The 54,216-nt window shown below is 63.6% G+C and carries 41 protein-coding genes; 16 read left to right on the forward strand and 25 right to left on the reverse strand.

Features of this window, described 5'->3' with window-relative positions; translation table 11 throughout:
* Window positions 1-254, reverse strand: a 254-nt coding sequence (locus LJE63_05720) for a PilZ domain-containing protein (GenBank protein ID MCG6906106.1), incomplete at its 3' end; no start/stop codon positions are given.
* Between the two features lie 174 nt (window positions 255-428).
* Entirely contained in the window at window positions 429-1,370 is a 942-nt protein-coding gene (locus LJE63_05725) for a universal stress protein (GenBank protein ID MCG6906107.1), read from the reverse strand.
* Between the two features lie 236 nt (window positions 1,371-1,606).
* On the opposite strand from LJE63_05725, the gene LJE63_05730 reads away from it, so the two are divergent.
* On the forward strand, window positions 1,607-2,245 hold the full coding sequence (locus tag LJE63_05730) for an HDIG domain-containing protein (GenBank protein ID MCG6906108.1): 639 nt from the start codon (window positions 1,607-1,609) through the stop codon (window positions 2,243-2,245).
* Window positions 2,242-2,547, forward strand: coding sequence for a DUF4389 domain-containing protein (locus LJE63_05735; GenBank protein ID MCG6906109.1), 306 nt, complete (start codon window positions 2,242-2,244; stop codon window positions 2,545-2,547). The genes LJE63_05730 and LJE63_05735 overlap by 4 nt, the downstream gene beginning before the upstream one ends.
* A gap of 94 nt (window positions 2,548-2,641) precedes the next feature.
* On the opposite strand, the gene LJE63_05740 is transcribed toward LJE63_05735, so the two are convergent.
* Entirely contained in the window at window positions 2,642-4,762 is a 2,121-nt protein-coding gene (locus LJE63_05740; GenBank protein ID MCG6906110.1) for a DEAD/DEAH box helicase, read from the reverse strand.
* Window positions 4,759-5,514: an AAA family ATPase gene (locus LJE63_05745; protein ID MCG6906111.1), complete on the reverse strand. Its 756-nt coding sequence runs from the start codon at window positions 5,512-5,514 to the stop codon at window positions 4,759-4,761. Before LJE63_05745 ends, LJE63_05740 begins: the two co-directional genes overlap by 4 nt.
* Before the next feature lie 340 nt (window positions 5,515-5,854).
* Here LJE63_05745 and LJE63_05750 point away from each other — a divergent pair, with 340 nt between their 5' ends.
* Window positions 5,855-7,846 carry a U32 family peptidase gene (locus tag LJE63_05750; protein MCG6906112.1) on the forward strand — a complete coding sequence of 664 codons (1,992 nt, stop codon included), beginning with the start codon at window positions 5,855-5,857 and terminating at the stop codon, window positions 7,844-7,846.
* A gap of 50 nt (window positions 7,847-7,896) precedes the next feature.
* Window positions 7,897-9,780, forward strand: coding sequence for a RiPP maturation radical SAM C-methyltransferase (locus LJE63_05755; GenBank protein ID MCG6906113.1), 1,884 nt, complete (start codon window positions 7,897-7,899; stop codon window positions 9,778-9,780).
* 55 nt (window positions 9,781-9,835) lie between these two features.
* Here the strand turns inward: LJE63_05755 and map are convergent, their stop codons facing one another.
* Window positions 9,836-10,720 (reverse strand): type I methionyl aminopeptidase, encoded by an 885-nt coding sequence (gene map, locus LJE63_05760; GenBank protein ID MCG6906114.1) that lies wholly within the window; start codon window positions 10,718-10,720, stop codon window positions 9,836-9,838.
* Window positions 10,721-11,225: 505 nt separating this feature from the next.
* Between map and LJE63_05765 the strand changes: the two genes are divergently transcribed.
* The 4 genes from LJE63_05765 to LJE63_05780 all read left to right on the forward strand — a co-directional run bounded on the left by LJE63_05765 (window position 11,226) and on the right by LJE63_05780 (window position 16,795).
* Window positions 11,226-12,785 (forward strand): AAA family ATPase, encoded by a 1,560-nt coding sequence (locus LJE63_05765; protein ID MCG6906115.1) that lies wholly within the window; start codon window positions 11,226-11,228, stop codon window positions 12,783-12,785.
* A gap of 67 nt (window positions 12,786-12,852) precedes the next feature.
* Window positions 12,853-13,932 carry a tetratricopeptide repeat protein gene (locus LJE63_05770; protein ID MCG6906116.1) on the forward strand — a complete coding sequence of 360 codons (1,080 nt, stop codon included), beginning with the start codon at window positions 12,853-12,855 and terminating at the stop codon, window positions 13,930-13,932.
* 3 nt (window positions 13,933-13,935) lie between these two features.
* Entirely contained in the window at window positions 13,936-15,585 is a 1,650-nt protein-coding gene (locus tag LJE63_05775; GenBank protein ID MCG6906117.1) for a GspE/PulE family protein, read from the forward strand.
* A complete protein-coding gene (locus LJE63_05780; GenBank protein ID MCG6906118.1) occupies window positions 15,578-16,795 on the forward strand; it encodes a type II secretion system F family protein in 1,218 nt (405 codons plus the stop codon). The genes LJE63_05775 and LJE63_05780 overlap by 8 nt, the downstream gene beginning before the upstream one ends.
* A gap of 34 nt (window positions 16,796-16,829) precedes the next feature.
* Here the strand turns inward: LJE63_05780 and LJE63_05785 are convergent, their stop codons facing one another.
* From LJE63_05785 to LJE63_05810, 6 genes are all read right to left on the reverse strand, one after another.
* Window positions 16,830-17,696, reverse strand: coding sequence for a type II secretion system GspH family protein (locus LJE63_05785; protein ID MCG6906119.1), 867 nt, complete (start codon window positions 17,694-17,696; stop codon window positions 16,830-16,832).
* Between the two features lie 121 nt (window positions 17,697-17,817).
* Window positions 17,818-18,402 carry a prepilin-type N-terminal cleavage/methylation domain-containing protein gene (locus LJE63_05790; GenBank protein ID MCG6906120.1) on the reverse strand — a complete coding sequence of 195 codons (585 nt, stop codon included), beginning with the start codon at window positions 18,400-18,402 and terminating at the stop codon, window positions 17,818-17,820.
* 90 nt (window positions 18,403-18,492) lie between these two features.
* Window positions 18,493-20,016: a hypothetical protein gene (locus LJE63_05795; protein MCG6906121.1), complete on the reverse strand. Its 1,524-nt coding sequence runs from the start codon at window positions 20,014-20,016 to the stop codon at window positions 18,493-18,495.
* An 82-nt stretch (window positions 20,017-20,098) separates the two neighbouring features.
* The gene (locus LJE63_05800; protein MCG6906122.1) at window positions 20,099-20,626 is read right to left on the reverse strand and encodes a hypothetical protein; all 528 of its coding nucleotides are present in this window, start codon (window positions 20,624-20,626) and stop codon (window positions 20,099-20,101) included.
* A 40-nt stretch (window positions 20,627-20,666) separates the two neighbouring features.
* A complete protein-coding gene (locus tag LJE63_05805; GenBank protein MCG6906123.1) occupies window positions 20,667-21,215 on the reverse strand; it encodes a hypothetical protein in 549 nt (182 codons plus the stop codon).
* On the reverse strand, window positions 21,212-22,621 hold the full coding sequence (locus tag LJE63_05810; GenBank protein ID MCG6906124.1) for a hypothetical protein: 1,410 nt from the start codon (window positions 22,619-22,621) through the stop codon (window positions 21,212-21,214). The genes LJE63_05805 and LJE63_05810 overlap by 4 nt, the downstream gene beginning before the upstream one ends.
* A gap of 466 nt (window positions 22,622-23,087) precedes the next feature.
* On the opposite strand from LJE63_05810, the gene LJE63_05815 reads away from it, so the two are divergent.
* Complete coding sequence (locus LJE63_05815; protein ID MCG6906125.1) at window positions 23,088-24,893, forward strand: PAS domain S-box protein; 1,806 nt, start codon at window positions 23,088-23,090, stop codon at window positions 24,891-24,893.
* Window positions 24,890-26,284 carry a sigma-54 dependent transcriptional regulator gene (locus tag LJE63_05820; GenBank protein MCG6906126.1) on the forward strand — a complete coding sequence of 465 codons (1,395 nt, stop codon included), beginning with the start codon at window positions 24,890-24,892 and terminating at the stop codon, window positions 26,282-26,284. Before LJE63_05815 ends, LJE63_05820 begins: the two co-directional genes overlap by 4 nt.
* Window positions 26,285-26,470: 186 nt before the next feature.
* Here the strand turns inward: LJE63_05820 and LJE63_05825 are convergent, their stop codons facing one another.
* The 4 genes from LJE63_05825 to LJE63_05840 form a co-directional block, all read right to left on the reverse strand.
* Window positions 26,471-27,022 (reverse strand): ferritin, encoded by a 552-nt coding sequence (locus tag LJE63_05825; protein MCG6906127.1) that lies wholly within the window; start codon window positions 27,020-27,022, stop codon window positions 26,471-26,473.
* A gap of 245 nt (window positions 27,023-27,267) precedes the next feature.
* Window positions 27,268-28,242, reverse strand: a complete 975-nt coding sequence (locus LJE63_05830) for an electron transfer flavoprotein subunit alpha/FixB family protein (GenBank protein ID MCG6906128.1) — start codon at window positions 28,240-28,242, stop codon at window positions 27,268-27,270.
* On the reverse strand, window positions 28,242-29,033 hold the full coding sequence (locus LJE63_05835; GenBank protein ID MCG6906129.1) for an electron transfer flavoprotein subunit beta/FixA family protein: 792 nt from the start codon (window positions 29,031-29,033) through the stop codon (window positions 28,242-28,244). The genes LJE63_05830 and LJE63_05835 overlap by 1 nt, the downstream gene beginning before the upstream one ends.
* A gap of 107 nt (window positions 29,034-29,140) precedes the next feature.
* On the reverse strand, window positions 29,141-31,252 hold the full coding sequence (locus LJE63_05840) for a (Fe-S)-binding protein (GenBank protein ID MCG6906130.1): 2,112 nt from the start codon (window positions 31,250-31,252) through the stop codon (window positions 29,141-29,143).
* Between the two features lie 350 nt (window positions 31,253-31,602).
* Here LJE63_05840 and LJE63_05845 point away from each other — a divergent pair, with 350 nt between their 5' ends.
* Complete coding sequence (locus LJE63_05845; GenBank protein MCG6906131.1) at window positions 31,603-33,297, forward strand: long-chain fatty acid--CoA ligase; 1,695 nt, start codon at window positions 31,603-31,605, stop codon at window positions 33,295-33,297.
* A gap of 98 nt (window positions 33,298-33,395) precedes the next feature.
* Here LJE63_05845 and LJE63_05850 read toward each other — a convergent pair whose 3' ends face one another.
* Together LJE63_05850 and LJE63_05855 are read right to left on the reverse strand one after the other, a co-directional pair.
* Window positions 33,396-35,210: an acyl-CoA dehydrogenase gene (locus LJE63_05850; protein MCG6906132.1), complete on the reverse strand. Its 1,815-nt coding sequence runs from the start codon at window positions 35,208-35,210 to the stop codon at window positions 33,396-33,398.
* 19 nt (window positions 35,211-35,229) lie between these two features.
* A complete protein-coding gene (locus LJE63_05855; GenBank protein MCG6906133.1) occupies window positions 35,230-35,814 on the reverse strand; it encodes a TetR family transcriptional regulator in 585 nt (194 codons plus the stop codon).
* 381 nt (window positions 35,815-36,195) lie between these two features.
* On the opposite strand from LJE63_05855, the gene LJE63_05860 reads away from it, so the two are divergent.
* Together LJE63_05860 and LJE63_05865 are read left to right on the forward strand one after the other, a co-directional pair.
* Window positions 36,196-37,689, forward strand: a complete 1,494-nt coding sequence (locus LJE63_05860; GenBank protein MCG6906134.1) for a PAS domain S-box protein — start codon at window positions 36,196-36,198, stop codon at window positions 37,687-37,689.
* A complete protein-coding gene (locus LJE63_05865; protein ID MCG6906135.1) occupies window positions 37,661-39,160 on the forward strand; it encodes a response regulator in 1,500 nt (499 codons plus the stop codon). Before LJE63_05860 ends, LJE63_05865 begins: the two co-directional genes overlap by 29 nt.
* A 120-nt stretch (window positions 39,161-39,280) precedes the next feature.
* Here the strand turns inward: LJE63_05865 and LJE63_05870 are convergent, their stop codons facing one another.
* Together LJE63_05870 and LJE63_05875 are read right to left on the reverse strand one after the other, a co-directional pair.
* Window positions 39,281-40,864, reverse strand: coding sequence for an FMN-binding glutamate synthase family protein (locus LJE63_05870; GenBank protein ID MCG6906136.1), 1,584 nt, complete (start codon window positions 40,862-40,864; stop codon window positions 39,281-39,283).
* Window positions 40,865-41,058: 194 nt separating this feature from the next.
* The gene (locus LJE63_05875) at window positions 41,059-41,769 is read right to left on the reverse strand and encodes a GAF domain-containing protein (protein MCG6906137.1); all 711 of its coding nucleotides are present in this window, start codon (window positions 41,767-41,769) and stop codon (window positions 41,059-41,061) included.
* A 170-nt stretch (window positions 41,770-41,939) separates the two neighbouring features.
* On the opposite strand from LJE63_05875, the gene LJE63_05880 reads away from it, so the two are divergent.
* A complete protein-coding gene (locus LJE63_05880; GenBank protein ID MCG6906138.1) occupies window positions 41,940-42,581 on the forward strand; it encodes a TetR/AcrR family transcriptional regulator; helix-turn-helix transcriptional regulator in 642 nt (213 codons plus the stop codon).
* On the opposite strand, the gene LJE63_05885 is transcribed toward LJE63_05880, so the two are convergent.
* The 3 genes from LJE63_05885 to LJE63_05895 all read right to left on the reverse strand — a co-directional run bounded on the left by LJE63_05885 (window position 42,578) and on the right by LJE63_05895 (window position 46,134).
* On the reverse strand, window positions 42,578-44,194 hold the full coding sequence (locus LJE63_05885) for an HAD-IA family hydrolase (GenBank protein MCG6906139.1): 1,617 nt from the start codon (window positions 44,192-44,194) through the stop codon (window positions 42,578-42,580). The genes LJE63_05880 and LJE63_05885 overlap by 4 nt on opposite strands.
* 73 nt (window positions 44,195-44,267) lie before the next feature.
* A complete protein-coding gene (locus LJE63_05890; protein MCG6906140.1) occupies window positions 44,268-45,536 on the reverse strand; it encodes a diaminopimelate decarboxylase in 1,269 nt (422 codons plus the stop codon).
* 136 nt (window positions 45,537-45,672) lie between these two features.
* A complete protein-coding gene (locus tag LJE63_05895; GenBank protein MCG6906141.1) occupies window positions 45,673-46,134 on the reverse strand; it encodes an Lrp/AsnC family transcriptional regulator in 462 nt (153 codons plus the stop codon).
* Window positions 46,135-46,440: 306 nt separating this feature from the next.
* On the opposite strand from LJE63_05895, the gene LJE63_05900 reads away from it, so the two are divergent.
* Window positions 46,441-47,433 (forward strand): TAXI family TRAP transporter solute-binding subunit, encoded by a 993-nt coding sequence (locus LJE63_05900; GenBank protein ID MCG6906142.1) that lies wholly within the window; start codon window positions 46,441-46,443, stop codon window positions 47,431-47,433.
* A gap of 76 nt (window positions 47,434-47,509) precedes the next feature.
* The gene (locus LJE63_05905) at window positions 47,510-49,213 is read left to right on the forward strand and encodes an AAA family ATPase (protein MCG6906143.1); all 1,704 of its coding nucleotides are present in this window, start codon (window positions 47,510-47,512) and stop codon (window positions 49,211-49,213) included.
* Between the two features lie 269 nt (window positions 49,214-49,482).
* Here LJE63_05905 and LJE63_05910 read toward each other — a convergent pair whose 3' ends face one another.
* The 3 genes from LJE63_05910 to LJE63_05920 all read right to left on the reverse strand — a co-directional run.
* On the reverse strand, window positions 49,483-51,822 hold the full coding sequence (locus LJE63_05910) for a DUF1566 domain-containing protein (GenBank protein MCG6906144.1): 2,340 nt from the start codon (window positions 51,820-51,822) through the stop codon (window positions 49,483-49,485).
* Between the two features lie 108 nt (window positions 51,823-51,930).
* Window positions 51,931-53,592 (reverse strand): Hsp70 family protein, encoded by a 1,662-nt coding sequence (locus LJE63_05915; protein MCG6906145.1) that lies wholly within the window; start codon window positions 53,590-53,592, stop codon window positions 51,931-51,933.
* 24 nt (window positions 53,593-53,616) lie between these two features.
* On the reverse strand, window positions 53,617-54,216 hold a 600-nt coding region (locus LJE63_05920), incomplete at its 5' end, for a nucleotide exchange factor GrpE (protein MCG6906146.1).

Genomic DNA, 54,216 nt, shown 5'->3' on the forward strand with positions numbered 1-54,216 from the left:
AACGCCTCCTGGGTTTGGATGAAGGCCCCGCCGATACTGATGTCTTTGACGGTGTTTCTGAAAGAGCCGTCCCGGGTGTCAAAATCCACGTCGATCTGGCAGCGGCGGCGGGGGTGGGAGCGTTTCCAGTTGGCCTGCAACTTCTCCAGGTGCCGCAGATAGATCGTCTGCTGGGCGTCCGACATCCGTTCGAACAGCTCCAGCAGGCGTTTTTTGTTTTGCTCCCGCTGCATGGACTGGGCCGCTAACGCCATCGATCACCCTCCTTGCGAATCTTAAAAGCCTGCGCGGCTTGGCCGCCGCCGGGCGCCAGCCGGCGCCCGCTTTGACACAGTCCTTATATCGTCTGCGGAGAGCAAAAGTTTACCCTGAACCCGGCTGCGCACCCAAAGGGCCGCAGGGGACGCTGGCCGTCCGGGTTGCAGGCCTCACCCCAGGCGGGTTTTGGGGCAAACGGAGAGCACCGGGCAGGGGGCCCTGCGCGCCACCCGCTCCGTGGTCGAGCCGACAAAGATCTTCTCCATCACCCCCTGGCCACGGGTTCCCAGAACGATCAGGTCGACCTGGCGCCTGAGGGCGTAGCGGGTGATCTCCTCATCGGGCAGCCCTTCGAGCAGCGCAATTTGGGGGGCACACCAGTTGCAGGCCTCCTCGGGAAGCATCCGGTCGAGGCGTTTCTTCAGGCGTTCGTGCAGGCTTTGGAACAACTCGCCGTCGGCGGCCGCCGGAAAGGCCTGCAGATCCTTGTAAATCGGGGGTTCGATGACGTGTACGAGGTGCAGTTCGGCTTCGAATTCCTGCGCCAGACTGAGGGCGTTTTCAAAGGCCAGGGCGGCATTCGGCGAAAAGTCGCACCCCACCAGGATGCGCTTCAAGCGGAAGGCGGCCGGTGGGGCGTCTGAGGACTCGGGCGAAGGGCTTTTGACAATCAGCAGGGGACAGGGCAGGGTCTGCATCAGCCTTGCGGTCACCGAGCCCAGAAGCAGGCGTCTGAGTCCGGAACGGCCGTGGGTGGCTGCGATCACAAGATCCACCTTCCGATCGGCGGCCAAACGGGTGATTTCCTCGGCCGGTTGGCCGGCGGCCACCAGAATTTCAGTGGCCACGCCGCTGTCGGCCAGCAGGGCTTTAAGCTGTTCGTGCGCCGCTTTGACAGCCCGCTCGCGCTGCGCCAGCGGATCGATATAGGCCGCGCCGTATGCCAGGACCGCCGGCTCGCCGTAGACGGCTGCCGCCGGCAAATCCACCACGTGGCAACCGTAGAGGGTGCTGCCAAATTCGCGCGCCAGCGCGATGCCGTATGGCAGGCTGCGGCCGGCAAAAGTAGAGAAGTCGGTGGTGCACAAGATGCGCTGGAGGCGGGGTCGCATGGCGAATCCTCTCTTCTTGGGGCGGGGCTGGACGGGGGCGGCGGGCCAGGGGCTTTTCGTCGCCGCGGACCTTGCGGCCGAACTGCCGCCAAGTGGAGAATATCTTAGAGGAGGCGCCCGGGGCGTGTCAAAGCAATTCTGCCCGCCGGTTGCCTCGGACAGGGACGCTGCGCTAAAAAGAATCACGCTGGTATTTTGGAAATGAATCTGGTAGGAAAAATCAAGAGGGCGCCTTCATGCGAATTCCCACCCAACGCGAATGCTTTCGGCTCATCGCCGAGATGCGGATGCTGGACCACATCGTGGCCCACTCGATCCAGGTCTGCCGGGTCGCCACCCTGCTGGTGGATCAGCTCAACGCCTGCCGGCTGGAGATCAACCGCGAACTGGTGCGGGCCTCCGCCCTGCTGCACGACATCACCAAAACCCGCAGCCTGACCACCGGCGAAAACCACGCTGCCACGGGGTGCGAATACGTGTCGCAGCGAGGCTACCCCGAGGTGGGCGAGGTCGTCGGCCAGCATGTCCAGCTGAAAGCCGCCCCGATCGACGCCACGCCCCTGGCAGCTGAGATCGTCAACTACGCCGACAAGCGGGTCTTGCACGACCGCGTGGTGCCCCTGGAGCAGCGCATGCGATACATTCTGGAGCGCTACGGCTGCAAAGCGGAGTTCAGGGAGCGCTGGCAGCGGCTCTGGTCCGATTACGTAACCATGGAAACCCGTATTTTTCGGGGCCTCCGGATTGCGCCCCGCGATCTGCCCGCCTTCCTGGATGGCGGCGGCCTGGCGGCCGACATCGCGGCCTACCGCAAAATCCTTGCGCGCACGGAACGCCCCCCCGAGAATCTCACCTGCGAGGAGACAGCGCCATGAAAAACGTTAAAGGTTTTTTTTGGGCACGCAAGGACATCGCCATTCGGTTTCTCTACACCCTGCTTTTCATGGCGATTCTGGAGATCGTCAAACTGCTGGTCCAACTGACAGTGCTCTTTCAGTTTGTCTACCTTTTCTTCACCCTGAACCAAAGCCAACCGGCGGCCCGTTTCGCCAACCGCCTGGCCGCCTACCTCTACCGTCTGACGCGCTACATGAGCTTGAACGAACAGCAGCGCCCCTTTCCCTTCAGGGATCTGCCGGATGCCATGGAACCCCCGGAGGGTGCCCCGCCCTTTTGACCCCCCGCCTTTTCAGCGTCGCAGTGTCTTTCAAAGCCCGCCGCAGCCGGGACCCCGCCCGGGGAGGCCTGCAGCCAGGAGGGTCCGGCCGCCGTCAGGAATCGTAGAAGGTCACCACCGGGTCGCGCAGAATGAGGTCGATGGCCTGCCCGGCGGCATCCGCGGCGGTCGGGAAGACACCCCGCAGGCTCCGGATATGGCGCAGGTTGTCGGCCGTTCGCAGGATCAGCATGGCCAAGTTTCCCTCCTCGATTTCCGCCAGGGACACCACCTGTTCCCAGCTGTGGCCGCTCGCCCAGGTACTCAGCGCCACCGCCGGCCGAAAAAAGAGCGGGTTGACCACGAAACCGTGATCCTGCATCTCCCGGGCAAACGGCCGCAGCCCGCGCTTGACCTTCAGAAAAGCACTCAGCAACCCCTTGGGGATCGCCTCCTTGGGGACCCGGTCATCGACCTCGCGCTCGTTGACAAATGCGGCGATGATCCCCGCCAGAATCGACGCGTCGTTTTCGGGAAAGAGCGCCTCCCGGAAGCCTTCGGCGATCAGCAGGGGCTGGTCCACCCGCAGCTGCGAGGCCCACAGCCCGTCAGCGGTCAGCCCATCGGCGGCATCCACGTAGCCGTGGGTCTTGAGAAAACTCAGATGCCGCAGAAAGTCCTGCCACAAAACCGCTGTTCCCGTGGGCGCCTGACGCCCCCCGCCCTTGCGGCCGCGCGCCTGGGCTTGCTGGTAGGCCCCGAAGGACTTCTGCAGAAGTTCCTCGATCTGCCCGGGGCTGTGGGACAAGAGCAGGTTGAGCACCATCGAGAAGTTTATTTTGATCTGGCTGAGCACCGGCGAGGGGGCTGCGTCGATCAGTTTGGCGATGAAGCGCAGGTCCATGAACTTGGTGGGCACGGCCAGGGCAAAGCCGATCTGGTCCATTCCGCGGCGGCCGGCGCGGCCGGTCATCTGGTGGAATTCGGTCGCCGTCAGGGGCAGAAACTCAGTGCCGTTGAAGCGGTCGGAGTTCAGGAAGGCCACCGTGCGGGCCGGAAAATTGACACCCGCGGCCACTGTCGAGGTGGCAAAAACGGCGTCCAAAAGGCCTTCCAGCATGAGGGTCTCCACCAGAATTTTCCATGACGGCAGCTGGCCACTGTGATGCGCGGCCACCGCCATGTGCTCAAGCGCCCGCATCTGACGGTGGCCCGCCAGATGCGGGCTCTGGGCCACCAGGGCGGCGATCCGGCGGCTGAGGCGCTGCTGCCGTTCCGGGTTCCGGATCTGGTTCTGCCGGCAGAGATCGAGCGCGTTGTCGCAGTCGGCCCGCGATTTCAGAAAGAAAATCGCCGGCAGCAGGCGGAACTTGCGTAAAACCTTGAGCAGGTCGCCAAAGGGCGGCAGTCTGCCGGGCGGCGCGAGCCGGGGCGGGTGCTGACTGCCGATAAACTCCCGCACCTTTTTGTGGAGAACCATTTTTTTGGAAGCTCCGGCGGGCACCAGCAGCGGGTAGAGCGTCCCGGAGGGGTGCAGCAGCAGCGGGTAAAGCGGCACCGGCCGGCGGTTTTCGACCACCACCCGGCAGGGCCTGGCACGCATGGCGGTCAGCCAGCCGGCTATCTGATCGGCATTGCCGATGGTAGCCGAGAGCAGCAGCAGCGGGATGCGCAGCGGCAGGTAGATCATCACCTCCTCCCAGACCACCCCGCGGTCGGGGTCGCCCAGGAAGTGGGCCTCGTCCAGAACCACGAAATCGGATGCCAAGTCCTCGCCCCGGTGCATGGCATCGTACAATTGATTGCGCAGGATTTCGGTGGTCCCGACGATGATGGCGGCGTCCGGATTTTCCTTGCGGTCGCCGGTGAGAATGCCCACCTGTTCGCGTCCGAAAATCTCCTTGAACTCGGCATATTTGGCGTTGGAGAGGGCCTTCAGGGGGGAGGCGTACCAGCACCGCCCGCCGGCATCGAAACGCTGCCGGATGGCTTCCACCGCTATCCAGGTTTTGCCGGCACCGGTGGGGGCGCTCACCAGGCAGTCGGAGTCGCCCACCGCCGCCACCGCTTCCAGTTGAAACGGATCCGGTTGAAAGGGGCGCGTTGCCGGTCTGCCGATGGTGGCGAAAACTTTCTTCAACCGGCTGTCGGCCCCGGGCCGGATGGCCGCCACGCGCGGTTTGCGGTGAGCCACGGTTTTGGAGCGGGGCGGGTATTTGCGGGGGGTGTAGATCACAGCCGGGCGATCATCTCTTTGACCACCGCTTTGGCCGGGGAGGCCACGTCGAAGGGCGAAACGCCCGCCAGATCGGCCTCGATCAGGGCATTGTCGTAGGGCAGGAATCCCAGAAAGGCAAAGCCCGCGAGGTGCTCCCGCAGAAAGGCTTCGTCCCGCGGACTGCGGATCTTGTTGCCCACGACCGCGATATTGTCCAGGCCGATCTCGCCCGCCAGCTTGCGGATGTGCTCGGCGGTATCGATGCTGCGACGCCCCGGCTCGACGACCACCAGCAGGCGGTTGACCGCCCGGGCGGTGCCCCGGCCGAGGTGTTCGATCCCGGCCTCCATGTCCATCACCACCACTTCGTTGCGGGCTAGGACGATGTGGGTGACCAGCGCGCGCAGCAGGGTGCTCTCGGGACAGATGCAACCCGACCCGCCCTTCTGAACCCCGCCGAGACGCATCAACTTGATGTTTTCCAACCGCACCGACAGGGCATCGGGCAAATCGTCGACTTTGGGGTTGAGCTTGAAAAATCCGCCGATACTGCCGGGTCTAGCCTCGGTGCGCTCGAAGATCAGCTCTTTCATTTCGGCGATGGGCGTGATGGCATCGGCCCCAGCAATGCCCAAAGCCGCGGCCAGGTTGGCATCGGGGTCGGCATCGATGGCCAGCACGTGCTTGCCCATTTCGTTCAGGTTGCGGATGAGAAGCGCGGAGAAGGTGGTTTTGCCGACACCCCCTTTGCCGCTGATGGCCAGTTTCATATGACCGTTCCTTTCCCTTGCGTTGGTTGGCCCGGCCCGCTGCAAACGGCCGCCGGCGCTTGCCGGAATGGTGCAAAAAAAACAGGGCCGGTGGCCCCGACCGGGCTGAATTCAATCTGGCATCAATATAACACAGCCGGGAAAGCGGGCAAGGCGTTAATTCCGGCGGCCGCCACCGCGGCCATGAGGGGATCGCAAAACGCCTTGCCCGGCGCCGGCCTGTCGTGTTAGGAGGATGGCCCGTCCCGTAGTGCTTTTGACCGGGCGAGCGCGCCCAAGCCGCCCGGGCCCGCCCGCCCCGGATCTGGCCGAAAGCCCCCAGGACACGGAGGAGGCCCGTGTGGCACCAAACACGCCCCAAAACCCGCCGCAAGCGCTGCACGCCCCGCTGATCCTAGCTCCGGCCGGGAGCCGGGACGCTTTTCTGGCGGCCCTTGCGGCCGGTGCCGATGCGGTCTATTGCGGCCTGAAAGCCTTCTCGGCGCGGATGGCGGCCCAGAATTTCAGCGTCGCGGAATTGGCCGCCCTGACCCGTCTGGCGCATGCACGCGGCGTCCGGGTGCACGTGGCCTTGAACACCCTCCTCAGGCCGGGCGACCTGGACCCCGCCGGCAGCCTGCTGGTGCAGCTGGAAAAACAGGTTCAGCCCGACGCCCTGATCTTTCAGGACCCCGCCGTACCGGCCCTGGCGCACCAGGCCGGGCTGCGCGCCGAGCTGCACCTCTCCACCCTGGCCAACCTGAGCTTTCCCCTCGGCCTGGAAGGCGTCCACCGGCAGCTGGGGGTCTCGACGGTGGTCCTGCCGCGCGAGCTCAGCGTCGACGAGATCAAGGCCATGGCCCTGGTTTGCCCGCCGGGGCTGGCGCTGGAGGTCTTTGTCCACGGGGCCCTTTGCTACGCCGTGTCGGGGCGCTGTTACTGGAGCAGCTGGTTCGGCGGCAAAAGCGGACTGCGCGGGCGCTGCGTCCAACCCTGCCGGCGCTACTACACCCAGGGCGGGGCGGGACGCAAATTTTTCTCCTGCCAGGACCTCAGCCTGGATGTACTCGTCAAGGTTTTGGCGGGCATCCCGGCCGTGCGCGTCTGGAAGATCGAGGGGCGCAAGAAAGGCCCCCACTACGTCTACTACACCACCCGGGCCTACCGCCTGCTGCGCGACCAGGGGCGCGACCCGCAGAGCAAGCGGACCGCCCTGGCCCTGCTGGAGCGGTCCCTGGGCCGCAGGGGAACCCATTACCACTTTCTGCCCCAGCGCCCCCAGAACCCGATCCCGGCCGACGGCCGAACCGGCTCGGGCCTCTTCGTGGGCAAGACCCGGACGGAGCAGCAAGCCCTCTCGCTGGCGCCCCGCGAGGCGCTGCTGCCGGGGGACGTGCTGCGCCTGGGCTTTGAGGACGAAACTGCCCACGCCATCCAGCGGGTCGGCAAATTCGTCCCCAAGGGCGGGCGTCTGATCCTCAAGAGCGGCAAGCCCGGCGCCGCCCATAAGGGGCTGCCGGTATTTCTGATCGACCGCCGTGAAAAGGCCCTGGCCGACATGCTCGCCGAATTGGAGCGGGCCCTTGCGCCACCGCGGGCGGCGGCAGTTCCCGCCTTTCAAACCCGGCTGCCGACCGCACCTCGCGGCAAAACGGATGCCATCGAGATCCAGATTCACCGCCTGCCGGTGCGCCCCCCCAAAAAAGAAGCGGCCGGCTGCTGGATTTCGGCCGGCGCCCTCCAGGCCACCTCGCCGGGCGCGGCCAAGCGCCTGTGGTGGTGGCTGCCACCGGTGGTCTGGCCGGACAGCGAAAAACTCCTCGGCCAACAGGTGGCCGAGCTGCTGGGCTGGGGGGCCGGGCACTTCGTGCTCAACGCGCCCTGGCAGACCGTTTTTTTCCCCCAAGGGGCGCGGCTGGAACTGTGGGCCGGCCCTTTCTGCAACATCGCCAACCCGCTGGCGCTGCAGACGCTGGCGGGGGCCGGTTTCAGCGGGGCGGTGGTCAGCCCCGAACTCTCCGGCCGGGAGTTTCTGAGGCTACCGCCGCTGAGCCCCCTGCCGCTGGGAATCGTGCTGGCGGGCCACTGGCCGCTTTGCATCTCGCGGGTGGTGGACGCAGGCCTCGCGCTGCAGCAGCCCTTTGAAAGCCCCAAGGGCGAGCAGGCCTGGGTCAAGCGTCATGAAGGACAATACTGGGTTTATCCGGGGTGGCGGCTGGACCTGACCGCCAAGAAAGCGGAACTGCGCCGGGCGGGCTACCGCCTGTTAATCCATTTAAACGAGCCCGTCCCCCAATCGGTGCACCTCAAGCAGCGCCCCGGCTTGTGGAACTGGGACCTGGGGCTTCAGTAGCCCGACGGTCGCAGAGGCCGCCAAAAGGGCCTGGCAAGAGGATTTTCGGGATGACATCCGCCGCCGCACCACCGCAGTCAGGCTTTCAATCCGTGGCGCTGATATCCGCCCCCTGGCCGTTTTTCAGCCGCCCATCGATTCAGTTGGGCAGCCTCAAAGCCTATCTGAAACGCGCGCTGCCCGATCTCAGAATCGACGCCCACCACTTTTACCTCAAGCTGGCGGCCGAGATCGGCTACGACACCTACCACGGCATCTCGGAGCGCAGCTGGCTGGCCGAGAGCGTCTATGCAACCCTGCTCTACCCCCAACGACAAGCGGCCGCCCGCAAGCTGTTCGAAAGCGAGGCGCGCAAGGTGGCCCGGCTGCGCGGGGTGAATTTCGAGGCCCTCTGTGGAAAGGTCAAAAAGCTCACGGATCACTGGATCACCAGTGTCGAGTGGCAAAAAACGGGGTTGGCCGGTTTTTCCCTCTGTCTCTGTCAGCTGACCGCCAGCCTTTACTGTATCCGCCGGATCAAGGCCCTGGCCCCGCAACTGCCCGTGGTGGCCGGCGGCTCGATGTTCGCGGGTCCGGCCCTCGCCGGGCTGATGGCCGCCTTTCCCGAGATCGACTTCATGGTCAACGGTGAAGGTGAACGCCCGTTGACCCGCCTGGTTCAACAGCTTAAATCAGCCGCCGGCCCGCAGGCGGTCCCCAGCCTGCCGGGCCTCGTGCGGCGCGCCGACCTGGCAGACAACCGGGAGCCGCTGCAGGACCAGCTGCCGTCTCTGGCCGCATTGCCGCCGCCGGATTACGACGACTACTTCCGCCTGCTGGGGGAGCTCGGGCCCGACAAGGCCTTTTTCCCGACCCTCTCGGCTGAAATCTCACGCGGCTGCTACTGGCGCAGTACCCGCCGCGACGGGGTGCCCGCGGGCTGCGCCTTTTGCAACCTCAACCGCCAGTGGCAGGGCTACCGCTTCAAACCCCCGCAGCAGGTGGCCAGCGAAATCGACGGCCTCACCCGGCGCTACCGGCTGCTTTCCGTGGCGTTGATGGACAACCTCCTGCCAGCCCGACAGTCCCCGGAGATCTTTGCCCGCCTGCAGGCCCTGAAGAAGGATCTCAGCCTCTTTGGCGAGATCCGGGCCACCACCCCGCTCGCCACCCTGGGGGTCATGCGGGCGGCCGGGGTCCAGGAGGTCCAGATCGGCATCGAAGCCCTCAGCACCCGGCTGTTACGCAAACTCAACAAGGGCACGACGGCCATCCAGAACCTGGAGATCATGAAGCACTGCGAGGCGCTGGGCATCGAAAACCGCGCCAACCTGATCTGCGGCTTTCCCGGCAGCGACGACCAGGATGTGGCCGAAACCCTGGCGACTCTGGACTTCGCCCTGCCCTTCCGGCCCCCCAAGACCGTTTATTTCTGGCTGGGAACGGGAAGCCCGGTGTGGCAGCACCCGGAGCGATTCGGCATCCGGGGGGTGGCCAACCACCCGCGCTACAGGGCGCTTTTCCCGCCCGAGACGCTGCGCCGGATCACTTTCATCACCCAATGCTACCGCGGGGACCAGGGCCGCCAGCGGGCCCGCTGGCGACCGGTTGAGAAGAAGGTCCGGGGCTGGGCGGCGGCCTACGCCGCGCTGCACCGCGCACCGGCCAGCCCGCCGATTCTCGGCTACCGGGACGGCGGGGATTTCCTGATCATCCGCCAGCGTCGCCCGGGAGCCGATACTCAGACCCATCGGCTGTTGAACACGTCGCGCGCCATCTACCTTTTCTGCGAACAGAACCGGAGCCTGGCGGCCATCACCCGACGCTTTTGCGCTCCGGGAGAAGCCGAAATCAGGGCTTTTTTAAGCGTGATGGTGGCCAAGCGGCTGATGTTTGCGGAAGGGGACCGCTATTTGAGCCTGGCGGTGCCGGCCGGCCGCCAACGGGGCGCATGACACGCCGCCCGGCCCGCGGTGGCGCCGGCGGGGGCCTTTTTTTGCGGGAGGGGCCTCAATCGAAGGGCGTCAGGCTTTCACAGCCGGTGGGGGTGACCAGCAGGGTCTGTTCGAACTGGGCTGAAAGCGAGCCGTCGGCGGTAACCGCCGTCCACCGGTCGTCCAGGACGCGCAGCTCCTTGCGCCCCAGGTTGATCATCGGCTCGATGGTGAACACCATCCCCGGCACCAGCACCACCCCCTGCCCCTTGCGGCCGTAATGCGGAATTTGCGGGGCTTCGTGGAAATCAAAGCCCACCCCGTGCCCGACGAACTCGCGGACCACCGAGCAGCCCTGACCCTCGGCATACTGCTGAATCGCCCAGCCGATGTCGCCGACGGTGTTGCCGGGGCGCACCGCTGCCATCCCCCGGCGCAGGCACTCGCGGCTGACGGCCACGATCTTGCGGGCATCGGGGCCGGCGGTGCCCACGAAGAAGGTTTTGTTGCAGTCGGCATAGTAGCCGTTGAGAATCGGGGTCACATCGACGTTGACGATGTCCCCGTCGTTGAGCACGCGCGGCCCGGGGATGCCGTGGCAGATGACCTCGTTGACCGAAACGCAGACGCTCTTGGGATAGCCCCGGTAGTTGAGGGGTGCGGAAACGGCGCCGGCGGCCGAAGTGAGCGCATCCACCAGGGTATTGATCTCGTCGGTGGCGATGCCGGGCCGGATCATGGTCTCCACCCGATTCAGGATATCCAGCGCCAGCCGACCGGCTTGCTTGATGGCCGCGATGTCCTCCGGTGCCTTCAGCCGAATCTGGTATTTTTTGAAATAAAGCTGCTTCAGGTCCACTGCCCGGGCAGCCTCTTTGCCCAGGCAGCATTTCTTGTATTTCAGACCGCTGCCGCAGGGGCAGGGGTCGTTTCGTCCAACCCGCTGGTGTTTCATGATCATGCGCTCTTTCCTGGGAGAATTAAGGGCCCCGGCAGGATTGCTGTAGCACATGCCGCCGCCTTTTTGAATGCCTAATCGGCCAGCCGCCCAGCGGTCCCGGGCCCGCCGTCATGGCCTTGACGATGAGCGCCGGTGATCGCTGTCAAAAATCCGCTGGAAATCCTTTCGAATCCTCCGCCCCGGCCCGGCTGCAGCGCCAGCCGGCGGCGGGCCCCCCTATTGTTTCCGGTGGCATCATATTTGCTTTAAGCCTCTTCAACCCGTGGGCGCGGCAGACCTCACCCCCTGGGTTATCACTTGGAAAAAACCATTCCACGACCAAACTTGATGAAGCGGTAAAAAGTCAAAATCCAGACGGTTTCGCCAAAAGTCCAAGTTTAAGGCGCGCAAATCTCAGCGGCGTGAGGCGTACTAATGTACGCCGCAGCGACTTCGAGATGCGGCGCAACGCAGAAATTGGACTTTTTGCGGAACCGTCAAACTTCGCGCGGCGAACCCGCACCCCATGACCCGATCCTGCGACATACCGGCCGATCCGGCGCGACCCGGACAATCGCCCCCCCACCTTCAGCGGGTATACCTCGAATTTTACCGCCTGCGCGAGCCGCCCTTTGCCATCACGCCCGACCCAGAGTTCCTCTTCCTTTCCCAGACCCACTTGAGCGCCATCGACAAGATCCTCTACGGCATCCAGAGCCGGATGGGGGTGATCTTGCTGAGCGGCGAGGTAGGGACCGGCAAAACCACCCTCTGCCGGGTGCTGCTGGACCGCCTGGAGGACCGCGCGGTCACCGTATATCTGATCAATCCCTCTTTTTCCGGCCGGGAGCTGATCGCGGCGATCCTGGAGGACCTCGGCCGCCCCTGCCCCGCGGACGCCACCAAAAAGGACCTGATCGACGCCCTCAACCGCTTCCTGCTGGCCGCCGACCCGCAGCGGCCGGTGGTGATTCTGATCGACGACGCCCAGAGCCTCCCGTTGGAAACCATGGAGGATCTGCGCCTGCTGTCGAACCTGGAGACCGACAAGCAAAAGCTGCTGCAAGTGATTCTCGCCGGACAGCCTGAGCTGGAAAGCCGGATTGGGCAGCCGGCCCTGCGCCAGCTGGCGCAGCGGGTGGCAATCCACTGCCGCCTGGAGCGCCTGGCGCCGGATGAAATCCAGGCCTATATCGCACGGCGCCTGTTCGTCGCTGGCGACCAGGGGCAGATCCGCTTCCCTCCCCGGGTGGCCGCCAAAATCCACCGGATCACCGACGGCATCCCGCGCATGATCAACAAGGTCTGTGACCTGGCCCTGACGGCGGCTTACACCCAAGGTGCCCACTGCGTCACAGCGGGGCATCTGCGGGCCGCGGCAACCGAGCTGGTCGGCCCCCAGGCCAAGAACCACCGCCGGCGCCGGATGGCAGCGCTGCGCCCCGCAGCCGCCTGCGCCGCGGCGGCCCTGCTGTTGGCCGGGGTCTGCGGCTTGCCGGCTTTCCCGCCCCCCAGCAGCGAAAAACCCGCGCCGATGGCCGCCCCCCAGGCGGCTGCGGCGGCCGGGGCGCCGGAAACTGCCCCAGCCCCTGGGGACACCACAGCCCCCGACAGCGGGGATGAGGCGGCGGCGCTTGCCGCGGGCCGCGGGGCCTTCGTGCTCCTCTTGGGTTCTTCCCGGTCGCTGGCCCACACCCGAGGCGCGGTCCTGGAATTGCGCCGCCAGGGCGTCACGGCGCACTGGAACCCCGTCGATATGGGCAAACGCGGCCTTTGGTACCGCATATTTACCGGGCGCTTCGAGGACCGCGCGGCAGCCGAACGATTCAAGAACGTCCACGGTCTCACGGAGTCCCTGGTGCTGAAAGCCCCCCTGACCCTTGTGCTCGGGGAGGCCGAACGGCCGGAGGCGTTCGCGCCGATCATGGCCCTGCTGGACGAAAATCGGTATGACGCCTTTGTCGTGGCGGCAGGTCCAAACCGTTACCGGCTGGCCTCGGGAGCCTATGTCAGCTCCCAGCAGGCCGCCCAAGGCGCGGCGGAATTGTCGCGCTACGGGCTGAACCCGCGGGTGGTGCCGGGATGAGCGCGCCCGACGCCCGGGGCCCGCAGCGATCGGCCCGCAGCGATCAAGCGGTCCAGGGGAGGACCGAGTGAGCCTGCTCAATGACGCCCTGCGCAAACGCCGGCAAGAGAACGCAGGCCACCAGCAACGGCCGGCAACGCCAGCGCCGATTGCTGTTTCCGGACACCGGCGGCCGCGGGCCACCTGGTTGGCCGCCGTGGCACTGGCGGCCGGCGGCCTGTCCATTCCCCTCTGGCAGACCGCCGGAACCCACGAACTCTCGCCGCCGCCCCTGAAAACGGTTGCAAACCCACCGTCCGGACTACTTTCCCAGGCCCTGTCGGCCCCCGCCGGACCGCCGCCAGCGGCGCTCCCGCCCTCGGCAGCGAATGCCCCATCAGTTCCCACGGCAACGGACGCGCCCCCGGCGAGCGCCGCGGCCGAGGGGGTGCCGAAGCCCAAGCCGGCCGCCGCGCGCCCCCCCCGGCCGGCCCGTACACGGCCGGCAAAACCGGCGGCTGAAGAGAGCCCCTTTTACACCAAAGCCAAAGCCCTGCACCGCCAGCAGCGCTATCGCGAGGCCATCGGCTTTTATCGCCAGGCGCTGGCGCTCAACCCGGATCACGCGGCCTGCCGTTTTAATCTGGCCACCGCCTACCTGGCCAGCGACGCTTTCGGGGACGCCTACCCGCTTCTCATGGCCTTGGCGGCCAGCGCGCCGTCAAACCCCGACATCCAGTTGAACCTGGCCATCGCCGAAATCGGGGCCGGGCGCCTTGAGGCCGCGGCCGTCAGCCTGGAGACGGCCCAGGGGCTGCCGGCGGCGCCGCTATTTGAGATTCATTTTCACCACGGCATTCTGCACGGCCGTTGCGGCCGCCCCCAGGCCGCCATCGCCAGCTACCGGCGGGCCATGGCGCTCAAGCCGGGGCACAGCGGGGTGCTCCTCAACCTGGCGCTGACCTATGATCGGCTGGCGCACTACCCGGAGGCGCTGGACTACTACCTGCGCTCGCTTGCGGCCGGGGACGGTCTTACCGCGCAGGAAAGCGACCAGATCCGCCGGCGGATTCGGCAACTCCAGAGCTACCTCAGCACAGCGGCCGAAGCCGCGCCGGATCGGCATCTATCGTCGGCCGCGGGCCGGCCGCAACCGGAGGGGCGCTGACGCATGAAAAAACGGATTGGCGACATCCTGACCGAAATGGGCTTCATCGGCGCCGACCAGCTGGAAATGGCGCTCATGGAGACCCGCAAAACCGGCCTTATGCTGGGCGACGTCCTCCTGCGGCTGGACTGGGTCACCGAAGAGCAGCTCCAGATGGCCATCGCCGTACAGAGCGGGGCCCAAATCCTGGATACCAGCAGTGTCGGCATCGATCCGGCTCTGCTGACCGAAATCCCCCAGGAGTTCGTCAACGAACACGGCATCTTCCCCTTCGAGAAGGACGGCCAGACCCTCAAAGCCGCCACCAGCAATCCCTTCGACGTCATTGCGCGCGACAAGCTGGCGCGCCTGACCGGCTATCGGGTGGTCACCTTCATCGCCCCCAAGACCTGGATCGCCAGGGCCATCGCCCTCTATTACCAGACCGCCCAGACCATCGACAACGAGATCGAGGCCATCACCCGCGCCGGCCTCTCCGAGCGCGCCGCGGAGCAGAACCAGATCGTCACCCTGGCCGATCTCTTGGTCGACAAGGGCTACGTCATAGGCGCCAGCGACATCCACGTGGTGCCCGACACCAACCTGGTGCGGGTGTACTACCGCATCGACGGCGTGCTTCACCAGACCTATCTCTTCGCCAAAACCTTTCAACAGAGCCTGATCACGCGCTTCAAGATCATGGCCGACATGGATATCTCCAACCCCAACATCCCCCACGACGGCCGGATTCGCTACAACGGCAAGGTCGGCACCTTCGACATGCGGGTTTCAACCTTTCCTACCCAGCTCGGGGAAACCGTCGTGATGCGCCTGCTGGTGTATGACAAGGTCGTGGGCGAGCTGAACAATCTCGGCTTGGAGGAAGACGATTTGGCCCGCTTCCGGGAAGGCATTCGCCGGCCCTACGGCCTGATTTTGACCACCGGCCCCACCGGCTCGGGCAAGACCACCACTCTCTACACGGCCCTGATGGCCATCAACAGTCCCCACATCAACGTCATGACGGTCGAGGACCCCATCGAGTATGCCATTCCCACCATCCGCCAGACGGCCGTCAACCCCAAGGCCGGACTGAGCTTCAGCAATGCGCTGCGCTCGGCCATGCGCCAGGACCCGGACGTGATTCTGGTGGGGGAGATCCGCGACCGGGAAACGGCGGACTTGGCCCTGCAGGCGGCCTTGACCGGCCACCTGGTGCTCTCCACCCTGCACACCAATGACGCCGCCTCGGCCATCAACCGCCTCCTGGACCTTGGGGTCAACACCAGCATCCTGACCGCATCCCTCTCGATGGTGGTCGCCCAGCGGCTGGTGCGGCGGGTCTGCCCCCACTGCGTCCAACACGCGGCGCCAACCGCCGAGGAGGCTGCGCTGTTCGCCCGCCAGGGTCTCACGGCCCCGCCCCTGCTGGCCCGGCCGGTGGGCTGCGGAAGCTGCTACCAGTCGGGATACCGGGGACGGACCGGCATCTATGAGGTTCTGCGGGTGGACCGCGCAATCGGCGAACTGATCTTTGGCGGGGCGCTCCACAGCACCATCGAAGACGCGGCCGTCAAGGCCGGAACGAGCCTGATGTACCGCCAGGCACTGAAAAAAGCCGTCCGGGGGGTCACGACCCTCGAGGAGGTCTTCCGGGTGGCGGCCGATGCCTGATTTCCGTTACCGGGCCATCGACGACAGCGGCCGCCTGTGCCGGGGAAGCGCCACGGCCCTGAGCGAAGGGGAGGTGGCGCAGATCCTGTTGGACAGGGGCCTGAACCTGATCGACTGCCGCAAGTCCCGGAGAACCGGCCTGACCCGGGCCTTTTCATCCGGACGGATCCCGCCGCGGCTGCTGATCGAATTCTACCACCGCCTTTCACAGGCGCTGAGGCTGGGACTGCCGATGCTGGCGGCCCTGGAGGAGAACGCCAGCACACTGCCCTCCCCGATGCTGAAAAAAATCATCGGCGAAATGCGTCTTGCCATCGCCGGCGGCCAGAGCCTGCAAGCCGCCGCCGCCCGCTTCGGCCGGATCTTCCCCAAGCTGGACCTGGCGGTCATCGGGATGGGCGAAAAAACCGGTGAGCTACCCAAATCGCTGCAAGAGCTCGCCGATTTCCGCGAATGGAAGGAAGACATCCGCGCGACCCTGCGACGGGCGACCGTTTACCCGGCCTTTGTGCTAACCGCCGTCACGGCCGTTCTGGGGGTATGGGTGGGCTACGTCCTGCCCCAAATGGCCAAAGTGCTGGCCGAAATGGGGGTTATCCTGCCCCAGGCAACCCGCTGGGTGTTGGGGGTCAGCGGGTTTCTTCGCCAGCAGTGGGTGCCGCTGGGCGCCGGGCTGGGGCTGTTGGCGGTAGCCTTTTTGCTGGCACGGAAAAGCGCCCGGGGCGCCGTCTGCCTCGACCGCCTGCTACTCGGGCTGCCACTGGCGGGCCCGATTGCGGTCAATATCGTCATGGCGCGCCTGAGCCACAATTTCGCCACGATGTACCACGCCGGCTTGAACATCCATCAAATTTTCGAGATTCTCAGCCGCGACGTCCTGGGCAACCGCTTTGTGGAAAAGCGCGTGGGCCGAGTCTACAGCGAGGTTCAGGGCGGCAAGCCTTTGGCGGCCGCCTTCGAGGGCGCGGGCGGGTTTCCGCCGCTGCTGTTGGGGGCGATTCGCAACGGGGAATCCACCGGCACCCTGGACGAGGCCTTCAACCGACTGGGGGATTACTACAACGGCGAGGTCAAGCGCACGATGCAACTTCTGGTCAACGCCTTGGAGCCGATTTCGATTTTGGCACTGGGAGGGATTTTCGGACTGATTCTGCTCTCGATCCTGCTGCCGCTCTACGACGTCATCGGCGAGTTCGGCAAAGCCTATTGAGGATGCAACCGCCCAAGACCTGCGCTAAGGGGCCTCAGGGCACGATGACCAGCTGGTCGTCGGCAAGTGTCAGGGGGCTGGCAGGCGCGGAGCCCACCACCGAGCCGGCCCCGGCGGCGGCGCTGCCCAGGCGCACACGGCTGCCCGGCACCATTTCAAAGGCCGCCGTTGCCCCCGGGGCCAGCATGCCGGCATCGGTGGCACGGTTCATGTCATAGACATAGACGGCCGCGGCCGAGCGATTGCTGACCGTCAGGCGCGCCACCTGACCGCAGACCGCGGCGAAAAGTTCCGTCCCACCCACATAGGTGGTAAGATCGTCGAACCCGCCGGCCGGCGGATGGCGCAGATAGTTGGGGGCGCCGTCACTGTTGTCGCCCCGGTGGGGGCCGGCGGCGACCGCATCGAACACGCTGCCGTTTGAATCCGCGTCCATGGGCCCCGCACTGACCAAAACCGCGGCCACTGAAAAACCCGCCGCCGCACCGTCGGCGTCGACCATCAGCGGACCGCCGCTCAGACCGCCGTGAAGCGCGCTGCAGCTGCCGGCACGGTCGGCCCCCAGGCTGCTGTTGAGGGCGTACTTGAGCGGCCGTTTGTAGGTGTCCGCGGGGCTGATCTGAAGTTCGCGGCAGGGCAGGTTCCCCACGAGGGCATGGCTGTTGCCCTGACCGTCGCCATCGGTGTCGGCCCAGGGCAGACGCCCGTTGACCACCGCGTAGGTCACCAACGCGTTTTTGGCCTGGATCAGATACTGCTGACTGTCACTGCGGGCCTTGCGTGCGGCCAGCATCCCCATGAGAGACACCCCGCCGCCGGCCAAGAGGCCGACAATCACCATCACGATGGCGATTTCCAGCAGGGTGAATCCGTTTTGCCCCCGCAGGGGTGAAGGCCTCATTTCCATGAACGGCACGCGGTTTGAGGGTGACTGAGGTTCACCGGGGGGGCCGTCAGACAGGAAGAGGACACCCCGCCGGGGCGCGTCCTCTCCTGCCCAGGTCAAACCGACCGGTCCCGAATCAGAACCGCATGTAAAGGGTCGGGACGCTGGTTCCGGTGGTGTAGGCCGTGCTGCCAACGATGCTGCCGGTATTGCTGTTGCCGTCGTCATACTTGCTGTCGATCTCCTGGCAGACCTCGCCCGGCAGGTTGAGAAAGTAAAAATAGTGATCCGGCGGGGTGGTGTTACCCGGCGGATTGACATGCCCCAAATAGACATTGCCGGCGAAGGCGTGTTTGGGAAGATCACTGGTGCCGTTGTAGGTGCCGGTTATCAGCCCGTCAATGCCGAGATCGTTGAAAACCTCATAGATCTCGGCACCAGCGATCTGCCCGTTGCCGTTGCCTTCCAGGTCCGCCCCGCCGGCCGGAACCGCGCCCAGGTTTTCATCCCCCGGGTAAACCCCGTAGCGGTCGAAGAAGGTCATCACCGCCGCCCGCAGTTCGTCGGCCTGTTTGACCACCCGCTTGGTTTTGGCGTTGTGGACCATGGCCTGCCCCTTGAGCACGCCACCGATGAGCAGACCGATGATCACCATCACGATGGCAATTTCGACGAGGGTGAAGCCGGCCTGACCGGCCAAGGTTTTTCTTAAGCTGCGCATGACAATCCTCCATAATGGGCTAATGTCTATTTTAACTGACGCGTAAAAACAAAATCGGTGGAACCACCCAACAACTTTATAACCTCTGTCCTATGCCCCCTTGCCGGGGGCCAACGGGAGCGACTTGATATAGGGGGTGATGAAAATGACCAGCTCCCTGTTTTCCTCCGATTCTTGGATTTGCCGAAACAGCTGCCCGAGGTAGGGCAAATCCCCCAGCAGCGGCAGCCCCCGATGATTCAACTGTTTGATTTCGCTGATCAGCCCGGCCAGAATAAAAGACTGGCCCTCCCGCACGCGCACCATGGTGGCCAGTTCCTGCAGGTCGATGACGGGGTTGGATATGGTCTGGGTGAAAAAGGAATCGGTGGGAATCTCCAGTTCAACCTCGCGCTGAATCCGGGTGATGGTGGGCACCACGTGCAGGGTCACGATGCCCTCTTGGGAAATCTGGGGGGTGAGACCCAGCTGAAGCCCCAGGATCACCCGCTTGATGGAGGAGCCGATGGTGGTGACGCCGGTATCGAAATCCCGATCGACGCCATCGATATCGGTGAAGGGAAACTGCGACCCGACGGTGAGCACCGCCGATTGACGGTTCATCACGGAAAGGTGCGGATTGGAGAGGACCGACACGTCCCCCTGGGTGCGCAGAAAATCGAGAACCGCGCTGAAGCGCGACTGGTCGGCCAGCGCGATCACCCCGTTGCTGTTGAAACCAAGGTCGAACTGGTCCGGCAGGGCCCCCCAGCTGGAGGTGAATTCCACCTGGAGGTTGGTCCAGTCGATGCCGTATTTGTGTTCGTCATTTAAGACCACCTCCATGATCCGGGCTTCGATGAACACCTGGCGGTGCAGGCTTTCCGAAAGCGAATCGAGAAACCCGACCATGGTGGCCACCCGCCGCGGGAGGTCGGCGATGTAGATCAGCCCGGCGTTGCGGTTGAGCCGCAAAACCCCTTCTTCGGACTTCAGCCCCTCCAGGGTTTCGGCGATGCTGGTCCACAAATCGGTATTTTCGCCGCTGCGCCTGGCCTTGACCTGATATTTTCCGGCGACCCCCGAGTTCTCGACGCTGGATGCCAGCATGTCCCCGCCCACCTCGATGTCGGTCTCACCCACCAGGTCCAGGATGTCCAGCTGATAGACCCGCTCCTGGAAGCGCTTGAGGTGCAGGCAGCCGCCCTGAACCTGCCAGGCGTAGCCGGCCCCCTGGACGATGACGATATCCAGCGCCTCCTCCAGGGTGGCCTGCTTCAGATGCACGGTGACCGGCCGGGTGAGATCGACGTTGGCATCCACCGAGAGGCTCAGGTCGCCGTTCCCGATGAGCGCCGCGATGACCTCCGAGAGCGGCGCGCGGTCAAACACGAGGCTGTAGAGACGCGCCTCCGGGGCGAGCCCCCGGGTCAGGGGAGCCATTTTTTCGGTCAACGGCGGCGGCCCCGGCGGCAGTCGGGGCTTTGCCTGGGCCAGGATGGCCCTGGGGGTGATCGATTCGAGTTCACCGAGGGTTACCGGGCGCGGCTGCTGCACGCTGCACCCGCCGACCGCGAAAACCCCGCCAAGCATCGCCATTGCCAGCAGATGCCTGATCCTGACCGCTGCGCTCATCGATTCGATCCTCGCCTCGAAATCCGTTCCAACCCGCTTCGGCCCCGGCCCCGCATAGCCAGGGAAATCCGCGGCGGGGCTTCTAGTGTCCCCGGTCAACCGAGAATGGCACCTGCGGTGCCGGGGCGAACCAGCTCTGGCCGCCCCGACCCAGCGCCACCCCAGCGGCCGTGATGCGTTCAACAGTGAAGCCTGAGATCTGATCGCGTTCGCCCCGCAGCCGTCCCCCGATCAGGGCGAGGGTGCGCGGCGCGCCTCCCGGCTGGGCGATCTGCAGAATGCCGCTGACCTTCGGCAGGGTCACATCGACCGCCGCCGCGGCAGGCGCCTGCCGCGCTGCCAGCTTTGCCGGCCGGCTTTGCCGGCGGGGTTCCGGGATCGGCCAGCGGGCCAACAGAACACCGGCCGCCGCCTCCCTGCGCGCCAGGCGCTCTTCAGCCGCCTGATAGGCGTGCCAATGGGCCGCAGCGGTCTTGACCGCGGCCGAATTCTCCGGCAGCGACGGATTTAAGAGACGCGTCAGCCAGGCGGCATTGAAGCCGATCAGCAGCAGCCCTGCCAGAATGAAGGCCCCCAGGGCCAGCCGTCTCGAATCGCCGAAAATCTGCATAGATGGACTTCCTCAGGGGCAGCATTTTACCGCAGCAGGCTCAAATCGCATCGGCCGAGGAAGCGGCTGGGCCCTGAGGCGCCGCGACCACCCGAAAGCGGTAGTGCAGGCTGATGTCGAACTGCGCGCTGCCGCCGGCACCATCGACAGCGATCGTGACCGCCGCCAGCGGCAGATAAGGGCAACGCCGCTCCACGAGGGCCAGAAAGGCCGCCCCGGCCGTCAGGGGCCCTGCCAGCCGCAGGGCAAGGGGGACCCCGGCCTCCGACAGGGGCTGATCGGCCCCGGTCTCGATCCTTGAAAGGTTCACGCCCTGGCTGAGCGCCAGCCCGTGCAACGTTTCCCAGACCGCCAGGAGGCCGAGGTTCGCGGAGGCCACCGCGTGGTAATGGTCCTCGTGCTTGGCGACGACCTCGGCAATCCGGGCCGCCTGCCGGCGGCAGTAATCGGCCTCCATGCGGGCCTGCGCGCGCACCGTCTGCAAGGGCGCCAGGCGGTTGACGGCCGCCGTGTTGCCCAGGGTCAAAAGCCCGGCCGCACCCCACAGCACGACCACCAGCAGCCAGCGTTTGGTGAAACGATCGTTCATGGCAGACCGAACTCCAGCCTGAAGGCATAGGCGCGCTGCCCGTCGGCAGCAGGGCCATCGACCCCATTTTCGGCCGGCTGGCAGACCACATCCTGCAGGCCCAGCGGCGGGCGGAGGGCAAACCCGTGGCTTAGGCGCTCCAGAAAAGCCGTCAACTGCACTTCGAACGCTTCGTGTCCGGCAGCCGTGATAACACCCTCAAGCCGCATCCCCGGCTGCTCCGCGATCGCCAGCGCCAGGGTCTTGATTCGGGTTGCGGCCGGCAGGCTGCGCATCACGAGCGCCACCGCTTCCGCCGCCGATGGCTTGCTGGCCTCAGCACTGATGAACGCCAGGGCGTCGCTGAAAACCGCCAACGTTTCGGCTGCCGACGCATCCGAAACCACCACCGGGAGATCCCTGCCCGCGCCTTTGGCATAGAAACCCCGCAGGAAGAGGCTTTCAGCCGCAATGGTCAGCAGCGTGACTGCCCCCACCACGGCCGCGGCGATCTGAACCGGCTTCCAGTCCAGCTCGCGTTTCAATTGTCGATGGGCAATGCCCCGAAAGCCGGTGCGAAGATGGCGGGCCTGGGCCATGAAACCGGCGACGGGCGAATCCGAATCCCGGGGAGCATAAACCGCCTCCCTCTGCACCAGGGGCCTTACCTCCCGCCCCAGCAGATCGGTGAGCAGGGTGGGGTCCTCGGCGTGGGGCGCGACCAGATGAATTCGGGCGACATCCGCCCTGGCCTTCTGGGCGAAAAGATAGAAGCTCTGGTTGAGTTCATAGACCAGCACCCCGAAACGGTCATCAGGGCCTGAGGCGCCATCCGGCAGGGTGATGGCGCGGGAAAACAGAAACCAGCCGGCGACGAAAAAATAAAAAAAGCAGCGCCGGCCGACCACCTGGATCAGGCATTGGCCGCCGTCGGCAAAACCGGCCAGGCTGCTTCGCAGGGCATACTCCCAGAGCAGCGCGGGCGTGGTGATCAGGTGGGGGGCAAACCCACTGTCTTCGAGGCGTTGGTAAAGCTGGTAGCCCTTCGGCTCCTGAAGGTAGGTGACGGTCAGGCGCTGATTTTCGTCCTCTCCCCGGGTGAAGCGGTAGGCGTAGAAGGCCGCGATCGAAGGGAGCTCGGGATGCGCCGCCAGCAGCTGCCGTTGAGTAAAAGCTTCCACCAGGCTGCGTTTGCGGGACTGAAAGGCATATGCCGCCTGCCCCAACCAGTGGTCCGGGACGATCAGCAAACGCACCCCCCGTGGACCGGCTTCCGCGGCCGGTAGCGCGGCAAAAGGGCGGCCAGCGAGAAAATCCGCCAACCCGAGAGTGGCCGACGTGCTTTGCATCGCCTCCGGCCGATCGTCGTCAAAGCGAATTTCGTCATCGTGGACGACGATGATCTGAAGGTGTTTGTGTGAAGCCATTTCCTGATTGTGACCAGTAGTGCAGGCGTCGTGTCTTATGGCCGCAGGGGCGATGAACCCCGCCGGGTGTCCCAGCGGCTGCTGTGCCGGAAACCACAGAATCGGACCTGAAGTGTGCCCTTCGCCAGCGAGGCCTTCCCAAAGGGTGGGGCGGCCTGCCAAAGCGCAGGGGTGACCGGCAAGCATTGCTGCGGATGAAAAAACCGACCTATTGCCGAATGGCGTCCTTCGGTTGAGGGTATCAAGACGGCAGCCAAAAAACGCGGCCGTGAGCGGAAAAAATGCGCCTGGTCAGTGTTTATCTGAAAAGAACACAGCGGCGGGCGCTCCAGGAGGGGGCAGCCGCCAGTTGCGACTCTATGGCCCCTAAGATCGACTCAGGAGGCGGATGACTTGATTATTTTTTCCAATTTTATTAAAAATTTATTCTATATCTCGGCAAACCTGAAGCAAAAGGGAGGGCTGAATGCCAAAAGCCCTGACCGGCCTTGGCGCTTTCTTGGGCGGGGCCTTTGTTCTCTGCCTCCTGGTGGGGGCCATGCGATCGGCTGACAGCGGGTTCGACGGTCTGGCCATCTACGGGGTGGCGGCGCTGGTGGGCGGTCTAATAGGGATCGGCGCCGGGCTGGGGGCTGTTCACAGGGCGGCCGACCGACGCCGGATCACGCGCCTGGCCCGCATTCAGGTGGCGCTGGGGCGGATCACGCGCCTGGTCGCGGAGGTGAACCACCCGGAGGAGCTGTTGCAGCCGGTGTGCAGCTATCTGCGACAATACTTCGGCTACCGCCACGCCTGGGCGGCCATTTTGGACAAAGCCAACCAGAGCGCCCTGACGACCCAAGAAGGCCTGCAGGCCTCGCTGGAGCCCCTGCGAGGGGGATTCCGTAACGGCGGCAAACTGCCCGATTGCGTCCGCCGCGCGTTGTCGCACCCCAATCCGATCCTGATCGCAGCCCCCCGCATGGATTGCCGCAACTGCCCGCTTACCGACGGGTGCGCCCAGGGGAGCGTCATGACCAGCCGCCTGGCCTATCGGGACAAGACCTTTGGGATCCTCTCGGTGGGCGCCCCCACGGAAGCCCTGACCGACCCGAACGAACGGGATCTTTTCCAGGCCGTGGCCCAGGACATCGCCTTCGGCCTCTACCAGCTGGATCTCAAAACCCTCCGGCGCCGCACAGGCGCGGCCCTCAAGCGCAGCGAGGCGCGGTTCCGCAATCTGGTGGAAAACGCCCTGACCGGTATCTTCATTCTCCAGGACAACAAGGTCGTCTACCGCAACCCGGAGCAGAAAAGGGCGTTCGCCTCGCTGCCCAAGCTCTTCAAACTGCAGGAAATGCGGCTGGTCCACCCGGAAGACGTGGAAAAGGTGCGCCACTTCCAGGGACAAATCACATCCCGCCAAAAGTCGGTCCTGGACATCGATTTCCGCTTCTACCCCGACAAGCCGCCCGCCAAGGGCGGTGAGATCAAGTGGGCCTTCTGCCGGGTCAGCCGGATCGAGTACCTGGAACGTGAGGCCTTCTTGTTTTACGCCATGGATATCACCCGCGCCCGCGAGATGGAGCACCTCCTGCGCATCCAGGACAAGATGGCCTCGCTGGGGCGCGTGGCCGCCGGCATCGCCCACGAGATCCGCAATCCGCTCTCCGGGATCAACATCTACCTCAACACCCTGGAAAAAATCCATGACCGCCCCGACTGCCAGGAGAGGGTGCGGGAGATCATCGAACGCCTCCAGTCGGCCTCGGGTAAAATCGAAACCGTCATCCGCCGCGTCATCGATTTTTCACGGCCCACCACCCCCAAGTTGGCCGCCACCCAAATCAACCACCCCGTCGAGGAAGCGCTCAAGCTCTGCGCCAGCACCCTGGGCAAGAGCGGCATCCAAATCGAACGCCAGCTCAGTCCGGATCTGCCCGTCTGCCAGGCCGACCCGCAGCTCATCGAGCAGGTCATGTTGAACCTGATCACCAACGCCGCAGAGGCCATGAAACACCAGGAGGGCGCCAAGATCGTCAGGGTATCCTCGACCTTGGCCGGCGACTTTCTGCGGGTGGTGGTCGATGATTGCGGGCCGGGAGTTCCCGCCGGTGACGAGGAGCGGATTTTCACCCCCTTTTTCACCACCAAAAAAGTCAGCACCGGCATCGGTCTGAGTCTGAGCCGCCGCATCATCTCGGATCACGGGGGCAGCCTGAGCGTCGCCGCCAGCCCGCTGGGCGGGGCCAGGTTTACCATCCAACTGCCGCTGAGGGGCGGCAAGCCATGATCTCTTACAGCCTGTTTATCATCGATGACGAGCCGGCCGTGCGGGAGAGTATCGCGATGGCCTTTGGAGAAACTTACGCGGTGGCGGGTTTTGCCGACGCCGAAAGCGCCCTGGCGGCCATGCCCGAGCAGCCGCCGGACCTCGTGCTGCTGGATATCGGCCTTCCCGGTATGAACGGCATCGAGGCCCTGCGCCGGATCAAGGCCCAGCACCCGGATGTGCTGGTGATCATCGTGACCGCCTTCGAGGACCTCCACACGGTGGTGACGGCCATGAAGCTCGGGGCTCAGGATTACGTCACCAAACCCCTGCACCTGGACACCCTGGAAGTCACGGTGACCAACGCGCTGGAAAAAATCCGGCTGCGCAAGGAGGTCCGCACCCTGCAGGAAACCTATCTGCGGGAGAACCTTCCGGTTTTCATCACTGAAAGCAACGCCCTGCAGGACGTCATCGCCTTTGTGGGACGGGTGGCCAAAAGCCCGGACACACCGGTCCTCATCCTGGGGGAAACCGGAACCGGCAAGGAACTGATCGCCCAGGCGGTCCATTACCGCAGCCCCAACTTCGCCCACGCCCTGATCACCGTGAACTGTGCCGCCATTCCGCGCGAGCTGATCGAAAGCGAGCTTTTCGGCTACGAAAAGGGCGCCTTCAGCGGCGCCAGTCCCAGCGGCAAAAAGGGGCTGATCGAGGAGGCCGAAAACGGCACCCTCTTCCTGGATGAAATCGGCGACCTGAGCCTGGAATCCCAGGCGAAGCTGCTGCGATTTCTGGAAAACGGACAGTTTTACCGTCTCGGCGGCACCCGCCCGGTCCGGGTCAAGACCCGGCTGGTTTCGGCCACCAACCAGGATCTGGAAAAAATGATGGCCGCCGGGCGTTTCCGCAAGGATCTCTTCTACCGTTTGGGGGTGATCCAAGTCAGGGTGCCTTCGCTGAACGACCGGCGCGACGGGATCATGCCGCTGGCCAACTACTTTCTGGATGCCTTCAGTCGAAAATTCAAGCGCTCCCTGACCGGCCTGACCGCCGAGGCCCGGGAAGCCGTTCTGACCCACCACTGGGCGGGGAATGTCCGCGAGTTGAAAAACCGGATCGAGCGCGCGGCCCTGACGGCCCAAGGCCCCCAGATCACGCCGGCCGATCTGGGCCTTGCACCGGAGAACGCCATGGGGATGCAGGGGGTTGCGGCGGGGGACACAGCGCCTCATATTGCCCCCCTGCCGCCGGAGGGCCTTGACCTGTCGGCGGTGCTGAGCGCCGCCGAAGGCCACTACATCCGGGAGGCCCTGCGGATGGCGGAGGGCAATGAAAGCCGGGCCGCCAAATTGCTCCGGATGAACCACCACACCTTCCGCTATCGCCGCAAAAAACTCGGCATCACCTGAGAGGGCCCTTGCGAGGGACCGTAAAAAAAATGGCCCGGCAACTCGAAAGAAGCCGGACCGTGGGTAGGCATTTCAGGAAACGCCAGCCGCAGGCTAGATATGGTCAGAGAGCCCGGCCGCCTGGCTGACTCACTGCAGCAGAGCCGGCGGACTGCCGGGGGAGCGAAGCGACCGCCGCGGCGGGGTTCAGTCCCCGCCCGCGGCTTTGGCCTGCGCCGCGACGCCCTTGCTGAAGTCCAGCGGCACCGTCACCGCCCGCTGGGCCAAATCGCGGTCGATCATCATCATCCCGTGCGGATGGCCCTCCACCCGTTTGAGCTGGGCGATGATCTCGTTGTCGTTTTCCTCCTCCTCCACCTGCTCGGTCACAAACCACTGCAGAAAGATCTGGGTGGCGTGATCCTTCTCGGATATGGCGGTGTCCATCAGGTTGTTGATGGACCGGGTGACGAACTGTTCGTGTTTGAGGGTTTTCTCGAACATGTCCAGGGGGGAGGCAAAATCGCGGGGGGGCTCCTCGATGGCCTTCAGGTGGACTTCACCGCCCTGGCGCAGGATGTATTCGTAGATCTTCATCGCGTGGTACATCTCTTCATGGTACTGGGCCATGAACCAGTTGGCGAAGCCTTTCAGGCCGAGTGTTTCGGAGTGCACCGACATCGCCATGTAGAGATAGGCGGAATACATTTCACGGTTTACCTGCTCGTTGAGCTCGGTTCTCATCTTAGCGCTGAGCATCGCAACTTCTCCTTTGCAAATCTGGGTTAAAGTTGGCTTACAGGGATTCCTCGGCTCGCACCGCAACACTAATCACTGCAGCGCGGAAAAACAAGCGTGCCGCCCGACCTGAAATCCGGACAATCTCTGACAAGGGCCGGGCCCGAAAGCGCAAAACGGCGGGCCAGCCTGTTTCCAAGCCTAAGCCCGCCGTTTCGCGTCAAGCGTCACCCCGGGGGTTTTGAAAACCCCCGGGGTGTATCGCGTTACCTGCTTTCTTTGATCTTTTCGGTCAGCTCGGGAACGAATTCGAGGATATCGGCCACCACCCCGACGTCAGCCGCCTGGAAGATCGGTGCCTTGGGATTCTTGTTGACGGCCACCATAAAGGGCGCCCCCTTGATGCCGCCCATGTGCTGAAACGACCCGCTGATACCCAGCGCCAGGTAGACCTTGGGTTTCACCGTCTGACCCGAGGTGCCCACCTGGCGGGCTTTTTCGAGCCACTTGGCGTCCACGATGGGCCGTGAGCAGGAAACTTCGCCGCCGACCGCCTCGGCCAGTTCGTGGATGAGTTCGAGGTTGTCCTGGTCCTCGATCCCCCGCCCCACGGAGACCAGGATCTCGGACTTGGTGATGTCCACATCGCCGACCTCGGCAGCCACCGTCTCCAGGTAGCGCCGCCGCGGCTCCGCAGCACCGGCCTCGCCGCTTTTATCCACCACCTGCCCGCCGGCCGCCTGGCCTTCCTGGGGCTGAAAGGCGCCGGGGCGCACCGTGATCACCGCCCCCCCGCTCAGATCACAGTTCACGTGGGTGCTCACCTGACCGGAAAACTCCTCGCGCACCGCCCTGAGCCTGCCGCCTTCGACCCCCTCAAAGCCCACCACATCCGGCAGGTAGGCGGCATTCAGCTTGATGGACAGCCCGGGGGCCAGGTCCATCCCGAAATGCTCGTGGGGCACCAGGGTGATCGCCCCGGCGGGGATGATCCGGGCCAGCATCGGCCGGATCACCTCGGCGTTGATGTAGGCCAGCGCGGGGTTGTCGATCTTCCAGACCTCGGGATAAATCGCCGCTGCCTGCTGGCAGGCCTGGGCCAGCTGCTCGCCGGCACCACCCACCACGGCCGTCACCGCGGCCTCGGGATCCAGTTTGCGGGCGGCAACGATCAACTCCTGGGCCGAATCGTCCACCACCCCGTCCTTGTGCAGGATATATGCAAATATCTGTTGCGCCATTATTTTATCCCTCCTTTGGCCTTGAGTATTTCAACCAGCTTCTCGATGATTTCCTCGGTGCTGCCCTCCAGCATTTCGGCCCCTTCGCCCAGTTCCGGCACGAAGTAGTCCAGCCGGTCGACCTTGGCGCCGGCCTTGCCCGCCGCGTCAGCGGCAAGCCCCAGATCGGCGGCGCCCTTCACCGGGATCTCCACCGAGGCCACCTTGCGAATGCCCCGGATACCCACGTAGCGCGGCTCGTTGATCCCCGTCTGAATCGAGAGCACGCAGGGCAGGTCCATCTCGTTCATCTCCTGGTTGCCGCCGGCAATCTCGCGCCCCACCTTGATCTTCTTGTCATCGATAATCTCCACCAGGTTGACCAGCGAGGCATACGGCCAGTCCAGCATGGCCGCCAGCATGCCGCCCACCTGCCCGGCGCCGTCGTCGGCCTGGGCGCCGGTGAGGATCAAATCGAAGTTGCCCTTTTCGACAGCCGCTTTCAAAATCGTGGCCAGCCCCTTGCCGTCGGAGCCTGTGAAAGCGTCATCGCAGAGCAGCAGACCGTTATCGGCCCCCATGGCCATCTCGCGGCGCACCACCTCTTCGGCCTCATCATCTCCCACCGACACCACCGTCACCGTGCCGCCCACCTTGTCGCGGATCTGAATGGCCTCTTCCACGGCGTAGTTGTCCCACTCGTTGACGGAATAGACCAGGTCGTCACGGTCGATGTCCGTTCCGGCCTTGTTCACCGCGATCTCGTTTTCGGCGGTGTCGGGCACCCGTTTCACACAAACCAGAATTTCCATGTTTTCCCTCCAAGGTTGATGTTGTTCCAAATCCGTTGCGTAAGGTCATCCGGCAAGCTGGGCGCAAGGGCAAGGTCATCGCGGCCGCAGCCCCCGGCAGGCGGCGTTCAGGCGGCAGCCGCCGCGGCGTTTTGCACCGCCGCCGGCTGGTCGCCTAACATCTGACGCTCGACCAGTTCACAGAGGTCGATGGCTTCCAGCTGGCCTTCAAGCCCGGCCACCTTGATGGCATCCTCGATATTGGCCAGGCAGAAGGGGCAGGCGGTGACGATCACCGCGGCCCCGGCTTTCTTGGCCATCTCCACCCGCATCACGCCCATGCGCTGCTCCTCCTCGGGTTCGTAGAAGAGGTTCAACCCGCCGCCGCCGCAGCAGAAAGACCGGTCGCGGCTCTTGAGCATCTCCACCCGTCGCAGCCCCGGAATGGCGTCCAGCACCCGCCGCGGGTCGTCGTAGAGGCCATTGTGGCGCCCAAGATAGCAGGGGTCATGGTAGGTGTAGAGTTTTCCGGGGTCCGCCAGGGGCCGGAGCTGCAGCTTGCCGCCAGCGACCGCGCGGACGATGATCTGGCTGATGTGTTCCACCGGCGGCAGGTCGCGGTAGTCGTGTTTGAGGGCGTTGTATGCGTGGGGGTCGGAGGTCACGATGCGTTTCACTCCGGCGGCCTGAATGGCCGCGGTGTTCTGGTCGCGCATGTCCTGGAAGAGCATTTCCTCGCCGAAACGGCGGATCTCATGGCCGCTGTCCTTTTCGTCCTTGCCCAGGATGCCGAAGTCGATCCCGGCCGCACTCAAAATCTTGGCGGTGGCCCGCCCGATGGCCTGCATGCGGTCATCGTAGGAGGTGAAGCTGTCGACGAAATAGAGGACCCCGACCCCGTTGCGGCTGCCGTCCAGAACCGGCACATCGAGCCCGGCCGGCAGGTCCTTGGTCCAATCGGCCCGCTTCTTTTCCATCTTACCCCAGGGGTTGCCGCGTTTTTCCAGGGCCCGCAGGGGCTTTTGAAGCGATTGGGGCACCATCCCCTCGTCAACCATCCCACGGCGCAGATCGACGATCTTGTCGATGTACTCGATCCCCAGGGGACACTCCTCCTCGCAGGCGCCGCAGGTGGTGCACGACCAGATCTCATCTTCGCTGTAGATGCTGCCGATCAAGGGTTCATCGGCCTTGAGAAACGCGCCCCGCAGGGGGTAGTGTTTGAAGGCGAAGTCGCGCCCCTTGATGGAGATGAAACGCGGCGAGAGGGGGCGCCTGACGGCATTGGCCGGGCACTGGTCGGAGCACCGGCCGCAGTCCGCGCAGGAGTAGAAGTCGAGAATATGCTTCCAGGTGAAATCTTTGTAGGTTTTGACCCCGAAGGAGGGCAGCTCGTCGAGCTTTGCGGCGCTCACCCCGTGGCGCACGGGTTTGACGTTGCCCTTCTCCAAGCGCATGAAAAAGGTGTTGGGCAGCGAGGTGATCACGTGAAAATGCTTGCCCAGCGGCAAAAAACAGAGGAAAAAGAAAAACGTCAGGTCATGGATGTAGTAAGCCGCCAGATGCAGCCCCTGCAGCCGGTGGGGGGGGGTGTCGTGCAGCATGTTTTTAAGGAACCAGACCAGTGTCCCCGGGGCGAGGAATTCGGCGTGGAGGTCCTGCTGCACCCGGGCGGCCACGGCGGTGGCCTCAAAGAGGCTTTCGGAGACCATCAGGGTGGCGATCAGCCCCAGGACCAGAACCGCCTCGGCGGTGTGATCCTTGCCGTAGCGGACCGGAACGGCGTAGCGCTCGGGCCGGAAAATCCCCCGCCGCACGGCGGCGATCACCACGGCGAGAAACACCGCGGTGGCCGCATAGTCCTTGAGGACATTGTAGACATCGCCCATCCGGCCGCCGAAACCGGGTACCACGAAATCCGGGTCAAGACCGATGACCACCAGCGAAATCGAGCGGATCGATAGGATGATAAAGCCGGCGAAGACCAGGATGTGCAAAACGCCGCCCATCATGTAGCGGGGCTGACGGTATTGGCCGAAGCCGATTTTGAGGAGATTGGCGATCCGCTCGGGGATCCGGTCAAAACGCGGATCCGCCTGGGATTTGACCAGGGGGGCGAGCCTTTTGGCCATGATATAGGTGAAAACGGCGACCCCGACGACAGGGATCAGCAGGGAAAAAACCACCGTGGGGATGCCCAGAAATGTGGCCTGGGCCGGGGGAATCAGGACTGTCTCCATCTCTTTTTTTCCGTCTCCCTTCTTGGTTGAGTTAAACCTTTGAAAATTATTGAAACTGTGTTAATAAAAATGAATGAGTATTCATTCATCAATTAGCCGCAGAAAGCCCGGCTGTCAAGGCAAAAATACGCCGCTGCGGCCGCCCCCGCTGCCGGCGGGTGGGCCCGGCAGCACGGTCCTGCCCATGCCGGGGATAGCGTTCCGGCAAAGGACCGTCCGCGGCCCAAATATTTGGCAACTGGTTTATTTCATGCGTATTTTTCGGATATCCGATTGAGGGTGGCCGCTTTCGGCCGAAGGGTGACCATAACATGAATCAGGGTCTTGAACAAACAAAAAAGGAGGCTCCCGTGACGCAACACAGCCGCTCCCTGCAAGCCCCGTGGTTGTCCCACTACGAACAAGGGGTCCCCGCGACCATCGACTACGAAGAGACCTGCCTGCCCGGGTTTTTGGAGCAGACCGCGGCACACTATCCGGAGCGCACGGCGCTTGTCTTCCAGGGCTACCGGATCACCTTCCGGCAGCTCAACGCGATGGTCGATCGGTTTGCCGCCAGCCTGCATGCCTTGGGCATCGGGCGCGGCGACAGTGTGGCCATCCTGCTGCCCAACACCATCCCATGCGTGGCCGCCTACTTCGGCATCCTCAAGCTGGGGGCCGTTGTCGTGATGAACAACCCCCTCTACTCGGACCGCGAGCTCGAGCACCAGTTCAACGATTCCGGCGCCAGGGCGCTGGTCACCTTGGATCTGCTGGCCAACCGGATGGTGGCCCTGCGCGCCAAGACCGGCATCCGCGAAATCATCTACACCACCCTCGGGGATTACCTGCCGTTTCCCAAAAACCTTCTCTTTCCCCTGGTGGCCAAGAAGAAAAAGCTCGCCGCCGATGTGGCTCCGGCCGAAAACCTCCACCGCTGGAAATCCCTGCTGGCCGCTGCGACCCCGCCGCCGCCGCAAGTGGCGCTGGCCTTCGAGGACATCGCCATGTACCAGTACACCGGCGGCACCACCGGGGTTTCAAAAGGCGTCATGCTGACCCACGGCAACCTGAGCAAGCAGGTCCAGCAGCTCAAGGCCTGGTTCCCCGGCTTCGACGCCGGGGGTGAAACCATGCTGGGGGCCCTGCCCTTTTTTCACGTTTTCGGGCTCTCCACCGCCATGAACCTGGCCATTTACATGGGCTGGGGCAATATTTTGGTGCCCAAACCCCAGCCCCAGCAGCTGCTGGAAGCGATCCGCAAGTATCGCCCGACATTCGCGCCGCTGGTGCCCACCATGTACATCGGCATCCTCAACCACCCCGACGTCGCCAAGACCGACCTGACCTCCATCAAGGGCTGCTTCTCCGGCAGTGCGCCCCTGCCGGTGGAGGTTATCAGCGATTTCGAGAAAAAGACCGGCGCCATCATCGTCGAAGGCTACGGCCTGACCGAAACCACCCCGGTCACCCACGTCAACCCCTTTCGCGGCACCCGCAAGATCGGCAGCATCGGCGTCCCCATCCCGGATACCGCCTGTCGCATCGTCGACATCAACGATGGCGCCACCGATCTGCCGGCCGGGGAAACCGGCGAGCTGCTGATCAAGGGCCCGCAGGTGATGAAAGGCTACTGGAACCGCCCCGAGGAAACCGCGGAAGTCCTCAGCGACGGCTGGCTGCACACCGGCGACATCGCCAAGATGGACCCAGACGGCTACTTCTACATCGTCGACCGGAAAAAGGACATGATCATCTCCAGCGGTTTCAACGTCTACCCGCGGGATATCGAGGAGGTTTTCTTCGAGCATCCCAAGGTCCTGGAAGCCACCGCGATCGGTGTTCCGCACCCCACCCGCGGGGAGCAGGTCAAGGTTTTCGTGGTCCTCAAAGCCGGGGAGACCGCCAGAACCGAGGAGCTCCTGGCCTTCTGCCAAAACAAGCTGGCGCGCTACAAATGGCCGACATCGATCGAAGTCCGCGGCGAACTGCCCAAGACCAACGTGGGAAAAATTTTGAAGAAGGAACTGCGGGCCGAAGTGCTAAAAACCGCTTCAAAGTGAGGCGGGCGGGGGAGAGGGACCCCCGCCCGCTGGTTTTCCTTGGAAATGCCGCACCCCCGGCGGCCGGGGGTTTGCTGCGGTGCCGGCGCGGCCGCCGGCTACTTGCCGCCGAAGGCGTCTTCGGAAATTTCCACCGCGGCCGAACAGCCGTTTAGAATGGCGATCATCTTGCCGGTGGTGATGGGCAGGATGGCGTTGATGAAATAATCCGCACTTTTGATCTGACCCTCATAGAAGGCGGCGTCCTTCTTCTTGGCCCCGGCCAGTTGGCGCGCGGCGATGGTGGCGCGCCACAGCAGCATCCAAGCCATGACGACGTCGCCGGTCACCTCCAGGAAGGGATGCGCGGCGGCAAAGGCGCTCATCACCTTGGGCGACATGGCCGTCGCGCCCATGTACATTCCCACCTCGCCCAGCTTGTTGACCGCCTTTTCAACGCGCGCGGCAAAAGCCTCCAGGCCGGCGGTGGCCTTGGCGGCCGCGATGGCCGTGTTCATTTCTCCCAGCAGGTCCATGACCGGCTTGCCTTTGTTCATGCCGAGCTTGCGGCCCAGCAGATCCATGGCCTGGATGCCGTTGGTCCCCTCGTAGATCAGGGTGATCCGGCAATCCCGCAGAAGCTGCTCCTGGGGGTATTCGCGGATGTAGCCGTATCCGCCGTAGACCTGCATCCCGTCGCTGCAGACCTCGAAGGCCCGGTCGGTGACGTAGCCCTTGGCCACCGGGGTCAGCACCTCGATCAGCCCTTGGTACTTGTCTTTTTCGGCGGGGTCGTCGCTGGTGTGGATCTTGTCTTCGCAGAAGGCCACGAAGTAGAGCAGGCTGCGCATGCCCTCGACGTAGGCTTTCATCTTGACCAGCATCCGCCGCACATCGGGGTGCTGGATGATGGGCACCGAGGGGGCGGCGGGGTCGCGCATCTGCAGCAGGTTTTTGCCCTGAACCCGCTCGCGGGCGTAATTGAGCGCGTTTAAGTAGGAACTCGAGGCGCAAGCGAAGCCCTGCAGGCCAACCAGCAGGCGGGCCTCGTTCATCATCAGAAACATCTCGCTCATGCCCTTGTTTTCTTCGCCCAGCAACAGCCCGCGGCAACGCCCCTTGCTGCCCAGGGCAATCGAACAGGTGACATTGCCGTGGATGCCCATTTTCTCCTCGATGCCGGTGCAAACGACATCGTTGAAGTCCCCCAGGCTGCCGTCCGGGTTGACCCACAGCTTGGGGACGATAAAAAGCGAGATGCCCTTGGTGCCGGCCGGGGCGCCCTCGATGCGGGCGAGCACGGGGTGGATGATGTTCTCGGCCAGGTCGTGCTCACCGCTGGAGATGAAAATCTTGTTGCCGCTGATCGTGTAAGTGCCGTCGTCGTTTTTGACCGCCGTGGTGGTCAGCGCGCCGACATCCGAGCCGGCCTCCGGCTCGGTCAGCAGCATGGTGCCGGTCCACTTACCCGAATACATATTGCGCAAAAAAAGCCGCTTCTGCTCCGGGGTGCCGAAAGCCTCGATCAGTTTGCCGGCGCCGTGGGTCAAGCCCGCATACATCATGAGGGCGTAGTTGGCGCCGTTGAGGTAGTCGCTGGCCGCCAGCGCCACGGTTTTGGGCATGCCCTGGCCGCCCCACTCGGGGTCTTCGGACATGGCCAGCCATTCCCCTTCCCGAAACAACGCGTAGGGCCGGTGAAAGCTCTCCGGAACGGCAACCTGACCGTTTTCCAGCCTGCAGCCCTCGACGTCCCCGATTTTCTGGGTCGGCAGGACTTCCTTGATGGCGAAGTTGCGCGCCTCCGAGACGATCATGTCGACGGTTTTCTTGGTGAACTCGGCGTAGCGTTCATGTTGGCTCAGTTGCGCCACCTGAAGCTGCTCGTGAAGCACAAAATCAACATCCCTGCGATCCGCAATTACCTGTGCCATGATGCCAGTCTCCTTGATTCTATGGTTTTGGCGTCGATTGCGGTGACGCCTGCCCCGCGGTTGCCGCCGCGCTCCCGATTCCCCGAAAAATCAAATCCACCAGGGGTTCAGCCATGGAAACGAGGTCGTACTTCCCGCCGGAAAGCACCCAGGTGTTGATGACCTCCTCCACGGCGCCGAGAATGAAGCGCTTGACCAGGCTGACGTAGAGGTCCTTGCGGATCTGCCCCTCTTCCTGGCCCTGTTCGATGATTTCGGCGGTGATGTCCAGGTACATCTTGGACATCTCCTGAAGCTGTTTTTCCACCAGCCGGCTGTTGCTGCGCGCTTCGGCCTGGTAGACCACCGCCATGTTCTTGTCGTTTTGAAACTCTTCCAGATGCCGCCGGATCAGGTTGCGGAGCTTGTCGCGGGCGGTGTCAGCCTTGTCGAGCTCCTCGCGGAAGGATTGAAACACCTGCTTGGTTTTGTAACCGAAGAACTGCAGCAGGATGTCGTCCTTGTTTTTGAAGTAAAGGTAGATGGTGCCATCGGCGACGCCGGCCTCGCGGGCGATCTGGGAGATGGTGGACTGGAAGAAGCCCTGCTCGGCGAAGACCTTCACCGCGGCTTCGAGAATCAGATGGTACTTGGGTTTATTTATTTCTTTCTTGGAAATGGCGGCGCCTCCCGGTCGGTGGTCGAAAAATTATGAATGAATGTTCATTCATTTACCAGAGGCCCCTTTTCCCTGTCAAGCAAAAACGACCGCCCGCGGGAGGCACCCGAGCGACAGGGGCTTGCTTAAGACCCCAAAGCCAGCCCGGACCGGCGCTCTGCCCGGCGGCGTTCCCCGGGGAATTAGGATTTGTTTTTTTGGGTCGCTTATGGTTTACTGACCGGAAAATTCCATGCCGCACGTGCCGCCGCCTGCCGGATTACACACCGGCAGCCAACTAGGCCACCGACTGATGGGTTCGCCACCTGCCTGCCAAACGGGGGAACCATGCACACGGAGACCGAAAAAGCCTATCTCTTAAAGGCCCTGGAGCATTTCAACCGCAAAATCATCGTGATTTCACCCGATTTCAAAATCCTGGCGGCCTGTGGACGGGAGAGCGCGGCGGTGGTGAAAACCCCCAACCCATCCGTTTGCCACGAAACGATTTACAATCGGCTTGCGCCCTGCGATGCCTGCCCCGCCAAGAAAACCCTCCAGACCCACGAGCCGACCCTGCGCGAAATCGAAAATGACCGTGCCCACTCCGGGCGCATGACCTGTTTGTATTCATACCCGTTGCTCAAAGAGGGTGTCCTGGAGGCCATCGCGGTGGTGGATTTCGATCTGCCGATGTTGGAGAAGCTTGAGGATCGCCTCAAGCGCTCCAACGCCTTTTTCCGCAACCTGATCCGCAGCGCCGTCGACGGGGTGGTCGCCGCCGACAGAACCGGCAAGGTCTTCATATTCAACGACGCGGCCGCCGAAATCACCGGCTATTCGGTCGCCGAGGCCCTCAACCACCTGGATATCCGCCAAATCTACCCCGAGGGCGAGGCCTACGAGATCATGCGCAAGCTGCGCAGCGAGGCGTATGGCGGCCGGCGCAAGTTGAAGTTCTACGCCACCCGGGCGGTCCGCAAGGACGGCGCGGTGATTCCCATCAACCTCAACGCAGCCCTGGTCTGCGACGGCGACCAGGAGGTCGCCACCATCGGGTTTTTCCACGACCGCCGTGAAGAGCTGCGGATCAAACGCGAGTTGGAAAAGACCCAGGTGCAGCTGCTGCAGGCCGAGAAAATGGCCTCCCTGGGCAAACTCGCCGCCGGTGTCGCCCACCAGCTCAACAACCCGCTTTCCGGCATCACCCTCTTCAGCAAGATCGTCTTGGAGGACTACGAGCTGCCGGCCGAGGCGCGCGAAGACCTGGAGCGAATTCTGCGGGACGCTCAGCGCTGCCGCGACACGGTCAAGGAACTGCTGGAGTTCGCCCGCCAGACCCGCCAGCTGATGAAACCCAACGATATCAACAAGGCCATCTCACGAACCCTTTTTCTCCTGCAAAACCAAACACTTTTCCAGAACATTGAAATCCAGGCCGATCTGGCCCCCGATCTGCCACCGGTCCAAAGTGACATCCAGCAGATCAACCATCTGTTCATGAACATTATCCTGAACGCCGCCGAGGCCATGGAGGGCAAGGGCCGGCTCAGCATCAAAACCGCCGCTGCGCCAACCGGCGACCGCGCCTTGATCGAAATCCGCGACTCCGGCCCGGGTATTCCCGAAAATGTCCTGCCCCACATCTTCGAGCCCTTCTTCACCACCAAGGAGGAGGGTAAGGGCACCGGCCTGGGGCTCAGCCTGGTCTACGGGATTGTCGAAAACCACGGCGGCACAATTCGGGCCAGCAGCCGCGTGGGTGAGGGCACGAACTTTTTCATCGAACTGTTTTTTGCCGGAAGGGAGGGGAATGAAGGCAAGCCCGAAGCAAAGCCCTGAAAACGCGATCCGCATCCTGGTGGTCGACGACGAGCCCGACATCCGCGACGGTTGCGAACGCATCCTGCGCCGCATGGACTTCGAAGTGCTCAAGGCCCAGGAAGGCGAGGAGGCCCTCGCCAAGGTCCACGCGCACGCCCCGGCCATCGTCCTGCTGGATCTCAAGATGCCCGGCATCGACGGCATGGAGGTCCTGGCCCGCATCCGCGAGCACGACCCTGCCGTGATGGTGATCGTCATCACCGGCTACGCAACCGTGGAGACCGCCATCGAGGCGATGAAAAAGGGCGCCTACGATTTCATCCCCAAGCCGTTCGAACCCGATCAGCTGCGCATCGTGGTCAACCGGGCGCGCGAAAAACTACGGCTGACCTGGGAAACCGAAAAGCTGGCGGCCGAGCGGCGCAAAACCCTGGCGGACCTGGGGACCGAAAAAAGCCGGATCCGGACCATCGTCGAATCCCTTCCCAGCGGGGTGGTGGTGACCAACGCCCTGGGACAGGTGGTGCTGATGAACCCGGCTTTTCGCCACCAGCTCGGGCTGACCGAGGAAGTGGCGCCTGGGCAGCCCATCGAGGCCTACATCCCCGACGAGGGGTTTGCCCAGCTGGTGCGGGAAAGCTCGGCGGGACGCCACTGCAGCTCCGGCAGCGCCCCGACCTACGAATTCGCCCTCTCCGACGACCGCTACCTGCAGGCCCGCGGCCGCTCGGTGATCAGCGAGGACAACGAATGCTTAGGCGCGGTGGTGACCGTCGTGGACATCACCACCATGAAAATCTTGGACCGCCTCAAGTCGGAATTCGTGGCCACGGTCTCCCATGAGCTGCGCTCGCCGCTTTCCACCATCCACGAGCAGATCGCGCTGGTCCTGCGAGACATGGTCCAGGGCGACTCCGAGCGCGAACAGTACCTGCTGGCGCGCGCCAAGGAAAAGACCCAGGGGCTGATCTCCCTGATCGGCGACCTGTTGGACCTCTCGCGGATCGAGTCGGGCAGTGTCTGCCAGGAACTCAAGCCGGTTCAGTTGGAAGATTTGCTGCGCAGCATCGTCGATTTTCTCAGCACCCGCAGCAGCAGCCGCAGCCAGAGACTCACCCTGGAGGTCCCCCAAACCCCCCTGCCGCCGCTGACGGCCGACCCACTGGCGCTGGAGAGCATCTTCGGCAACCTGATCACCAACGCCATCAATTACACGCCGGATGGCGGGGAGATCCGGGTCGTGGCCGAAGTGGCCGGCGACCGGGTGCAGGTCCGGGTGAGCGACACCGGCTTCGGCATCGAGGCCGAGAAGCTCGAGCGGATTTTTGAGCGCTTCTACCGGGTCAAAAACGAAAAGACGCGCTTCATCACCGGCACCGGGCTGGGGCTCTCGATTGTCAAGGGCCTGGTCCAGACGCTGGGCGGCACCATCACGGTGGCCAGCGAACCCGGCAAGGGCAGCACCTTTACGGTGGCCCTGCCTTACTGAGCGCCTCCGCCCGGGTTTGACCCAAAAGGACGAGGCCGCCCGCGGGCGGCCTCTTTTTTTGCAGCAGGCGGCGGCACCCCCCGGCCCTGCCGATCTGGGGTGCGGGGCCGGGGACGTTTTTCAGCCGTCGATGATCTCCAGCGCCTCTTTGCGATAGGCGTCCATGATATAGGGGATGCCGGTCACCTTGGCGCACTCCTCGGTCAGGGAGGCCAGCTCGGCGCGGGTGATCAGGTGCACCCGCCACTTGCGGGAGCCGGCCATCAGCTGCTGCAATCCCACCCGCAGCTTTTCACTGGCGCTGTAAAGCCCCACGGCCCCCAGCGGGATGTTGGCCATATCCTTGCCGTACTTGCTCTGCAGTTTCTCGTAGTTGACGAAGATCTCCTCCTTCTTGGTGCCGTACTGGGAGACCGTCGTGGGCAGACCGCCGTCCTCGCCGCGCAGCCAGCGCTCGACATTTTTTCCCACCATGCCGGGGATCATCAGCGCCCGCCCCATGCAGACCGCCTTGCAATAAGGCGCCCCGAGGGCGATGGCCTTGAAGATGTGGTCCTCGGAGGAGAACCCGCCGGCCAGGGCGATGTCCGGCACCCAGGCCCCCTTGCGCGCCAGCCGCAGACACAGCTCGTAGGTCATGGCGTGCAGGTAAATGGCGGGGACGCCCCATTCGGCCATCATCCGCCACGGGCTCATGCCGGTGCCGCCCGGCGCCCCGTCGATGGTGAGCAGATCGATCTTGGCGTCCGACGACCAGCGAATCGCCATGGCCAGCTCGCGCATGGGATAGGCGCCGGTTTTGAGGGTCACCCGTTTGGCGCCGATTTTGCGGACCCGGTCCACCTCGCGCATGAACTCCTCCTGATCGATGAACCCCAGCCGCGAGTGGCGCTCGAACTCCTTGATGGCCCCGTCGCGGTAGGCCTTCTGGTTGGCCTTGCTCTCCGGATTGGGGGTCACGATGTAGCCCCGGCGCTGCAACTCCAGGGCCCGTTCGAGCTCCTTGACCTTGATTTCGCCGCCGATGCTCTTGGCACCCTGGCCCCACTTGAGCTCGATGGTCTCCACCCCGAGCTTCTCCACGACGTATTCGGCCACCCCCAGGCGGGTGTCCTCCACGTTGAGCTGCACCATGATGTCGCCGTAGCCCTCGTGAAAACGGCGGTACTGCTCCAGCCGTCGGATCATCTCCGGGGATTTCTTGACCTTGCCGTGCTGGTCGATCTCAAGCGCCGGGTCCACGCCGCAGACGTTTTCACCGCAGACCAGGCTGATCCCGGAAATCGCCGCCCCGACGGCGAAATGCTCCCAGTTGTTGCGGGCCACATCGGTGCTGCCGAGAGCGCCGGTGAAAATCGGAATCTTCATGTGCACCTTTTCGGTGGCCCCGTACCAGGTGTCGGTGTCGACCACCGGGAAAACGGCATGGTCGGGATCGGCCTCGATGCCGGCCGCCCCCAGGGCGTAGCCCATGATGTTGAGATGGGAGTAATCCACCGGGTAGTCTTTGTCGCCGCCGGCGGTGATGTCCCCGAACGGGGTGGGATAGAGCAGCTCGCGGCCCCGGAAAGTGGCCTTGAAAAGGTCGCAGTTGCCGCGACAGCCGTCGATACAACGGCTGCAGATGCCCGATTGGGGCGCAATACTGCGGGAGCGGTTTTTGGTCTGCAGGGCGTCGTTGGCATTGGGTCGCTGTAAATTCATTCATCTCCTCCGTAAAGTTCGGGCGTTAAGACGCAAAAAGGCGCCAGCCCCCTTGGGGCGATGACGCCTTTGTCCCATTTCCGACGTGACCCCGCACGCCATTGTGCGGGACCGTGTCATTTCTCATTGTCAGCTTCGGTCTAATACTTGAAGCGCGCCGGTCTGTCAAGCCGCCGGATGATCGGCGCCCGGGGTTAGAGCTCCTCGGAGAGCAGGATCGCCTCCGCCACCCAGCGCATGGATTTGCGGGTGTCCATGCTGCGCTTCTGGATCCAGCGGTAGGCTTCGGATCCGCTCAACTGTCGCCGGCGCATGAGCACCTCCTTGGCCCGCTCGGTCAGCTTGCGGGTTTCCAGCTCCTCCTGGATGACCCGGGTCTGGACCATCAACTCGGTGTTCAGGATCGCCACCGTCGCCTGGTTGGCCACGGTGGTGATCAGGTTGATTTCGTCCTCCGAAAAACGGTACGGCCGCGAGGTGAAGCAGTTGAGCACGCCGCAGACCCGATCGGCGTTGGCGCGCAGGGGAACCCCCAGCATGGAGACCAGCCCCATCCGACGGGCCATCTCCTTTTCCTTGAAACGCTCGTCTTTGAGAACGTTTTCGATCTGCAGGGGGCGCTGATGGTCGACGACCCAGCCGACGACGCCCTCGTTGAGCCCCAAGCGGCGGTCTTTCACGTAGGCCGGTTCGATGGCCTGGGTGGCCTTGAGACGCATGATGGGGGGGCTGACGGTCTCATCCACCAGCCACAGGGAGCAGATCTCGACGTTCATCACCCGTGCCGTGACCATCACGATCAGCTTGAGAATGTCCTCGATATACAAATCGGAAGTGATGGCCTGACTGATGTTCATCAAGGCCTTGAGGTAGGCATGGTAGGTTTCCGGTTTGTTCTGATCCATCCGCGCAGCCTTTTTTTATCACGACCCCTGCAGCCCCGCGCAGCCGCCGGCACGCGGGTTTCCAGCGGCCCGGCAAGGGGCTTCATCTTAAAGATTTCGCTTGACCAAATCAACAATACAATTTAAAAGGCCACTTTTCAAATAAATCACATTCAGGCATTGTGGCGCGCATGGGCATCCAGGAGAGAAAAGAGCGGGAGCGGGAAAGACGCCGCCAGCAGATCATCGTGGCGGCCAAACGGGTGTTTTCGGAAAAAGGGTTCAGCCGGGCGACCATGGAGGATATCGCCAAGGCGGCGGAGTTGAGCCCGGGAACGCTCTACCTCTATTTCAAGAACAAGGACGAACTCTATGCCTCGCTTTCCATCCGGATCCTGCACTACCTTTTGATCCGCCTGGAGCACGTCGCCAAAGAGGCCAGCACCGACCTGGAGGCCCGCATGGCGAGTCTCAAAAAGGCCCTGCTGGATGTCTACGATTTCGATCCCCTGATGATCATCAACATGTTCCACCTGCAGTCCAGCGAAACCCTGCGCAACCTGTCGCTGGATCTTATGGCGGAAATCGAGGCCCTGTCGCGCAAATCCCTCGGCACCATGGCCCGGATCTTGGAAATGGGCATCCGCGAAGGCGTTTTCATCGACCGCCATCCCGTCGCCTTGGCCGATATCCTGTGGGCCCTTTTCTCTGGGGTTATCCTCTGGGAGGAGAGCAAGAAGGTCATCAATGCCGAAAAGGACTTCGTCCGCCCCACCTTCGAGCTGGCCTTTGATATCTTCGCCCGGGGCCTGCGGGCACCTCAACGGCACTAAAAGAGCCGGGTTATCTCATCGACTTCGAAACACGGCCAGGAAACCGGCCGCCCGTCATAAAGCGCCTCGATTCCCTCGCCGGCCGCCAGCACCTCCCCGATAACGGCCACTGCAACGCCGGCCGAGCGGATGGCCGCCGCCAGGCCATCGGCGGCCGCGGCGGCGCAGGTGATTAGAAGGCTGCCGGAGCCGATCAGCCCCAGCGGGTTGAGCCCCAGGAGATCGGTCAGCTTGCGGGTTTCGGGCAATATCGGGATCCGCTCCATGTCCACCCGGATGCGATGCCCGCCCGCCTCCCCCAGTTCCTTGAGCGCTGCCGCCAGCCCCCCCTCGGTGACGTCGTGCATGGCGCTGACCCCCGGCGTGTCGGCGGCGATGCGGGCTTCGGTGATGATGCTGATCTGCTCCAGAAACTGCCGGCAGGCCTCGATTTCATCGGCGCCCACGCCCAGCGCCGCCAGCCGCCGCCCGAACTCGCGGGCGATGATGGCGGTGCCTTCCACCGCAACACCCTTGGTGAGCAGCACCTGGTCGCCGGGGGCCATGTTGCGTTTGTCCACCAGCGCGGCGCACGCGACGGTGCCGGCCAGCATCCCGATCACCACCGGGCGGGTGACCGCATCGGTGATTTCGGTGTGCCCGCCGCAAAGCGTGATCCCCCAACGCTGGCAGGTGGCCCGCAGCTCGTTCATCACCCGCCAGATTTCGGCGCCGGTGACCCCCCGCGGAAACAACAGGGTGGTCAGCAGCCAGCGCGGCACGGCCCCAGAGGTGGCAATGTCGTTGGCGTTGACAACCACCGCATACTGGCCGATGGCATCGGTGGCGAAGGTGATCGGATCGGATTTCAGCACCAGCACCTCATCGGAGGTCACGTCCACCGCGGCCGTGTCCTCACCGACGCCCGGTTTGACGATCATGGCGGGATCCTCGAAGGGCAGCTGGGTGAAAAAGGCCCGCAAAAGGGCGTTGGGCAGCTTACCGCAGGGCAGCACGCGCCCCATGCCCAGGATCGGCATCAGTTCCCCGAGGCTTGCGATGGTGAAGTCGCTCTGCAGGCGAATGGCCGCGGAATGCTCGCGGTTGTCCAGGAAAACGGTCACGGCTCCGGCCCGCTGACCGGCCTCCACGTCGAACACATAATCCCCCACCATCAGGATTTCCTGGGGCGCCACGGCCAGCGTCCGGGCCGCCAGCAGAATGCCGTCGGCACTGGGTTTGGGGCGCACAGGAGCATCGCGGGAAACGATCAGGTCGAAATCCGTCACGCCGAGCCCGCTGAAATTCTCCAGCGCACGGGCCACCGAGCGGGCGCAGTTGCGGGTCACGATGCCCACCTTGAGGCCCCGCCGGCGCAGCTCACGCAGGATCTGCTCGGCCTCGGGGTTGGGCAGCGAGCGTGCGGCGGCCGCCATCTCGAAGCACTCCAGATCAGCGGCGGCGGCCTCACGCTGGCCGCCGACCGGCAGAGCCTCGAGAAACTCGAGCACCGGCATGTCGGCCGGGCAGCCGATGGCCGCCTTGAAGGTGCCAAAATCCAGGGCACCGGGCAGGGTCAGGGTGCCGTCAAAATCAAAGAGTACCGCCCGGATCACAAAGGGGATCGGGATCATATCGGATCGCTTTCCGGAAAGGGCGCCAGCGCCCCTGCCTGCAGCTTGGAATGCGGGACTATCGGGGCTGCGATCACCCGGCGCCGGGCCGCAAGACCCTGGGCGCAAAGGTCAGGGTCGCGAAATAATCCGCCGGCGTCTCCTCCCGCCGTATCAGTTCCACCGTGCCGTCGCTACGTAGCAGCAGTTCCTTGGGACGCAGCTTGCCGTTGTAGTTGAAGCCCATGGAATGCCCGTGCGCACCGGTATCCTGAATCAGCAGCAGATCCCCGGGAACGATGTCCGGCAGCGGGCGCTGGACAGCGAACTTGTCGTTGTTCTCGCACAGCGATCCCACCACATCCACCACCCGCTCGTTTTTACCCTGGGGTTTGCCCACGACCTCGATGTGGTGGTAGGCGCCGTACATTCCCGGGCGCATCAGTGCCGACATGCAGGCGTCCACGCCGATATAGCGCCGGTAAATGTTCTTTTCATTGATGGCGGTGGTCACCAGAACCCCGTGGGGCCCGGTCACGTAGCGCCCGCTTTCGAGAAAGAGCTTGGGCTGATACCCGTGCTGGTCTTCAAAGGCCGCCAGCAGGGCCGTGATCTGAAGCCCCATCCCGGCGAGGTCCAGGGGTGTTTCTTCAGGCCGGTAGGGTATCCCCAGGCCGCCGCCGATGTTGATGAACTCGAAGACAATCCCCAGTTCGGCGCTGATGCGCTCCACCTCTTGGAGCAGCATACGGGTGGTTTCCACCATATAATCCGCCTGAAGTTCGTTGGAAACCAGCATCGTGTGGAGCCCGAAGCGGCGGGCGCCGCGCTCCCGCGCCAATCGGTAGGCATCCACCAGCTGTTCGTGACTGACCCCGTACTTGGCCTCTTCGGGCTTGCCAATGATCGCGTTGCCGCCCCGACGGGGGCCGGGGTTGTAGCGAAAACAGATCAGTTCGGGCATCTGCGGGACCTTGGGCACCAGAGTGATGTCGTCCAGGTTGAGCAGGCAGCCGCCCTCGGCCGCGGCCAGTTGGAACTCCTCGCGGGTGGTGTTGTTGGAGGTGAACATGATCTCCTCACCCCGGGCGCCCACATCCCGGCTGAGGGTCAACTCGGTGCTCGAACTGCAGTCGAAACCGAAACCGACTTGGCGGATCAGCGCCAGCACCGCAGGGTTGGGCAGCGCCTTGACGGCGTAATATTCTTGGAAAAAGCTTGCCCCGGCAAAGGCCTTTTTGAGGGTCTGACAGGTGTTTAGGATTCCCTTTTCGTCGTAGATGTGAAACGGGGTGCCGAAGAAATCGACGATCTTCGCCAGCCGAGGGGTCAGGCGGTTTTTGAAATCAGCGGACATGGGCATGGGGCGGTACCTCCTGGCGGGTGCCAAAGGGCGGCGATGAGGCCAAAGTCCAGCTTCCGGGAGGCGCTGCGGCTTCAGGCCGCTGCGACGTTGTTTGGCAACGTCCGGTTTCGGGCGCTTTGGCGGTTCTTAGAGGTTAAGCCGGGGCTTCCGGCGGAATCTGAAAGGTTTCCTTGTAGGTGGTCAGGGCGATGCGGGTGCGGGTGGCGCCAATACCTTCCAGCGGGGCGATCTGCTCCCGCAGGACCTGCCCCAGCTCGCGGGTCCCGCCGACCCGCAGCTTGAGAAAAAAGCCGTCCTCGCCTGAAAGGTAATGGACTTCCTGGACCGCCGGGATGGCCGCCAGGCGACGGCCAAGGGCGTCGTCGCCGCCGGGGCGGGCGCTGCCCACCGAGACGAATGCCACCATTTCGCGGCCGAAGCGCGCCGGGTTCAGGCGCACCTCGTAGCCGTCGATGATCCCCAGCTTCTCCAACTTGCGGATGCGCTCCAGCACGGCCGAGGGTGCCATGCCCACCTTGCGTGCGACCTCCACGTTGGGGATGCGGGCCTTTTTCTGCAAGATCCGGATAATCTGAAGACTAATTTCGTCAATCATTCTTTATTCCAAGTTTTTTTTCAGCTATTATTCGTATTATACCTCCTTGTCAAGACTATTATTTACGTAAAGCAATCAATTAAAGAATAATATCCGCCGCGCCGTCTGCATGCCCGGCTGGTGCACCGGTCAATTTTCACTTTACATTTCGGGGGTGATCCACTATGAGCTTAACATATCGAATATTTTCATAAACCTACCCAATAGAGCCGCTCGGCCGCGGCCGCACCAGGGGGTGGAAGCAGCTCCGGGGGTTGCAGCCCTGATCCGAAACCGCCAAAGCAAACCACAAGGAGGAGACCCATTATGGACGCAATCAGACGCATTTTGTTGGTAGTCTTCCTGGCGCTGCCCCTGACGGGCGTTTTCACGGCCATGGCAATGGAACCCATCGGCATGGGGATCATCACCGGCGGCACCAAGGGCACCTATTTTCAGTTTGGCCTGGATATGCAAAAGCTGCTGAAGCCCCAAGGGTTCGATCTCAGCGTTTACGATTCCTCCGGGTCGGTGGAAAACATCTTCGCCGTTTACCAGCGGCCGCGCACCCAGATGGGGATCGTGCAGTCCGACGTCCTGGCCTTTGTGGCCAAAGTGCAGACGGACCCGGTATTGCAGCGCATCGCCAACCGCATCAAGATGGTCTTTCCCCTCTACAACGAGGAAATTCACCTCCTGGGGCGCAGCGACATCAGCGAGTTTGACGATCTCGCCGGGCGCCGGGTGGCCATCGGACAGGACGGCAGCGGCACCTATCTCACCGCCAAGCTGCTCTTCGAGGTGTCCGAGGTGGCCCCGGCGGAGATGGTCAATATCGGCACCGACGAGGCCCTGGCCGAACTCAAGGCGGGCCGCATCGACGCCATGTTCTACGTGGCGGGCTTTCCGGTGAAACTTTTCCGGGAGGGGGTTACGGCCGCAGACGAGCTGGCCCTGGTGCCCATTTTGAACAAGAACATTCTCGAGTTTTACCCGGCGGGCGAGATACCGGCCGGCACCTATGAATGGCAAGCTGCCGCGGTCAGCACCGCAGCGGTCAAGGCCGTGCTGATTTCCTACGACTTCCGCAGGGCCAACTGTGAATATGTCGGGCGCGTGGCCCGCATCATCGCCGACAACCTGGCCTGGTTGCGCCAAAACGGCCACCCCAAATGGCAGGCGGTGGATATCGACTACCCCCTCAAGGGGTGGGAGCAGTATGATTGCGTCCGGAACTACCTGGACCGCAGCCTCCCCCAGGAAACCAAGCCCCCGGCCGAAATCAACCCGGTTCTGGACGCCATCAAACGCATGCTCTAATGCCGGCAGGTCCTGCCGGCAGTCGTCTGGAACGGCTTCCCCGGTTTTATAGCCGCAAGCGAGGATCATCCGCGTCATGTACCTGGCCTACTACAACCTCAGCGCCAAGCCGTTTCAGATCAGCACCGACCCGGCCTTCCTGTGGCTGGGCCCCAAACACCGCGAAGCCCTGTCCACCCTGAGATACGGGGTGATGGACAACCGCGGTTTTCTGCTGCTGACCGGGGATGTCGGCACCGGCAAGACAACCCTGATTCATGCGCTGCTCAAAAGCCTCTCCCAGGAGGTGGTGGCGGCCAGCGTGCCGGACCCCGGGCTGTCACCACTGGACTTTTTCAACTATATCTCGCGGGGGTTTCATTTCGGCACGCGCTTCGCCTCCAAAGGCGATTTTTTGGATCATTTCATCGATTTTCTGGAAAGATCGCATGCGGCCCACAAAAAGGTACTGCTGATCATCGACGAGTCCCAGCGCCTGACCTCCGAACTGCTGGAGGAAATCCGGCTGCTGTCCAATATCGAGAAGTACGAAAACAAGCTGCTCAACATTTTTTTTGTGGGCCAAAACGAATTCAATCAGTTTCTGATGCTGCCGGAACACAAAGCCATCCGTCAGCGGATCACCATCAACTATCACATCACCCCGTTAACCGAAATCGAAACCGGGGCCTACGTCCGCCATCGGCTCAAGGTGGCCGGCGCCCGGATGGAGATCTTCGATGAGGGCGGCATCGGCGAGGTCTTTCGTTTTTCCAGCGGCTACCCCCGGCTGATCAACATCATTTGCGACCATGCGCTGCTTTCCGGGTTTATCAAAAGCGCGGAGGTCGTGACGGCGGCGATTGTGAGCGACTGCGCCGCCGATCTGACCCTGCCGCAACGCGACGTTCTGCAAGCCGAGATCGCCAAGACCGAGCGGCCGGAGCCCCCCCTGCCGGCCGCCGTGCGGGAGTCGGGCCCGGCCGCACCAGCCCCGCAGCGAAACCGCTGGCAGCGTTCCGCCCTGCTGGTGGCGCTTCTCGCAGCGCTGCTGCTGGGCCTTTTCGGGCTTTACCCCCAGGGCTTCGAACGCCTGAAGACATTGTGGCACAGCCAGTTTCAGGGGATGACGGCCGGCACCGGGGCCCCCCCGCCGACCCAAGTCGCCCCGGAACCGCCCCCCCCGGCTGGGGCGCCCGGCACCCCGCCGCTTCCCTCCCCGAAACCGCCGGCGACACCCGCCCCGGAAACCCCAAAGCCTCCGGCCGCAACAGCCGCCGCGCCACAAACCGCAACTCCTTTGAAGCCGGTTGCAGCAACGCCACCCGCCGAGCCCGTTTCAGCGACACCCGCAGCGCCCGCCGAAACCGCCGCCGGCACCCCGCCGGTTTCCCCCGTGAAACCTCCGGCGACGCCCACTCCGAAGACCCCAAAGCCGCCGGCCGCAACAGCCGCCGCTCCCCAAACCGCAGCCCCCCGGAAGCCGGTTGCAGCACCCCCACCCGCCGAGACCGTTACAGCGGCACCCGCAGCGCCCGCCGAAACCGCCGCCGGCACCCCGGCACCCGACGGAGACCCGGATAAACCGCTGCCGACTGTCCCGATGGAACCGCAGCCTCCGCCCGCTGGGCTCGAAGACCAGCGAGGCGCGCAAAATTTCGAACAAAAAGACGCACGAAAGCCGCTTCCGGCCAAGGCTGCAACCGAGGAGCTGCGGCAAGAAGACGCCGACGCCGACGCCGGTTCGGATCCGGGGGACATCATTGATTGGGTGCTGGAAAAAAACAAACGGCGGCAATAGCGAGGGGATGCCGCCATACGGCTTGGGCAGCGGCGGAGCGTTTGGGGGGAAGATTCCCGAGGGTGGAATTTTTTTTGCTGCGGCAACGCAGCCGCCAGGTGCCGGGAAACGTCACCAGCGGGCGGGACCGATACGGACGCGAACCATGGCTGAAAGCACTTGGGAATTGCCGGGGCGGCGGGGTCAGCGGTGATATGCGCCTTGCCCAAACCGGCGGCCGGGAGAGCGACTATCCTGGAAGCGTTCCGATGCCCATCGGGTCGGGGCCGTCAGCGGCGAACGGCTCTCACCGCCCCGCACTGCCAGTCGGCCATCTGGTCCACCTGCCAATCGGTTTCGCTGCGGGCCGAGACCACATCCACCACCCGACTCCAACCGTCCGAATAGCGGGTATAGTTTTTGGAGGTCCAGTACCAGACCGCGCCACCGGGGGTCGGAAAGCGCGGCGCTTTTTCGTGAATCCCGGCCAATTCTTCGACGGTGGGCAGGCGCCAGTCCGAAAAACCGCCGACGGCGAGATTCTCCACATATCTCGCGGCGGCCGTGTAATCCAGGCATTGGCCGGTGTCGGCACGCGAGTCCAGCAGACACCAGGTGAGACCGGTTTGGGTGTCCAGCACGGTCCCGGGCTGTTTTTCCTGGAACCGGCCGCCGGTTGCCGCCAGCTGGCTGCGAAGGGCGCCGGCAATCACCTGCCGCTTGCGCTCCAGTGCCTGTTGCTCCAGCCGGGCGATTTTTTCATCGATCACCGGCCGCAGACTGCTGTTGGGATAGGCTTTGAGATAATCGACATAGACGGCCCGGGCGCCGGCCAGGTCATCACCGGCGGCCGCCGCCTTGGCGCTCAGACGGGCCAGGATCTCTTCGCCTCGCTGGTTGCGCCGAGCGGTTTCCTGCAGCTCTTCAACGACGGCGGTGCGGGGGTTTTCGGGGTATAGATCGATGAAGCGCTGGCAGAGGGAGATCGCCGCGGCCCAGTGGCCTTGGGCACGAAGTACGCCAAGCTGTTTTTCCAGGGCCAGAAAATACTCCGCGCTCATATCGTCCAAACGCCTGCGAACCTCATCGCGGTGACGGCCCCGGGGGTGGGCGTCTAAGTATGTCCGACAGGCGGCAATACGCTCTTCGACCTCCGCCGGGGCCGCGGCCTCGACGGCTCTGAAATCCGCATCATCGAGGGCCTCTGCGGCCGCGCGGGTGCGCTCCGCGACAATTTTGGCGCACGGAGTCGCGGCATACTGCTGACCGAGGGCCTGGTAGTGCGCGAGAGCCTCCGCGGGCCGCGCCGCTTCCGCCTGGGCGTCGGCCTCGGCAAGGGCTTGACGGCACGCCACCTCCTCCAGGGCCTGTCTTACGGACAGCAGTTTTTCCCGGATCTCGGCGGTGTATTTGGCCCCTTCATGGGCGGCCAGATAATCCTGGAGAAGCATTTCTTTCTTGCCGAGATCCGGCTGCCCATCGACCTGCGCCATCAGCTGGCCGAAATCGGCCTTGGCGCGGCTGACCCCCAGCATCCAGGCCGAAGCAGCGCCCAGCACCACCAGCAGCGCCAGCACCATGAAGGACATGGCCAACCTGCGCTTCAAGTTGGTGGCGGCTTTTTTGGGCCCCAGGATCGCCCAGTTTTTCTGCCGGCAGTAGTCCTCGATATAGGCGCGGGCCTCATCGCCGTCCATGCCGTAATCCACGGCGGCCTTGACCAGCACCTCGAAATACTCCGGCTTGATTTCACCGTCCAGACCGGCGACGTCGATGTCGGCGTTCAGGGCCGTCAGCTTCGAGCGCGCCCGGGAATAGTCGTAAGACTGGCGGCTTTCCTCGCTTTTGAAAATCTGCAGACACTGCCCGGCGAGAACCTCGCCGGCGGTTGTAACGGCATCCTTGCGGGCGACCTGACGGTAATGGGCCTCAACGGTCCGCGCCTTGACCTGCAACTCCTCCAGCCGCGCCCCGTTGGAAGCGTCGAGAAACGCGTAGAGGGATTTCTTGCCAACGACCTTGAGGTTGGCGTTGATGACCTTTTCGATGGCCTTGTCCAGCGGTTTGGCCCGCCCCTTTTCGTTGACGCCGCCTTTGCGAACCGGCACCTTGAGCCGTTTGCGGACCGCCTCCTCGCTGACCGCCAGCATCTTGGCCAGCTTGGCGACCTCTTCGGCGGTGACGTAGCCTTTGCTGGCCCGAATGCTGAGATGTTTGTCGAGCTGGGCGATCTTTTCCTTCTGCTTCAGCCGGATGCGGTTGCGAATCTCGGTCTCTTGGATCCCGTGCAACTCGGCCAGCTTGAAAACCTCCTCTTTCGTGATGTAGCCCTTGCTCATCCGGATCTCGAGATGGCGGTCGATGGCGGCAAATTTTTTGGCGTCGCGCTGGCGCGTCAGTTCGAGGGCCGCTCGGGCTTCTTTATCGCGGAGTTCGGGGTCTGACATGACCCGTCGAATTTCGGGGATCAGGCCGATGTATTTCTTGGCCAGAATGGCCTTGGTGGGGTGATTGCGAAATTGGCTCCAGCGGGCCTGCATCTTCTTGATGGCGGTTTCGATCCGGTGCAGATCCGTCTCGGGCGGATCCACCGCAAGCTCCAGCAGCAAATAAAAATTTTCCCGCTCCATAGACTGCCTCTGTTTCAACTTCGCTCACTCAGCCGGCCGCTCCGGGGTTGCCGGTTGTCACAAGATAAAAACAAGCCCCGCCGTGCCCCCCCGGTGATGGTCGCGGCTTTAATAGACCACCAGGCTCTGGCTGCGCATCTTGGCCGCTGCCAGCTCCTCGCCCTGGATGACGGAGGCGGTCTCGATGGAGGCGTCCACCTGGCGGCCCTCGGTGGATTCCACCGCCTTGATCTTCAAGCGCCCCTCCTTGTTCAGATTGAAGGAGATATCCACGGGGGTGTCGGCGGCCAGGCCGCGCGGAAGCCGCATAACGGCCGTGCCGATTTCGATGGCATACTCCGGCGGGATGCTCTTTTCACTGGTCTCGGCCTCCATGATGCGAATCAGGACCGTTTCCTGGTCATCCACCGCGGTGAAGAACCGTTTGGCAGCCTCCACCGGCACACCGGTGTTGCGCAAAATCACGCTGTAGACGATCTCCTCGTTTTGGGCGTTGTTGACGACGATGCCGAAGCTCTTGCTGGTGACGTCCTTTACCTTGACCAGCGAACTTTTGACCGACGGCAGGGTGTAGCCCTCTTCGTCGGCTATCTCCTGGGCGGCCGCTTCGACCTCTTCGGGGTTGAGTGCGACATCCCCTTGCAGTTCCTCCACCTTGCGATTGGTTTTGGCCGCAATGCGGCGCACCAGACCATCGTTCAGGGAGAGTTTCCAGCCGAAAATCGCCGCCCCCTTGGCCACCGCCTCATCCGGATCGAAGATCTTGGGTTCTTTGCCGAACTCTTGCTGGATACGCGCGGCGACCTGGGGCATTCGGGTGGAGCCGCCGACGAGGATGATCTCATCAAAATTATTATAACCTTTTTTCTTGGCCTCCTCCAGCATCTCATGGGTCAGATGGACGGTGCGCTCCAGCAGATCCGAAGTGATCTCCTCGAACTTGCTGCGCTGCAGCTCGACTTTGACCCGCTCACCGCCGTGGGTGATTGAAATAGGCGTTTTTTCTCGCTGAGAAAGAACCTTTTTGGCTTTTTCAGCGGAAAGCTGCAGGTCCTGACAGGTGTCCGGGTCCTCCAGGATTTCCTCATCGCTGCCGGTCTGGCTCTGAAATTCCTGTACCAGGTAGGCCACGATACGATCGTCCCAGTCCTTGCCGCCGAGGTTGTGATCGCCACCGGTGCAGATCACCTGGATGGCGTCGGGCTGGATATCGATCAGGGTGATATCGAAGGTGCCGCCGCCAAGGTCATAGACCATCACCACCCGTTTGTCGGAAATCGCAACAGTGCCATAGGCGATGGCCGCCGCGGTGGGTTCGTTGATGATCTGGCGGACATTGAAGCCCGCAATCTCACCGGCCATGCGGGTGGCTTCGCGTTCGTTGATACCGAAATAGGCCGGGCAGGTGATGACCACGTCGGTGATCTTCGACCCCAGGCTCTGCTCGGCGTCCTGGGCGACCTTGCGCAGGATGTAACTGGAAATTTCCTCGGCGCGATAGGTCTTGTCGTCGTAGCTGAACAGATAGTCAGGTTCACCCATGGAGCGTTTGATGAAGCTGACCACCTCATTGGGGTAGATCTTGCTGCTTTCCTTGGCCACGTCGCCGACGACGATATTGCCCCCGTCGAAAAACACAACGGAGGGGGTAACCCGCTGGTTTTCGGCATTGGGCACCACCACCGCCTTGCCGTACTCGTCCACATAGGCGATGGAGGTATAGGTGGTGCCGAGGTCGATCCCGAAAATCCTCTTCATCTGATCACTCATTGATGGCCCTCATTGCGAAAGAAATTAATTGCCCTTGTAATCGTAGACTGCGACCATTTCCGGCCGAATCACCTTTCCCTCCCACTCGTAGCCGCAGCGCAGGCTCTCAGCGACCCTTTTGTCCTTTTCGGGATCGGCTGTGGCGACTTTTTTGGCCGCCCGCTGGCGAGTGGGATCAAACCCATCCCCCGGGCAGATGAAGGATTTCACCCCCTGCCAGTAAAAGATGTCCTCCAGGTCGGATGGAATGGTTTCCAGAAACTTGAAGATCTTGACCGGATCGCGGACTTCGGAATCCAGTGAGCGGTAGTGCCGCAGCCACTTGCGGATGTCGTCGATGACCTTGATCACGTCCATCAGCACCGACATCAGATGCTTCTTGACGATATCGTTTTTGTATTCCTGCAACTCCTGGTGGAGGGTGTCGATGATGTGCTCTTTGTGGGCATCGTACTTGAGTTTGGCCTGAAACTCGCCCACCAGATGGTCCATGCCGGCCTGCAGCCCGTCCAGCCGGTTTAGCAGTCCCCCCATGCCCTCGGCAGCGACCGCCTCCGGCCCAGACTCGGCCGCATCCCGCGGCGGCAGCGCAGCCCCTGCCGGCGCGTCCTGAATCGCCATATC

The sequence above is a fragment of the Desulfobacteraceae bacterium genome (assembly GCA_022340425.1).
In the GTDB taxonomy this organism is placed as follows: Bacteria; Desulfobacterota; Desulfobacteria; order Desulfobacterales; family JAABRJ01; genus JAABRJ01.

What these genes read in the sequence shown, in the direction of transcription:
- LJE63_05725 (MCG6906107.1), bottom strand. Translation starts at nt 1,370, where the DNA reads ATGCGACCCCGCCTCCAGCGCATCTTGTGCACCACCGACTTCTCTACT.
- LJE63_05730 (MCG6906108.1), top strand. Translation starts at nt 1,607, where the DNA reads ATGCGAATTCCCACCCAACGCGAATGCTTTCGGCTCATCGCCGAGATG.
- LJE63_05735 (MCG6906109.1), top strand. Translation starts at nt 2,242, where the DNA reads ATGAAAAACGTTAAAGGTTTTTTTTGGGCACGCAAGGACATCGCCATT.
- LJE63_05745 (MCG6906111.1), bottom strand. Translation starts at nt 5,514, where the DNA reads ATGAAACTGGCCATCAGCGGCAAAGGGGGTGTCGGCAAAACCACCTTC.
- LJE63_05755 (MCG6906113.1), top strand. Translation starts at nt 7,897, where the DNA reads ATGACATCCGCCGCCGCACCACCGCAGTCAGGCTTTCAATCCGTGGCG.
- map (MCG6906114.1), bottom strand. Translation starts at nt 10,720, where the DNA reads ATGATCATGAAACACCAGCGGGTTGGACGAAACGACCCCTGCCCCTGC.
- LJE63_05765 (MCG6906115.1), top strand. Translation starts at nt 11,226, where the DNA reads ATGACCCGATCCTGCGACATACCGGCCGATCCGGCGCGACCCGGACAA.
- LJE63_05775 (MCG6906117.1), top strand. Translation starts at nt 13,936, where the DNA reads ATGAAAAAACGGATTGGCGACATCCTGACCGAAATGGGCTTCATCGGC.
- LJE63_05780 (MCG6906118.1), top strand. Translation starts at nt 15,578, where the DNA reads ATGCCTGATTTCCGTTACCGGGCCATCGACGACAGCGGCCGCCTGTGC.
- LJE63_05785 (MCG6906119.1), bottom strand. Translation starts at nt 17,696, where the DNA reads ATGAGGCCTTCACCCCTGCGGGGGCAAAACGGATTCACCCTGCTGGAA.
- LJE63_05790 (MCG6906120.1), bottom strand. Translation starts at nt 18,402, where the DNA reads ATGCGCAGCTTAAGAAAAACCTTGGCCGGTCAGGCCGGCTTCACCCTC.
- LJE63_05795 (MCG6906121.1), bottom strand. Translation starts at nt 20,016, where the DNA reads ATGAGCGCAGCGGTCAGGATCAGGCATCTGCTGGCAATGGCGATGCTT.
- LJE63_05800 (MCG6906122.1), bottom strand. Translation starts at nt 20,626, where the DNA reads ATGCAGATTTTCGGCGATTCGAGACGGCTGGCCCTGGGGGCCTTCATT.
- LJE63_05805 (MCG6906123.1), bottom strand. Translation starts at nt 21,215, where the DNA reads ATGAACGATCGTTTCACCAAACGCTGGCTGCTGGTGGTCGTGCTGTGG.
- LJE63_05810 (MCG6906124.1), bottom strand. Translation starts at nt 22,621, where the DNA reads ATGGCTTCACACAAACACCTTCAGATCATCGTCGTCCACGATGACGAA.
- LJE63_05815 (MCG6906125.1), top strand. Translation starts at nt 23,088, where the DNA reads ATGCCAAAAGCCCTGACCGGCCTTGGCGCTTTCTTGGGCGGGGCCTTT.
- LJE63_05820 (MCG6906126.1), top strand. Translation starts at nt 24,890, where the DNA reads ATGATCTCTTACAGCCTGTTTATCATCGATGACGAGCCGGCCGTGCGG.
- LJE63_05825 (MCG6906127.1), bottom strand. Translation starts at nt 27,022, where the DNA reads ATGCTCAGCGCTAAGATGAGAACCGAGCTCAACGAGCAGGTAAACCGT.
- LJE63_05830 (MCG6906128.1), bottom strand. Translation starts at nt 28,242, where the DNA reads ATGGCGCAACAGATATTTGCATATATCCTGCACAAGGACGGGGTGGTG.
- LJE63_05835 (MCG6906129.1), bottom strand. Translation starts at nt 29,033, where the DNA reads ATGGAAATTCTGGTTTGTGTGAAACGGGTGCCCGACACCGCCGAAAAC.
- LJE63_05840 (MCG6906130.1), bottom strand. Translation starts at nt 31,252, where the DNA reads ATGGAGACAGTCCTGATTCCCCCGGCCCAGGCCACATTTCTGGGCATC.
- LJE63_05850 (MCG6906132.1), bottom strand. Translation starts at nt 35,210, where the DNA reads ATGGCACAGGTAATTGCGGATCGCAGGGATGTTGATTTTGTGCTTCAC.
- LJE63_05860 (MCG6906134.1), top strand. Translation starts at nt 36,196, where the DNA reads ATGCACACGGAGACCGAAAAAGCCTATCTCTTAAAGGCCCTGGAGCAT.
- LJE63_05865 (MCG6906135.1), top strand. Translation starts at nt 37,661, where the DNA reads ATGAAGGCAAGCCCGAAGCAAAGCCCTGAAAACGCGATCCGCATCCTG.
- LJE63_05870 (MCG6906136.1), bottom strand. Translation starts at nt 40,864, where the DNA reads ATGAATTTACAGCGACCCAATGCCAACGACGCCCTGCAGACCAAAAAC.
- LJE63_05875 (MCG6906137.1), bottom strand. Translation starts at nt 41,769, where the DNA reads ATGGATCAGAACAAACCGGAAACCTACCATGCCTACCTCAAGGCCTTG.
- LJE63_05880 (MCG6906138.1), top strand. Translation starts at nt 41,940, where the DNA reads ATGGGCATCCAGGAGAGAAAAGAGCGGGAGCGGGAAAGACGCCGCCAG.
- LJE63_05885 (MCG6906139.1), bottom strand. Translation starts at nt 44,194, where the DNA reads ATGATCCCGATCCCCTTTGTGATCCGGGCGGTACTCTTTGATTTTGAC.
- LJE63_05890 (MCG6906140.1), bottom strand. Translation starts at nt 45,536, where the DNA reads ATGCCCATGTCCGCTGATTTCAAAAACCGCCTGACCCCTCGGCTGGCG.
- LJE63_05895 (MCG6906141.1), bottom strand. Translation starts at nt 46,134, where the DNA reads ATGATTGACGAAATTAGTCTTCAGATTATCCGGATCTTGCAGAAAAAG.
- LJE63_05900 (MCG6906142.1), top strand. Translation starts at nt 46,441, where the DNA reads ATGGACGCAATCAGACGCATTTTGTTGGTAGTCTTCCTGGCGCTGCCC.
- LJE63_05905 (MCG6906143.1), top strand. Translation starts at nt 47,510, where the DNA reads ATGTACCTGGCCTACTACAACCTCAGCGCCAAGCCGTTTCAGATCAGC.
- LJE63_05910 (MCG6906144.1), bottom strand. Translation starts at nt 51,822, where the DNA reads ATGGAGCGGGAAAATTTTTATTTGCTGCTGGAGCTTGCGGTGGATCCG.
- LJE63_05915 (MCG6906145.1), bottom strand. Translation starts at nt 53,592, where the DNA reads ATGAGTGATCAGATGAAGAGGATTTTCGGGATCGACCTCGGCACCACC.